Here is a 57671-nt window from a genome sequence, read left to right as displayed (position 1 = left end):
CTTGGAAGCTATAAACAATCTGGTATTTTATGGGTTTATCATGAAAAAATTTAAATTATATTAGAAAACAATTTTCATATTCTTTGATTGTAATGTTTTATAATAAGTTCATCCTCAAACTAAATGGAAGATGAGCTTATTATATTCTATGTTAATTTTTAGCAATTCCATTTCAATTGAATTAAAAAACAAAAGTAATAAAGTATTATATAAAAAAGATTGCAGATGCGTGCAATTCGAAAGCAATGCACGCTAGTTATTGATGACTTTATTATCAATGCATGTTAAAAAAACGTATTTTTCAACCAATTTTTAATTACTTTTATAGGAGCAAATAAATATGTTTCACACTGATTTATTATACACTAAAATAAGTTTTTAATTATTAAATTAAGGATGTAAATAAGGGAGATTATTATGAAAAATCTAGCTCTTAAAAAGTTACTGATTTGTGGAACACTTATTCGAAAATACCCTATAAATAAAATTTTCCATTTTTAAATAAACCTATTATACTTACTTCTAATCATTAGATTATTTAGTCATCTAATTTCTTTATATGTTTATCAAATTGAATGTAATATCATGATTAATAGTGATATTATTTTCTGTCATTTGTTAGTAAATTCATGTTTAACAATTTAGGGCTAATAATTAATTTACTTTCATATGGGTAGTAATCTTAACAATAATTAATAAAGATTAATAAATATTAATAAAGATTAATAAATATTACATGAATAAGATAAACATATCACAGTATGTATCGACAAAAACATGCATTTAGGGTACTATATAAATAAGTTAATAAAAGTTAATAAAATTTATTAAATATAAGAGGGGGAAGTATAACATGTCAGAGATTCAATATATAGGTGCAGATTTGGGACGTGGATTTATAAAAGGGTATACTGAATATGAAGGTGAGTCAGGAGAATGTATATTTAAAAGTATCATAGGTGATGGACGAGATTTAATGGATTACAATTCTTATAATGATCCTATTTATTTGAAAGTTGATGGAGAAGACGTATTTGCTGGTGAGATTTGTGAAAAAGAAAGCTTTAACAAAAGATATAATTTTAGTGATGACAAAACATCAAAAACAACGAGACAATTGCTTTTCACTTTATTAAATAAGTTAGCACGTTCTAGTACTGTTAAAATAGGGTTAGGAGTTCCAAATAAAGTTTTTAGCACGGAAACATTTAATGAAGTTAAAAATGCATATAAGGGCAAAACTATTGAAACATATAATTATATGACTAAAGAACTTAAGAAAATTTATATAGAAGATATAATAATTTTTAGAGAATCAGACGCTGCGCTTTTACATACTATAAATAATCATAAAGATAGAGTAGCATTAAATAATAAAAGATTAGGCATGATTACATTAGGGTTTAAAACAAGTGAACTTACTTATTTTGAAAAAGGACAAAAATTTAATGATAAGCTTAGTAAAACTATAGAAATAGGGAATAGAACAGTACTAGATATTATTCAAGATAATTTGGATAAGAAGGGTATAACAAAGGAACTATCAGAAATTGATACAGAAAAGGAATATGATATTATAAAACAGCCCCTATATGAAAATTTAATTGAATCTATAAACCAGAAAATAGAAATGGAATGGATTAATCACAAAGACATGAGAATATTTTTAGGTGGAGGAACGAGTTTGAATATTAAGGATAACTATATACCAGCAAAATTCGAAAAGATAGAAGAACCACAAATGGCAACCGTTAAAGGATTGTTTTTAGTTGCCAAGGAGATGTTGAAATAATGTGCAAGAAAAAAGTTAAATCATTTAATTTAAGCAATGAAGCTTTTAACGTAATAGAAAATTATAAAAACGAAAATCGTTTAGGTAGTAATAGCATTTCTTTAGAAAAAATATTGCTTGATGAGTATGATGCAAAAGATAAAATTAATGAAGATGGAATAAGAAGAATTGTAGAAAAAGCTCTAAAAGAAAAAAAGCTAGTAAGTGATGAGACTGAGAATAAGGTTGAAGACGAAAATAAAGAAGTTGTTGTTGATGAAGTTATGAAAAGTTCAATCGCAAATATGAAAGAACTATTTAAAAACATGAACTAAAATAATTAATTTAATTATAAGCTTATAAAAGGTAGTAGGTATTTTTTATAAGCTTAAAAATTTTATTCAGTTTTAATTTTTAATGAATCTGAAATTTTAATTTTTGCTTGTTCTTTTTTTAATGTGGTTTCAATTGTTTTTATATCCTCAATCTTTTGTTTATAAATGGATACATCTTCTAAAGCAACTTTATGTTTTGTAAATTCAACACTTTCTTCACTAAGAGGTATACGAATAATATTTTTGGGTTCATCGTTATGATCTTGAATATCTGAAGATAGATTTTTGTTTTCTATTACGAGTTCTATACGCTCAACAGATACAGTAAAACTCTTTTTTAATGTGATGGATTCTCTATAAACTTTAACATCCGCTGTTTGCATCCACTCTTTTGAAATATCTAGTTTCTCTTCTTTGATCTTAAGATCAACATCTTTATTATAATTATATGAAATTTGTTCCAATTCATTTATTTGTGGTTCATACTTAGAATTTATGTTTTTTAGGGGATTTTCGACCATACATATTCCCTCCATTTATTTTGAAAAACACCTCGCAAATTATTAATTAAATTTGGAGGTGTTTTCTAGTTTATTATTTGTGATTTATACCGTTATCAATTATATTGGCATCTCCATTTTTATCAATGTGAGCTTCTTCTCTTTTGAGAGTTTCATCTATATGCACTGTATTTTCTAGTTCGCGTTTGTGAGCTAGAATTTCTCCTGTTACTACTGTGTGCTTATCTACATTAACTTTTTCCTCATTTACAGGAATCCTAATAGTTTCTTCGTTTGTGATAGGTGAATCACTTGCTTCATTGTTTAATGATCTTCTTTCAATGACTACTTCTTCGCATGAAACAGGGACATCAACTCTTTTTTGTTCTTCTAAAATCTCTTTACTAATTTCTACATCGCCTTTTTGTACACGATTTTTGTTAATGTCAAGTTCTTCTTTGCGTAGGCTTAGTTTTGCACTATCATCTGTTTTTTCTTTAATATTTTTGTCACCATTTTTGAAAATTCCATCAAGTATACTCATATATAAATACCTCCATCAATTATTAATTTTAAATCATTAATATATTGTCCTTTTAAGAAATATATTATCCTAATTAAACGATGGAAATAAAATCAAAAAAATTATTGTAAACTTTCTCATAGGCAAAATTTATTGTTATACTTATTTTAAGTAAATTCGATAATATTTAAAAAAAATATTTCTAAAAGATATTAATTGTGACAATTTGTACAGTGAAATTTTTATTTGAGTCAAAATGTAATTAAGAGTTACAATGGTTATAGAGGGGAGGTATACATAATGAACATTCTAATTGTAGAAGATGAACAAGATATAAGAGAATTGCTAGAAATCCATTTATCAAAAGAAGGATATAAAATTTACACAGCAGAAGATGGAATACAAGCATTAGATATATTTGAGAATAAAGATATAGACATTGCTTTGCTTGATGTTATGATTCCTAAAATTGATGGGTTTAAGGTCCTAAAAAAAATCAGAGAAACTAGTGAAATACCAGTAATATTTATAACTGCAAGAGAAGGAGAATCAGATAAAATCTTGGGGCTTGGATTAGGTGCAGATGATTATGTAATAAAACCTTTTAGCCCCATTGAGATAATTGCACGAGTTAAGGCACAGCTACGACGGTATTACAAATATTCTAACAAAAATCACAAAACTAGTATAAAAATTGGAGAATTAACGTTAGATAAAGAAAGTTGTTGTATTTATAAAAACAACGTAGAAATAGCATTAAACCCAAAAGAATATAGATTACTTGAGTTTATTTTGGAGAATCCCGGAAAAGTATATACTAAAAAACAATTATATGAGATAGTTTGGAAAAATCCTTATTATGGTGACTCTAATACTATTATGGTACATATAAGTCATATAAGAGAAAAAATTGAGGAAGATCCTAAAAACCCAAAATATTTAAAAACAATAAGAGGAATAGGATATAAAATGGAGAAAAATCATGAAAAATAGTAAAGATATATAATAGTACCTATAGATGTTTAGAAAAGATGTTTAAACTATAGGTGCCATTATAGTATACATGATTGAATTAATCATAACTTCTATTTTTTATTGTTAATCTTATCGAGTTTTTTTTGAAGAGCGTCTATACGATTTTCTATTTTTTTTAAAGTATTACAATAATCTAACAAAGAGTGATCAATATGACTACTGGTTTTAAAAATTTTAAATAAATCTTTTCCTATATCTCTGTAAAGATCATCCATACTATTTTCTTCAAGATAAATTTTATATTTAATCTTAGATATTTCTACAAAATCTTCAGATTTATTTGAAATAAATCCTAGACTATTACTTATTGAACCTTTAAATTTATTTAAATTAGGAGCTGTTGGCATAACATTCCCTCCTTTTATGGTATAATTTAAATTAAATGAATAGATTTAACGACATTTCAGAAGTCGTCAATTCATCTTCTTCGAAACTGTTGAAGCGACCTAGTAGATGATTTAATAGTATATTATTTTATGTAATGTATATTTGTGACTAAGAAATTGATAAATTATTAGTATACATATTTTTCTTATAAATTAAATAAAGATTGTTAATTTTAATATGGTGGTGAAGATATGAATAATAAAGAAAAACCAATAGGATTTTTTGATTCAGGGGTAGGTGGAATAAGTGTTTTAAAGGAATCTTTAAAAGTACTTCCCAGTGAAGATTTTGTTTATTTCGGTGACTCATTGAATGCTCCATATGGGACTAAAAATGTAAATGAGGTAAGAAAGTTAACCTTTAATGCGATGGATTTTCTTTTGAGCAAGGGAGTAAAGGTAGTAGTAATTGCTTGTAATACAGCTACTAGTGCAGCTATAGATGCACTTAGGCAGAAGTATACGGACATACCTATAATTGGAATAGAACCAGCACTTAAGCCTGCTGTAGAAATCAGTAAGGGCAAAAGCATAATTATTATGGCAACACCAATGACTTTATCTGAAAAGAAGTTTAGTAATTTGATGGATAAATATGATAAAGAAGTAAATATAATTTCACTCCCATGTGCTGGACTTGTTGAGCTCATAGAAGATGGGATCACCGAGGGGCATCAAATTGAAGAATATCTGCGAGATAAGCTTAAAAAATTCATGTATTTAGATGTAGCTTGCATAGTTCTTGGATGTACCCATTACCCTTTTATAAAAAATGAATTAATTAAAATAGTTGGTGAGAAAACTACTATAATTGATGGAAGTGTAGGTACAGTAAATCAACTAAAAAGGCAGCTTGCGAGCAATAATCTTTTGAATGAAAAGAAAACAAAAGGTACTGTAACTGTATATAATTCATTGAATAACAAACAGATAATAGATTTAAGTTATAAATTATTGAGATTATAAATTGAGTAAGATTTTAAAAATATATCAATACAAAAACAGTTTGGAACTAGTTAACTAGTTTCAAACTGTTTTTGGTTTAAAGGCTATTTAAAAATAATTAATTATGAATTAATCATAGCAATATTAGGGGCAAGGGAATAAAATATATTGTACAAATAAACAACAGAAATAAGGTGATGAAATGAGGGTATTTCAATTAGAAAAGAATAATGAACATTACGTAGGGCATAAAAATTTTAACATGAAAATAGAAGAAGCAAATAAAATCAATTGTATAGTTATTAATAATCCAGCACAAAGTAATTGTTTATGCGTCATAAATCATTTAGTATGTAAATCTATTGAAAGTAAAAACATTGTACATCTAATTATATCAAATGATGATAAACAGTTAAAAGATACAACTACGTTTGGAAGTTTAACCATTGGATATGAATATGCTAGCGTAGAGGCTCATGATAACCTAGAAATAGATATAGTTAACATTGAAAAAAACAGTGACGTAGATATGTTAGATGAACATTTTTTAATAATACTTCCTGGAGGGAATATTCATATAAAATTAGAGGAACCTCAAAAAAAGATAATATTACAAATAAGTGTTGGACAACAAATGATTTAATTATTATTAGGCATGTTATCTTCAAAATAGTTAGATTGTATCTGCCTATTTTGAAGATGTTTAAATATAGAGTTTATTTATAAAAAACAGCATATACTATTATATGTGATATAATTTATATTAAATACATAACAAAAGGAGAGATAATTATATGAATCCAATAGTAACAATTAATATGGAAAATGGTAAAATAATAAAGGCTGAATTGTACCCAGAGGTTGCACCTAATACAGTAAATAATTTTATTAGTCTTATAAATAAGGGCTTTTATAATGGACTTATTTTTCATAGGGTAATTCCAGGATTTATGATACAAGGTGGTTGTCCTGAAGGTACAGGTGTCGGTGGACCTGGATACTCAATTAAGGGTGAATTTTCTTCTAATAAATTTAAAAATGATTTATTGCATTCAGTTGGTGTTTTATCAATGGCTAGATCTAATGATTTGAATTCAGCAGGAAGTCAGTTTTTTCTTATGGTAGCCGATTCTCATCATTTAGATGGGAGTTATGCAGCTTTTGGGAAAGTAACCGAAGGAATGAAATATGCTTTAGAAATAGCTAAGGTTGAAAGAGATTTTAGAGATAAGCCATGTAAAGAACAGAAAATAAAAAACATGACTGTTGATACTTTAGGAATAAAATATGACGAACCAGAAAAAATGTAAAAATATACAATTGTAGGGGGGAAGGTTGGAATGAACATTATTAATCAAGAACTTATCCTTGCATATGGATTAACAAAAATTGAAGAAGAAGACCTCAATGGTTTATTATCAAAACAAAACATATTACCTTGCAAAGTAATTAAGCAGAATATGGGAGCACTTACAATAAGAAAAGTATTAGAGAACGTAGAAATAAAAGAAAATAATGATGAATTACCCCATGAAAAATTACTTTTATTCAATGGTTTTAATGATAAGAAACTTTATGATCTAATTGATAGTATAAGAGTGATTAAAAGCAGTGATACTATACTAGCAGCGGTAACGCCAACATCTATAGATTGGACAGTGAGCTATCTAGTGCAGCATCTAATAAAAGAAAGAGAAGCATACAAAAAAATGGAATAACCACAAAATATAAATCTTCTGTGATATAGCAGAAGATTTATATTTTAGAAATAATTATTTTATTGAAAGGTGGAGAACTATGAGTAGATTAGGAGATAAAATTAAGAAAATAAGAGAAACAAAAGAAGTAAGCCAAAAACAATTAGGCAAAAAAATCGGAGTTTCTGAAGGTTTTATTAATGATATTGAAATGGGAAAAAAGGTTATTAATGAAAAATTTATAGAAAAAATATCTAAGGTATTAGGTGAAAAGATAGAAGATTCATCAGCATCATTTGAAGATGCTGAGACTGAAGATGAGAGGAAACCAAAACTTGAAAGACCAATTCAAGGAAAAGTAAAAGAGGTTTGGAATGATGCTTTCAGCTCAGTTCTAAAAGATGTTTCTATTTATAAATATGATTTAGACAAAGTTGTAGGGAAAAAGCAAATGCCAATAATATCGAACAAAGTAGAGGGATATGCTCAAGACAAAGTACTATTTTTAGAAATCGAAAATGATGATATGCTTGGGTTTAGAATTTGTAGCGGAGATATTGCTTTTGCACATTTAACACATGAAATAGAAAATAATGCTATTTCGCTTGTGGATTATAATGGACAAAGAGTCTTAAGACAAATAAAGAAGTTAGATAGTAACAAAATATTATTAATAAGTAATAGAGTATCATTAAGAACTGATACGGTTCAGCATAATGATATTCAAGTAATTGCGAAATTGGATAGAGTAGAGTTTAAGTTATGATAATGCACCTAATGGAGGAAAGCACATCCTTGCTAGCAAGGGATATGCTTTCCTTTGTTAGGTTATACTTACATATAAGTAGAACTTAAGATAATAATTGTACATAACTAAAATCAAATTAGCGAATTAATAATTATTCTTATTAACAAAACACTATCGATAGTTTATAATAGATAATATATTAAATAAGTGATATTAGTTTGCTATAGATGAGGGGTATTGCTAATAATCATATAACAAAACGTAGGTTATATATAAAAGGGGGGAATGAACAATATGAAAGGAACAGTAGTGGCAACTTGGATGAAAACATGTAGAAAGCTTTATGGGGATAGTGTGGTTATTAATGCAATGGAATCTGTGGGTTGGAAAGCTCACAAAATATTTTTGCCTGTAGAGAATATTGAAGATGGACAAGTTAAAAATATAGTAGGTAGAATAGCAAAGGAACAAAATATTCCAATAGAAAAACTATGGAGAACTATAGGAAAAGATAATTTAACCACTTTTCATAAAGATTTTCCTGTATTTTTCCAAACAGAAAATATATATTCGTTTTTAAAATTATTATTTGATATACATGTGGCAATGACAAAAAAGTTTGTTGGATCTATTCCACCACTTGTAGGTATAACACCTATTTCTAGTCGTGAAGCTATTTTTACTTAAAATTCTAAGAGAGCAATGTTTGATTATTTTTTAGGACTTTTAGAAGGAACTTGTGAGTATTTTAATGAAAAAATTGAAATTAGACAATTAGAAAAAACCTCAGATAGTCTAAGTTTAAAGCTTACATTTTAAAAGGATATCTATTATAAAAAGACATATAAAATCAATAAAATTTTATCTTTAGGTTTTATTAATAGCTCTCATGCTAAAGTAGGTCTAATTACTTTTATTATAGCATTACTAGGGGCTATCTCAATGGTAGGTAATGAGAGTATAATAAAGGTGTTAGGAATTGCAATTATTTCAGGAATAACATCATTTTTATCATCGTGTGTAATGGGAAGACCTAAAAAGTTAATTTCACAAACTATAGACCAAATCAATAGTAATAATTATGTTGAGGATGGAGATATAGTAACTGGTGATGAGTATGAAGAGTTATATAAGAAAATTAAGTTATATAAAAAAGGATTTAGATCAGATTTTGTTGAGTTTAAAGGTGTGACTGATGAAATGGATACTTTTGCTGACAATATAAATAAAATTTCCGACATTATGAATAAGACTTCTGGGGACATAACAGGAGTAGTTGAGCAAATGGCTAGCTACTCTGTAAGCCAGGCAGAAAACACTGAAAATGCTGTTTTAATATTAAATGATAATATTGAATCTCTTAAAGGCATTGTTAAAAATGAAAATGACAATAAAGATGAATTAGAAAAAACTATTAAAAAAATAAATAATAGTTATGAAAGTGTTGATAGTACAAGTGAAAATATACTTGGCACTTTAGAAAAATTTCATGAAGTTAAGGAAAATGGCATTAGACTAGAAACCAAGGCTCATGACATAACAAGTATAGTATCAATTGTTTCTCAAATTTCTGAGCAGACCAATTTACTCGCACTTAATGCATCAATAGAAGCTGCGCGTGCAGGTGAACAGGGAAGAGGAGTTGCTGTAGTTGCTGATGAAGTTAGAAAGCTTGCGGAACAGTCAAAGAGTGCTGTAGAAGAAATTAATAGTAATTTGATTGAATTTGTTAAGGATATAAATACACTTGTTAATAAAATTGGTGACCAGTATGATATTTTGCAAAATGAAACTAAGGGGCTAGAAGACGTAAGAGATATAAGTTATGAGGCTACAATGTCAGTTAGAACTGTATCGACTTCAATGATAAATACTATAAATACTATAAATGATTTAGATAGGGAATCAAAATCTATTGCAAACATATATGAAACAATAGAGTCTTTAGCCGCAATTTCGGAGGAGAATTCTGCTTCTTCCGAGGAGGTAAGTGCTAGTGTTGAAAGTTATACAAATCAAATAAAAAATCTAATAGACAGTATATATGAATTTAAAAAATAAACAAGTTCATTTAAAGATAATCTAAAAAAATATAAGATATAGCTTTTATTAAGGCGGTAGGGAGAAGAGAAATGGAGCAATTAGAAAAAAAAATCGTGACGAATGAGTGGAAGGAGATTATTAAAAGAGGATTAATGGGGATAAGCATACTTTTGATAAGTTTGACTTATCCATTGCTAAATCAAAATAGAGGGAGTACAAATTCTGTATTTACATATGTGGATAAATTTATTCCTTTTAATAAATATTTTATATTACCTTATATGTCTTGGTATCTATTTATAGCAGTTTTCTCTGTTATTTTATGCATAGTAGATAAAGAAAGGTACTTAAAGCTTCTTATAACTTTAAACATAGGCATGATTTCATGCTATATAATATATTATTTTTATCCAACATATGTTCCAAGGCCCATAATAAAAGGAACGGATTTTTTTAGCAATTTAGTTATGAATTTGTATCAGATGGATAATCCTTACAACTGTTTTCCAAGTATTCATGTTTTAAATTCTGTGTTAGTAGCTCTGTATACTTATGAATCTGATAAGGTTAGTAAATGGGCTAAAGCAATTTGTATTATCATATCTGTTTCAATAATTTTATCCACTGTGTTAATAAAGCAACATTATTTTGCTGATGTTATTGCAGGTATTATATTTGCTTGTATACTATATTTTTCTTTCTTTAAGTTGAAGTTTAATGACATGATAAGTGAGAAAAATAATACATCGATAAGTGATAATTAGTTATTTATAAAGGCCCCATGATTTTAATAAAATCATGGGGCCTTTATAAATGAAAAGTTGAAAATTTTGTTTTTAGATTTCACCTAAATCGAAATCGGGAACAAAAGATTTAGAGGAAGATTCACTTTCTTGAATATAACAATTGGTGATTCCTAATTTTAAACAATAGTTTATTAGGGAATCATAATGATTGGGGTTTACTTTCTTGTTTATTTCAGGATATGCAAAAGATTTATGCATAGGAGTGTATTGATTCATTAAGCTTATATATACATTATTTTTAAATGAAGTATATATAAAATCTATTACTTTCTTAGAATCAAATAATAACCCAGGAAGCATTAGATGTCTTACTATTACACCACTTTGAATTATTCCATTAGAATCAAATTTTGTTTTGCCTACTTGTGAAACCATTTCAGTAATAGCTCGACTTGCGGTATTAAAATAATTAGGAGCATTTGAATATTTAATAGCATATTTATCATTGTGGTATTTTAAATCTGGCAAATAAACATCAATAAAACCTCTAAGTGCTTTTATGGTGTCTATATTTTCATATCCACTTGAGTTATAGAGTATAGGGATACTAAGGCCTTTATTTTTAGCAAGTTTTAAAGCTTCTATTATTTGTGGAACATAGTGAGTGGGTGTTATTAAATTTATATTAAGGGCACCTCGTTTTTGATGTTGTAAAAAAATCTCACTAAGTCTATTTATAGAAACAGTTTTTCCGAGACCCTCGTGACTTATTTTATAGTTCTGACAAAATACACACCTTAGATTACAATTAGAAAAAAAAACTGCACCTGAACCTGATGTGCCAGAAATACAAGGTTCTTCCCAGTAATAAAGGCTCACTTTAGCTATTTTTATATCTACAGAAGAGTTGCAAAAGCCTAATTCTCCAGCTGATCTATTAATGGAACAGTTTCTAGGACATAAATTGCAGTTTTCTAGTAAGTTTAAGAAATGTGTTTTATTATTAATCATTTTTATCTCCTTGTAATAAAATTTAAACAATTATAATACACAAAAATTGTACAGTTCAATTTAGATAATGTCAATTCTCATTTTTGATTGTTTTTCTATAAAATATAATGCATTGAATTAAAAAAATAAAACTTATTGCACCAAAACCAGGATAAAGCAATTTAATTAGAGTTTTGAAGCCGATTTGAGAAACAGGTATGGCTATAATAAGTATTATTAAGACGGCGTTTTTATAAGAAAGATTAAATTTTTTCTCAAGGGTTTTACCTACGCTATAAATATTAGAAACTTCGGTTGAAAACATTTCACACCAAATTACACAAAGTAGAAGAATTTGCATTAGTGTACCAAAGCGGTGTGTTATATACAAAAGTGGAATCTCATATTTAAAAATTTGAGGTATATTCAATAAAAGCATTATATTTATTAAGAAGCATAATAAGGTTAGTCCTAAGGCACCAATTATAACTCCAGGGATAAGAACTCGCTTAGACTTTATTTCTTGGCTTAGTGGAACTAATACACCACTACAACATAGCATATTAAAGCCTGCATAGAGCAAAGCAGAAAAGAACCATTGGAAAGGCATTATATTATCTTTGTAAGAAGGAATTTGTTTTATATATGATGTACTAACCATATCTTTAAAAAAAACTAAATATAAAATAAATATAGTTATAATAATTGTGGTAAGAGCTGGCACTATAAATGAATTTATAGTGATTAAACCTTTAGTATCTTTAAGTACGGTATATAAAGAGATAATAGACATAAGTAAAATACCTACCCATTTTGAAATACCAAAATATTGATGAAGAAGTGCTCCACTTCCAGCGAGTATTATTGCAGCGCCACTAACTAAGAAAAAACTTGTGAAAATATCTGTAATTACGCCAAAAAAACCTGGGCTTACAAGAGTTATAAGTTCAGTATAGGAACTTAATTTATGTTTTATACTAATAGATACTATAATTGAGCTAATTAATATATAGATTAAACAACATACAAGAATTCCCCAGAAACTTACATATCCATAAGTGCTGAAAAATTGTGTTATTTCCTGTCCAGAAGCAAGTCCTGCACCAACTATGGTGCCAATAAATACAGCTGAAGTTTGAAATATTAAACCGAACGTTTTTTTCAAAATATCTCCTCCATAAAATTATTAAATTAAAACCCATACTTAAATAAGATGCTTATATTTGTAAATATATGTGTGTTGTTTAGTAATAAATAATAATTTAAATAAAAAATAATGATTTTGTAAATTAAAAGCATATTTAGTGGGAAACTATAATCATAATAATTAATTAAAACTCAGTTTTATTGTGTATAAAAGTGATTATAAATTTGTAATTATATCAAAATTGGGTAAAAGGAGTGAAAACGTTGAAAAAAATTTTAAGTTGTGTACTAATATTATTTTGTGCCTTTTCTTTTACAGGATGCTTAAGTAAAAAAGGTGAAGAAAACGCCAAAGTCTATAATTTCAACATTATAACCGCAAGTAATGTAGTTAATAATTATATGGGCCTCATAATGGAAGGTAACTATAAAGACAGTAAAAAATTATATACTAAAGACTTGTTAAAAAAAGCTTCAATTATACCTAAAAGCGATTTGTTGATAAAGGGTTATAAAATCACAGAAAGTAGTGAAGTTGGTATAAGCGGTGTTTTTAAGGTGAGAGTTACAAAAACTGCTGTAGGATCATCATTGTCTTGTTTAGATGAATACTCTATAAAAATCATTAGAGATGGGGATAAATACAAAATAAGCGAGATTATTAGTGCACCACAAAAGGAAGCATTTGTGAATAGTATAGGCATCAGATTTCGTGATAAAACAAATGTAAAAACTAATTTAATTATTGATGAATCTGGACTTCCTAAATATGCTTATGCTAATGATGATCTAGCACACTTATATAAAATAAAAGTTCCTTTAAAGAAATATAGTTCTATAAATTTCAGTTACGAAGGAGATAAACTTGCAATTAGTACTTATGAAAAGAATTCATTTATAGGTGTTGTCTATATTGACGAATCATTAGCTGTTGCATCGGATACTGGGAGTTCATCTGGCCCGGCGGACAATGGAGGGTCAGAAGAAATAGCTAAGGAGAAACCAATTGGAAAGGAATTAATTCAATTAGATATGTTAATGGATTGTAAAGTTGAGTTTATGACCTTCTCATTAGATGAAAAATATCTCGTTGTTCAATATGATGATAAGAAAAGTACGGGAAAATATATTAAGGTTTATCAAGTAGATAATGGAAAGACGATTCCATTTGATTTTGAAAAAAATTATCCTACAGATAAATTCCAATTAATGTATTCTTCTTTTGGAGAAGATACTATGACTTATGAGGTAATACCTAAATCAAATAGTAAAGTTTCAAAAGGAAACAATAAAGTTAAATGGATATTAAATTTAAATAATTTTACAGTGAAAAAATCATAATTAATACATTACGTATATACTATAAGGTATAATTAATATAAGTTCTAATAAAACAACTAGTCTTATGACTAGTTATTTTATTAGAATGGTTACGAAAGAAAGGAAGAGATTGACTTTGAAAATATGGATTGACAAAAGATATCAAAGCTTGAATTATTTTCTAAGAGAAAAGTTTGGTGCAAAGGTTTTTAAAATTTCGCTAGATGGTGGATTTTCTTGTCCTAATAGAGATGGAACCATTAGCACTGGGGGATGCTTATTTTGTAGCGAGAGGGGTTCTGGAGATTTTGCGGGCAATAGAATGTTTTCTATTACAAAGCAATTTGAAAATATAAAAACTATGATGAATAAAAAATGGAAGTCTGGAAAGTATATTGCTTATTTTCAGGCGTATACAAATACATATGCACCTATAGATGTATTAAGAGAAAAGTATGAGGAAGCAGTATCACAAGAGGGGGTAGTGGGACTGGCTATAGCTACTAGACCTGATTGCTTAGGAAAAGAGGTATTAGATCTTATAGAAGAGTATTCTAATAGAGTGTACACATGGGTGGAATTAGGACTACAAACCTCAAGCGATGAAACAGCTAAAATTATTAATAGAGGATATAAGCTATCAAGATTTGAAGAGGCACTTAAAGATCTTAATGAGAGAAATATAGATGTTGTTGTACATACTATTTTTGGACTCCCTGGGGAAAGTAAGGAGGACATGCTTAGGACAATAGATTATGTTGCACATAAGAATATAAAAGGAATAAAAATGCATTTGCTTTATCTTATAGAAAACACACCTATGGTTGAGTTTTACAAGCAAGATAAACTTAGATTTTTGAAGAAAAATGAGTATATAGATATTATTTGTGAATCAATAACTAGACTCCCACCTGATATAGTTATTCATAGATTAACGGGAGATGCACCGAGAGAATTATTAGTAGGTCCTATGTGGAGTTTAAAAAAATGGGAAATTCTAAATGGTATAGATAACAAATTGAAGGAATTAGATTTATATCAAGGCAAAGCATTTAACGACATTTCATCAGGAAAGTCTCCCATTATTATAAGTGCGAGTTAACTATTCTAGCAAAATAAAGCTTCAGTGGGGGGATAACAATTTAGAACTGTTATCTACCCCAGAGAACTACAAAGGGGTAAATCTCCGTCTGAAGTCGTTGCAGCGACCCAGGAGATGATTTAACGCAAGTACAGAGTGTGATTTAGGAGGAAATAACATATGAAAATAGATATAATAATTTCAGCAGATGATATAAAAAGAGAAAAAATAGAAAATAAAACAGTAGTAGTAATAGATATGCTTAGAGCAACAAGTGTGATAGTAACGGCTATTAATAATGGATGTAAGGGAGTAATTCCTGTTGTAACAGTTAATGAGGCATCTGCTATTGCGAGAAACAGTAAAGAGGAGGTTATGCTGGGAGGAGAGAGAGATGCACTGAAAATAGAAGGGTTTCACTATTCCAATTCTCCAATTGAATATACTAGGGAGACAATAGAAGGCAAATCACTTGTTATGACCACAACTAATGGGACAAAAGCTATAAAAGGTTGCATCTGTGCAAGGAATATCCTAATAGGTGCGATGATAAATGCAAAAGCTTGTGCAAAAAAGATTGTAGAATTAAATAAAGATGTAGTCATAGTTAATGCAGGAACCAATGGTGAGTTTTCTATAGATGATTTTTTATGCAGTGGATACATAATAGATTGCATACTAAATTTAGAAAAAGCAGAACTCTCAGATATAGCTACAACTTCTCATTATGTATATAAAAATAACCAAGATATTTACAGTTTTATAACCTACGCAAATCATTATAAAACTATTACTAAATTAGGGCTTACAGCAGATTTAGAGTACTGCTGTAGAAAAGACATTATAGATATAGTGCCAGAATATAAGGATGGGATTATACTTTAGGAGAATTATTGTTATAAACAAAAATAGAAACGTAATTTTATTTATTAAATTATGTATTTGTAAACATATAAAAGCAATAAGATTAAGATTTAAATGAAAGAAAAGTATATATTACGTAAAATGCATTTGAACTAGCTTTAGTAATTCTAATTTAGTTTATTTATAAATGCGTGAAGAAAACTCATTGTTTGAGCGATAGCGAGTTTGAGTTTTTAGCAGATGTAAATATATTAAATTTTAGAATTACTTAGCGACGTGAAAGCATCTGTAGTAATATATACTTTTTTATTTTTAAACTACTTGGAATACAAAAAATTTCAAGTAATATGATTCATCAGAATTCCATAATATTGGATGGTCTGCTGCTTGAGTTCTGAATTCTACCTGTCTAAGTGTTCTGTGAGCATCTAATGCTGCATCTGCAATTGTATCTTTAAATAAATCAGGTTTCATAAAATGAGAACAAGAGCAGGTTACTAAATAGCCACCTGGTTTTACCAATTTCATTCCACGTAGGTTGATTTCTTTATAGCCCCTTGTAGCACCATCAACAGTAGAACGCGATTTTGTAAAGGCTGGTGGGTCAAGTATTACTACGTCATATTGTCTTTGTTCCTTTGACCATGATCTTAATACTTCAAAAGCATTGTGGCATTCAAATTTAACAGTATCCGAGAGACCATTAAGTTCTGCATTATTTCTAGAACAATCTACTGCATATTCTGAAATATCTACTCCAAGTACACTCTTAGCACCAGCTATACCTGCATTAAGCGCAAAAGAACCTGTATGCGTAAAACAATCTAAAACATCGGCATCTTTGCATAATCTTTGTATTGCTGCTCTGTTTTCCTTTTGATCTAGGAAAAAACCAGTTTTTTGACCATTTTCCATGTCAACATAATATTTAACTCCATTTTCAACAATTTGCACTGTGGTATCAAATGGATCTGTCAAAAATCCTTTTGTTTGCTCCATTCCTTCAAGTTCACGAACTTTAGCATCACTTCGTTCATATACACCTTTTGCATTATATTCTTCCATTAAAAGATCTACGACTATAGTTTTATATTTATCTATGCCTAGTGCTAAAGATTGAATAACATAGTAATCTTCATATTTGTCTATAATCATACCAGGTACAAAATCTGATTCTCCAAACAAGAATCTACAGCTTGAGGTATCTATAACTGTTTTTCTGTATTCCCATGCATCGTGAAGTCTTTTTCTAAAAAACTCTTTATCTATTTGTTCATTAATATCTCTGGTCATTATTCTTATTGCAATCTTAGAAAAATCATTTATGTACCCTTTTCCTATAAATTCATTCCTAAAATTATATACTTCAATGATATCTCCATTTTCGTATTCACCGTCAAATTTTTCTATCTCGTTACTATATATCCAAAGATGACCATTTTCTGAATTTCTTCCTCTGCCTTTATATAAGTAAAATTTACAAGCCATTTTATATTCCTCCTGTGCTATTTAGGAGACATGACAATGTATAAGTATGTTATGTCCCGTGTATTTCATATATTTTGAATAAATATTAAATATAATCATCAAATTATTTATCTATAGTAGTATAACACACTGAATTAATTTGTAATATAAAATATAAAAATATGTTTTGACATAAGGAGGAATATAAATTACACTTATATATGTGCCATTTTTAAATGTATACTTGATTTAAGGATAATAATATAAAAACTGGATATGTTTTTTAATGGATAATTTACAAGTATAGTAGCTAATTATTAAAGCAAATAAGTATATGGAAAGAGATTATAAAATGTAAATACATAAATGTATAAATATATAAAAACATAAAAATATATAAAAATATAAAATCATACTATAGTAAGGAGAAATACAAATGAGTATATTAGTAGTAAAAAACATGAGCCATGGGTTTGGTGATAGAGTAATATTTGATGATGTATCGTTTAGGTTACTTAGGGGAGAACACATAGCGCTTATAGGGGCTAATGGAGAAGGAAAATCAACATTTATGAACATTATTACCGGGAAACTTATGCCAGATGAAGGTGAAGTTGAATGGTCTAATAATGTCAGAGTGGGATATATGGATCAGCATACTGTTTTGGAAAAAGGAAAGTCTATTAGGGATGTTTTAAGGGATGCTTTTAAATATCTTTTTGACGCAGAAAAGGAAATGATCAGTGTAACAGAGAAGATGGCGGAGGCGTCACCAGCTGAATTACAAAAATTATTGGATAGAATGGGTACAATTCAAGATGAGCTTGATAATAATGGCTTTTATGGTATAGATTCAAAGATAGATGAGGTAGCTGCAGGAGTTGGTCTTAAAGATGTCGGTCTTGATAATGACGTTTCAGAATTAAGTGGTGGTCAGAGGACAAAAATACTTCTTGCAAAACTTCTATTAGAAGCACCAGATGTTCTACTCCTTGATGAGCCTACAAACTTTTTGGATGAGCAACATGTAGAGTGGCTTAAAAGGTATCTAGAAAATTATGATAAGGCTTTTATAGTAATATCACATGATATTGAATTCTTAGATGGTGTAATTAATATAATATATCATGTGGAAAATAAAAAACTAACTAGATATGTAGGGTCTTATAATGAATTCTTAAGAGTCCATGAGGCTAAAAAGCTGCAGATGGAATCAGATTATGAAAGACAACAAAAGGAAATTACTAGACTAGAGGTTTTTGTTGCAAAGAATAAAGCAAGAGCGTCTACTAGTGGAATGGCAAAAGCAAGGCAAAAGAAACTAGATAAAATTGACAGAATGGAGATTACAAAAGATAAACCAAAACCTCAATTTAATTTTAAATCTGCAAGAGCTTCGGGGAAAATGATATTTAGAACTAAGGACTTAGTTACAGGTTATGATACACCATTATCTAAACCATTAGATTTATATATGGAAAGAGGACAAAAAATAGCTTTAGTTGGTGCAAATGGTGTGGGTAAGACCACGTTGTTAAAGAGCCTTATGGGCGATATCAAATCTGTATCAGGAAAGGCAAGTTTAGGAGATTATCAATACATAGGATACTATGAACAAGAAATAAAGGGATTAAACCGTAATAATTGTATTGAAGAATTTTGGAAAGAATTTCCTAGTTTTACTCAGAGGGAAGTTAGATCTGCACTTGCTAAATGCGGGCTTACTACAAAACATATTGAAAGTAGGGTTACTGTGCTTAGTGGCGGTGAGCAAGCAAAGGTAAGGCTTGCAAAACTTCTAAACAGGGAAACAAATATATTAATATTAGATGAGCCTACCAATCATTTAGATGTAGATGCTAAAGATGAGCTAAAGAGGGCACTGAAGGAATATACAGGAAGTATCCTTTTAGTTTGCCATGAACCAGAATTTTATCAAGATGTAGTAACAGATGTTTGGAATTGTGAAGAGTGGACAACTAAAATAGTAGAATGATAGAGATGAAACAGTTGACTTAAATTTTAAAGAGGCATAATGATTTTACCATAATAAATAAATACAAAAAGAGCTAGAATAATTTCTAGCTCTTTTTGTATTTATTTTTTTATTTTAAAACTTCTAATCCTAGGTCTAGTATATTAGCAAACAATGACAATGTATTAGTATTTGGAATAACATTATTTTTAATATCTAATAATTTTCCAAGTCCATAATTTGTGCATATGCTAACAGTAGGAAAATTAATGTCACCAAGGTTACAAATAATATCAGCTTCATTTAATTTTGTTTTAGTTGTTTTATCAGAAGGCTCTAGTATGATATAAAGTCTTGTATCAGAATTATATCTTAGAACTTTTAAAGTATTACTTATTAGTATTTCTTTAGGTTTAGTATTAATATCGTATTTTGAAGTGGTTGAGGCAATGTTATTTATAACAAAATAATAAATATTTCTTTTGTAGTTTACCTTATCTTTAAATTCTTGTAATCTTTCTAAATTTAAATTTGTATCTACTGAAATTTCATCATTTTCTAAATTGTTAAAACTTTTTTTTATGTAAGCTAATTCTTCTTTGCCATGAAGTTCTCTAGCTAAGATATTCATACAGCTATCATAAACATCTTGAAATGGAGTAAATGGTAAAGCATATTTTATATTATCTAAAACAAGGTAAACCTTGAATTTGGAAGATTTATTACTATTTTTAGATGAATAATTGACTTCAACTAATAAGAGTTCATCAAGCAGCTGAGTATCAAGGGTTAGTTTCTCAATTCCTTTATTAGATTGTAGAATGTAATTTTCATTAGTAGATAGGCTTTGTGTATGTTGATTTATTATATAAGTACTTTTAAAACCAGATCCAGTAATTTCACCAACCCTCAATGAACTTTTTAGTGGCAGTTTCTTTAAATTTATATATGGTCTATTTATACATAGGTTGTTTTCAGATATTATTCTCATATTAAACTCCTTTAGTTCTAACAAAATCGTTAGTCTTATTTGTAAATTATAACATAATTAAGGATGGAAACAGGGTAATTGAAATAAACAGTAGATTATAATATAAATAGAAATGGTCTCGTTAGTTTTTAGAAAATAGTTGAATGGCTAAATTTTTTATGGTTTAAATGAAATTTTCTATAACTTTGTAGCATTATAATTTATATCATGGACAAAATATTAAAGGTAAAGGATATTAAATTATAATTATAGGAGGTATAAACATTATGGGAGAAAAAGAAGACCACTCTTGTGGAAGTCAACAAGAAAAGGAAAAAAAAGAAAACAATCAAACAACAAAAAATGATAAAAAGAAGCATAAATAAGATAATATAAAATTTATAATTTTAGAAGGCATATATTTTTTAAATATATGCCTTCTTTTTTAAATAGACGCTCCATCTTGGTTGTGATCAACATCATCTACGGTAACTACAACTTCTTTTTTTATCCAACCTTTGTTGTTAATGTTATTTTGAGAGTTTAGTGAAATTTCATACCATGAAACATTAAAAATTTCAGCACTGTCTTGAATCCCTATGGAAGTTCCTTTGACTATTGTAGATAGAACAGGTGAGCTTTCTATAGGGCTTAGATATAAACTACAACTTTCTTTTGTAGTCCCTGTTTTAAAAAGGGGCGGTCTGTATTTAATAATTATAGGGCCCTGAGTGCTATGCGAACTTTCAATTTTTAATTTGAATTCTCTATTTTGCCTAGAAAGTATCCTTAACTGAGTTTTTTGAGTTGACAATTTTTGATCTATTATATAATAATAGACACCAAAACATATTAAAAAAATTGAAAATAGAAGAATAAGCAATAGTATCTCTCCTTGTAGATTACTTTTTAATACAAATTATATGATATAAACAAAAAGGCTATAACTATATAATAATATTACATATTACTATATAGTATTCTATAGTAAAAAAAATATTCATATAAAAAACTCATGTATAAACATGAGCTTTATATAGCAGGTATTAATTCATTATATTCTGTTATATACATATCTGCATAATCAATTATTTCTTCCTCTTGTTCTTTAGAGGAATCATCATAAACACCGATTACCTTCATACCAGCAGCTTTTGCGCCTTTAATTGCAGGAAGTATATCTTCAAATACGATACAGTCAGTTGGGCTTACACCTAACTTTTTAGCAGCAAGTAAATATACATCAGGAAAAGTTTTCCCGCGAGAGACTTCATCAGTAAGTGTTATAGAGTCAAAATAATGATAGATACCATTAGCATGAAGTACAACTTCTAACAGAGACTTACTATTGCTTGTAGCGAGTCCAATTTTTATATGTGATTTTTTAAGTAAAGACAAAAATTCTATTACTCCTGGTTTTAGCTTTACATTATTAAGATATTCAACATAGGCATAATTGTTCCATTCATTTTTAATTTCTTCAAGTGTATCTAATATACCAAAATTATTTTTGAAATAAGCTGCGGTTTCATCAAAGCTAAGATGCTGTATTTGATTTTTTAAATTTTTAGGTAAATCCATATTTCTGTTTGAAAAATAATTTTTATCTATTGTGTTCCAAACCCACATAGAGTCAATAAGTGTACCATCCAAATCAAAAATCACAGCTTTAATATCTTTTAACATTTAATCACCTCTTGTTTAATTATAATATATTCCCAATTAGCAATATTGAGATGTTCTAAAAAAGCTTATAAGTAAGAAAAGAACATAAACTTCCAATGAAAATTCCCATAATAACATCTGTAGGATAATGAACCCCTATATAAATTCTGGAAATACCTACACATATTGCTAAAGGTATAGTTATAAACCCGAAAATAGGAAAATATAAGGCTATTATTACAGCTAATGAAAATGCACCAGTAGTATGACCTGATGGAAATGAATACTTGTCAATACCAATTTTTCGTATATTCAAGTTTGGAATTTTTATAAAAGGTCTTAATCTAGTAACAGTTACTTTAAGGATTTTACCTATACCAGTACTAATTGTTATGGAAATCATAGCTTCTATAGCCATGTTATGAAGTATAGTGTTATGAAATAAAAAGGTAATAGTGCAAAATATAAACATAAAAGTGAAAGAGCCTAAGTAGGTCATAGATGGCATTACAAAATCTAAAAACTTACACTTCCAAGAATTATTTATAATCCTGAGTATATTAATATCTCTATGACTTATATATTCAATTAATGCTTTCATAAAAGCCTCCCTTAGGCGTGAAAAATAAATTAACTTAATTATTAAGTATTGTATCATATTCCAGTGTATAGTTATATCTAGAATTTTCTCCCGAAAATCATAGTTTTATTTTTATCTTTAAAGTCATTCAAAGAATTAATACCAATCTTATTTAAAATTTTATCCATACAATCACTGTCAATAGACGTTTTTATTTTGGAGTCCTCGGCAAAATCATCGACCATACGTTTTCCAGAAATTGCATCTATTAAGCCCTTAGGTCCACCAACACAACCACCAACACAACCCATGCCTTCAATGAAATTTGCATTAACTTCTCCAGCTTGTGCTTTAGTAAGTAAGGTTTTGCATTCTTTTACACCATTTCCTTGAATGGCATTTAATAAATTATATTTTTCAGGATATAATTTTTCTATTATTTCACCTATAGCTATAGACACTCCACCTGTTCGTGCATAAAGTCTACCACCACGAGAGGCATATTCAGTTGATACATCTTCATCAAGCTTTTCTGGATGAACGCCCAATGTATCAAAAATATCCTTTAGCTCTGTGAAGGTAAGCACATAATCAATATCACCTAAAAGATCTTTTTGTTTAGCTTCACCTTTTTTTGCAATACAAGGACCTACAAATACTACTTTGCAAGTAGGGTCTAATTTCTTTAAAACTCTACCTGAGGCAACCATAGGAGAAACAGAAGGGGATACATATTTAATTAGATTGTTATATGATTTTTTTACCATTGCAACCCACATAGGACAACAACAGGAAGTAAGCATTAAATCATCTTTTGTTTTTACGTGTTCATCAAATTCTACTGCTTCTTTTATTGTAAGCATATCTGCAAAAAATGCTACTTCAATCATATCAGTAAACCCAATTTTTTTAAAAGCAGCTCTAAGCTGATCCACATTAACATTTTCTCCAAATTGACCCATAATCGCTGGAGCAACAGTTGCTATTACTTTGGAGTTACCTTTTAACAATTTTGCAAGTGGAATAAACTCAATTTTATCCATTAAAGCACCACTCGGGCACGCCTCAACGCAAAATCCACAGTCTGTACATTTGTCATTATCAATATAGGTAGTATTTTTTTTATTATCTATTAGGATGGCATCAAAAGGGCAAGATGCTTGACATAGAGTTTCACCATTTTTATCTGCACAATCCATAGTACAATCTTTAACCCTATCTACAATCTTATAGCTGTTTTCATAAGAAAAAATAGCCTTATTTAAATCATCTAAGTAATTATTAGAAAAGTCTACGTCAACACCACAAAGGGAAGAAATTATAGTACTTAATTCATTTTTGTTGATATTATCTTTAGATAATAATTCTTGTACTTTGATTTCAAAATTATCTTCATAATAAGATTTGAGTAGGGTCTTAAAAATTTCATTATACATTTTATTCAAAATAATCACTCCTAGCTGTTATTAACTATTTAATGATTTTATTGCAATATATGTAAAAACAATAAAAAGGTAGTTACTATTTATTTTGTCAAAAATGTATAATTTTATACAACACATAGAATAAAAAATTGCAATAAAAAAGAGTTATCATTTATATGACAACTCTTTTTTGGTCGGGGTGACAGGGATTGAACCTGCGACCTCATGGTCCCAAACCACGCGCGCTCCCAGCTGCGCTACACCCCGAAGACAATATCTATTATACAAAACAAATTAGTAAATGTCAACTAATTCACAATGATTTATCTTAAATAATAAACACATAAATTATATATTGAAAATTTCATTTGTTAAACACAAGTATTATTATACAAAACAAATGAGAGATTGTCAATACCGCTGAGAAATATTTTTTAAAAATTAATTTAATTTATTTGTTAGCATCTTTTTCCTTATCTCCAAAACCTCTAGTTGGTACTGTAGACATAACAAAACCTACTAGTATAGACACTAAGGCAGGAGCTAATATGTTAATATATACTATATATTGTGTTTTATATAAAATTAAAGCAGTTATGGAAGTGATTAATACACTAGCTACAAAAATTATAATTACAAACTTTGCAAAGGAACTCATAAATTTCTCGTATATTCTATGACGTGTTGGTCCACTTACAATATTTTTAAATAAAAAATAAGAAGCAAAAATTATTACTATATCCACTATAGCCGAAATTAGAAAATTTTTCATTTTATATACCTCCAAATTGTATTTTCAAGTTTAGTGTTACCAAAGATTGATGTTTTTACACAAAGTAGTGTGAAAAAGGTATTTTACTAAACTGTTGAAAGATATATAATTAGTAGTATAATGTTAGAAAATAATTGTAATATGCAATTTTATAATGGTATTTGAAATGTTTAAAGATATTAAATACATTTTGAGGTGACATATGGTATATAAAAAAAGTAATTTGAAAATAATAAGTGATTTTGAAATAAACGAAAAACAAAAGGATGAATGTAATGTTGATTTGTTAATCCCAATAGAATATAGATGTGTAAATTTATATATTAATAAACTTTCTAAATGCTTAAACTCTAGAATACAATTTATAACTGTGAAAAATATACTTATTAGATTATGTACTATGGAAAATAATAATGTATGCACTATACATTTCTTAAGTGATAGCGGTAATCAATCATCTATAGCAAATTTTGAAATGGATTATAGTAAAACATATATAGAGATAAGTAATAAAGAATTTTTTGTGGACATGAGGTTGCATGATGAGGAAGGCAGTTAAAAAAATAATCATGGGCTTTTTAGTCCATGATTATTTTTACAAGTTATTTTAAAAACATTTCTCCAACTTTAAAGATGTCTCCTGCACCCATAGTAAGAAGCATGTCTCCTTCTTTTAGATTGTGTTTAAGATAATCAACAATTTCATTAAAATCGTGAATATTTACACATTTAACATTTTTTTCTCTAATTCTATCGCCAAGCATATTTGAACTTATTACACCGGTATCTTTTTCTCTAGCGGCATAAATATCTGCAAGTACTAAATTATCCATATTAAAAAAAGCATTTGAAAAATCTTCAAATAGACTTAAGGTTCTTGAATAGGTGTGTGGTTGAAAAACACAAAAAATCTTTTTATGAGGATAATTTTTAGCAGCACTTAATGTTGCTTTAATTTCAGTAGGATGGTGAGCATAATCATCAATAACGGTTACTCCATCTTTAATTCCTTTTAATTCAAATCGTCTATGTGTACCCTTAAAATTAGAGAGACCATTAACAATTGAACTTTTTGAAAATTTGAGAATTAATGAGCAACCGATACTTGCAAGAGCATTAAGAACATTATGCTGACCGGGTACATTAAGATTTATTTTAAACAACATTTGGTCGTCTTTATATACATCAAATGTAGCACAACCTAATTCATTGTAGCTAATGTTTTTTGCCCTAAGAATTCCTTTATTTAATCCATAAGTAAGTATGGTGCATTTATAATCATGGTTATTAAGAACAGTCTCAACATTCTCATCTTCCACATTAGCAACTAAGTAACCTTCTTTAGGAATAAGATTAATAAATTTTACAAAGGTATCCTTAATATCATTTATATCCTTATAGAAATCAAGATGATCTGCATCAATATTTGTAATTGTAGCTATATAAGGAAAAAACTTTAAAAATGAAGCTTTATATTCACAAGCCTCTGTAATGAAATAATCACTATGCCCAGCTAAAACATTACCTCCAATAGCATCCAATTCTCCACCTATTAGAATTGTAGGGTCAACATCCTCATTTAAAATAATATTAGCAATCATTGAAGTTGCTGTAGTTTTACCATGAGTACCGGATACTGCAACATTGTATTTATGACCTTTCATTATGCTGCCTAAAAATTCAGCCCTATCCATTAATGGGATATTTAGATTTTTTGCTTTAATGATTTCGGGATTGTTAAGAGGAATTGCAGCGGTGTATACAACTAAATCAACATCTTTTATGTTATCGCCATTATGGCCTATATAAATAGAAGCACCATCTTCTTTAAGTTTATTCGTTATATGTGATGATTTCATATCTGACCCAGAAACTGTGTAGCCATTTTTCATAAGTATTTCAGCAAGACCGCTCATGCTTATTCCGCCAATTCCTATGAAATGTATTTTTTTGTTTTTATCTTTTATAAAATCAAAAGACATTATATCAACTCCTTAAAAGTAATTATGATTATTTAGTATATGCAAATTGTATTAGTATTGATTATAACAAATAATTGTACATATGTACTTATTAATTATATACATATTTACATAGAAAAATATACACATTATAGAATAATAGTTTTTAATGTATTACTTATCTAATTATAGATCTAAAACAAATTAAAAAATGTTTACAAAAAAATAAATGAAACCTTTTATTATTTATATAAGGATTGTAATAAATATAAAAAAGATTTACAATTAAAATACGAATGATATTATGAATTTTACTAGTTAAAATTCGTAAAATAAAAATATGGGTGATATATTATGAATAAGTATAGTAGAAATCAAAGAGTTACAGGTATAACTAAAATATTAACGGAAAATCCTAATAAGACAATTAACTTGAAAATATTCACAGAGCTATTTAATGCAGCTAAATCTACAATTAGCGAAGATATTGTTATCGTTCGTGAAACTCTTAGTGATTTATCTATGGGAAGAGTAGAAACAGTCGCAGGGGCAGCTGGTGGAGTAAAATATATTTGTGGAGTTTCAAATCAGGAAAGTAAGATATTTGCAGAAGAATTATGTAAGGTTTTAGTACAAGGGGATAGAGTAATACCAGGAAATTTTATTTATATGACTGATATTATGTATAATCCAGAAATAGTACATAAAGCAGGAGTAATTCTTGCATCTGTTTTTAATGAATTAGATATAGATTATGTAGTAACAGTTGAGACTAAAGGGATACCACTTGCGTATGAAGTAGCTAAAATGCTTGGAGTTCAATTAGTTATTGTAAGAAGGGATCCTAAGGTTACCGAAGGCAGTACAGTTAGCATAAACTATGTATCTGGTTCAAGCAACAGGATTCAGACTATGTCACTTTCAAGGAAATCTATAAAAAAAGGAAGCAAGTGCATTTTTATAGATGATTTTATGAAAGCTGGAGGAACTGCAACAGGTATAATAAATTTGCTTAAGGAATTTGAAAGTGAATTGTTAGGGATTGGAGTGCTTGTAAATGATATAGAAACTAGACATAAATTAATAGAAGAGTATATGTCAATTGTTTTATTCAAGGGAATAAACGATGAAGGCAAGGCTGAATTAACCCCATCAAATTTTTTTGAAAAAATGTAATATTCTAAAAAATTAATATTTATTTGCAATTTTAGAAGGAAAATTCCAAGTTATATAGAAATAGTATAAATATAACGCAATTTGGAGGTGTATTGTATGGATATTACAGATGTTAGAATTAGAAAGATATCTACAGATGGTAAAATGAAAGCGATTGTATCAATAACTTTTGACAATGAATTTGTTGTTCATGATATTAAAGTTATAGAAGGACAAAGTGGTCTTTTTATTGCTATGCCAAGTAGAAAAACCCCAGATGGGGAGTTTAAAGACATAGCACATCCAATAAATACTCAAACAAGACAGAAGATTCAAACGGCTATTTTGGAAGAATATGAAAAAGTAAAAGGCGAAGAACCAGCAGTAAAGGTTGCAGCAAAAGTAGTAATATAAATAAAAGGGGATAACCCCTTTATTTTTTTTGAAAAAAATAACGAAAAATGCCGAAGGTTGGTTGCAATTAAATATAATATAAAATATAATATATATTATGAGAAGTATTTTAAAATAAGATATATACTAAAAATAATACGTAAATATGTCGAATATTTGTATAAAGAGGTGTTTTATTTGTATAAATGCGCTATAATTTTAGCTGCAGGTGAAGGAAAAAGGATGAAATCAAATATTCCTAAGGTTATGCATAAGGTCTGTGGCAAAGAAATGATAAATCATGTTATCGACGTTATGAAAAACGCAGATATTGAAATGGTTGATGTAGTAATTGGAAAAGGAGCCGCAGAAGTTAAAAAAGGAACAGAAAGTAAAAATATTAGCTATTCTGTTCAAAAAGAACAATTAGGGACAGGACATGCAGTAATGTGTGCTAAAGAATTTTTAGGTAACAATAAAGGCACAGTAGCAATATTTGTTGGAGATGGTCCACTAATTACTGAGGCTACTGTTAGTGCGCTATTAAATTATCATGAAAAAGGTAATTTTAAAGCTACGATATTAACTTCGAAGATGGATAACCCTGCGAAATATGGTAGAATAATTAGAAGTGATAATGGTGACGTTAAAAAGATAGTTGAATTCAAAGACTGTAATGAAAGTGAAGTATTAGTTAAAGAAATAAATTCAGGAATGTATTGTTTTGATATAGAAGAATTACTTAATAGTTTAGATAAATTAAATAATAATAATGCTCAAAAGGAATACTATTTAACAGATGTTATAGGGATATTAGAAAATCAAGGAGCTAAGGTTGGGGCTTTTAATGCACCAATTGAAGAAATTACCGCTGTTAATTCTAAAATAGAACTTGCAGATGCAGAGGCTATAATGAGAAGAAGAATAAACAGAAAGCATATGGAAAATGGAGTTACATTAATGGACCCCAATAATACATATATTGATTCTGAGGTTATAATAGGGAAAGACACTGTTATATATCCAGGCAATGTACTTCAAGGTAAAACTATAATTAAAGAAGAATGTGTTCTTTATCCAAATAATAGAATAGAGGATAGTATACTTGAGAAAGGCATCGTAATTCAAAGTTCTGTAGTAATTGAAAGCCAAATTGGCGAGAAAACTACAGTAGGACCATATGCTTATATTAGACCAGAAAGCAGTATTGGGAAACATGCTAGAATAGGCGATTTTGTTGAAATTAAAAAATCAACTATTGGGGATAATACAAAGGTATCACATCTTACTTATATTGGTGATGCACAGGTTGGAAGTGGATGCAATTTCGGTTGCGGAACTGTAGTTGTAAATTATGATGGAATATCAAAATATAAAACTATTATAGGAAATAATGTTTTTATAGGTTGTAATACTAATTTAGTAGCACCTGTAACAGTTAACGATAATGCATATACGGCTGCTGGATCTACAATTACAAATGAAGTGCCAAAAAATGACTTGGCAATAGCTAGAGCTAGGCAGAAAAATATTAAAAATTGGGTTGTGAGATCAGGACATAGCAAATAAAGCATAACAATTAATAAGTAAATTATAAAGGGAGGTGTGAAACTGATTTTTGCAGTAGAATATTTAGGACTGCCATTCTATTTAGTGGATAGAGTGAAAATTTATTATAATTTTAAAAATCAGGACTGCAGATGATAAGCCATGGTAAAAATATTAAGATTTTCACAGGTAACTCGAATCCTAAATTGGCTTCAGATATAGCGGATATTCTTGGAGTACCATTAGGAGATTCAGAAGTAACAACTTTTAGTGATGGAGAAATATCTGTTAATATTCACGAAACTGTTAGAGGAGCAGATGTATTTGTTGTTCAATCAACTAATGCTCCAGTAAATGATAATTTGATGGAATTACTTATTATGATCGATGCATTTAAGAGGGCTTCAGCAGGAAGAATAACAGCTGTTATTCCATACTATGGATATGCAAGACAGGATAGAAAAGCAAAAGCTAGAGACCCAATCACAGCGAAACTTGTTGCAGATATTATAACAACTGCGGGTGCTGATAGAGTACTTACTATGGATTTACATGCAGCTCAAATACAAGGATATTTTAATATACCTGTTGATAATATGACTGGAACACCAATACTTGCGAAATATTATATTAAAAAAGGGTATAAGGATAGAGATGATGTAGTTGTGGTTGCACCAGATCTTGGAAGTGTTGCTAGATCAAGAAAGTTTGCGGATAAATTACATGCGTCTATTGCTATAATTGATAAGAGAAGACCGAAAGCTAATGTTGCAGAGATTATGAATGTTATAGGTGACATTAAGGATAAAACAGTTATAATGATGGATGATATGATAGATACTGCAGGTACAATAACTAATGGAGCTAATGCTTTAGTTAAACTAGGAGCAAAGGAAGTTTATGCTTGTTGTAGTCATGGCGTATTGTCTGGCCCTGCTATTCAAAGAATAAATGATTCGGTAATAAAAGAATTAATAATACTCAATACAATTGACATTCCAGAAAACAAACAATGCTCAAAATTTACTACATTATCTGTAGCACCAATTTTGGCAGAAGCTATAAAAAGAATATATGAGGATGTATCAGTAAGTAAATTGTTTGAGGATGAAAATAATATATAAATATATATTTTGTAATAGTGATACTCAATTTTTTATAATTGAGTATCACTATTTTTTTATAGTATATTAGTAATTTGATTAGAATTATATGTTTAATATTATTTATATAATATCAAAAAATGACTATACTATATATAAGCAAGTAAAATAATAAATTATTTACCTGAAGCGGTGAATAATTTGTAACATTTTAAAAAAAACTAATCAGTTAACATTAAAGTATGATAAATTAGTTATAAGGTAAATTATTTATATATTATATTTAACGACATTTCAGAAGGAAAGTTTCCCACTTCTATAAGTGGGAGTTAACTATCCTAGCAAAATAAAACTTCAGTGGGAGTTTAAATCTCCTTCTGAAGTCGTTATACTACAGCTCCGCAGGAGATGATTTAATAAATAATTAGTATGTTGACAAGCATATTTTAACGTATATTACTAAAAAAACATGAAATAAAAAAATACAGAATAATTGGGAGGTACTGATATGGAAGGAACAATAGGAAAAATATTGATAGTTGATGATGATAAAAATATTGCTGAGGTAATTAAAATGTATCTTGAGAGTTCAGGGTATGCTACAAAAGTAGTACACGATGGTAGAGCTGCACAGGAAGCTTTTTTAAGTTATAAACCAGATTTAGTGCTTTTAGATATAATGTTACCTTATATTGATGGCATAGATGTTTTAAAATGGATAAGGAAAGAACATGAAACACCTGTTATTATGCTTACTGCAAAAGGAGAAACTTTCGATAAGGTATTAGGACTCGAACTTGGAGCTGATGATTATGTAGTGAAGCCTTTTGAACCAAAAGAAATTATTGCGAGAGTAAAAGCTGTACTTAGACGTTATAACTTAGATAATGGTGGCAAAGAAGTTTTAAATTTTGAAGATTTAGAAATTGATATTAACTCTTACAATGTTACATATAAAGGGAAAGAGGTAAAAATGCCACCGAAAGAATTTGAATTAGTACATTATTTAGCACTTAACAAGAATAGAGTTTTTACTAGGCAACAATTGCTATGTGAGGTTTGGGGATATGATTACCCTGGAGATTCTAGAACGGTGGACGTTCATGTTAAAAGGGTAAGAGAAAAACTTCAGGGAGGACCAAATTGGCAGATTGAGACTGTTTGGGGAGTAGGATATAAATTTGAGGTGAAATAGATGGTAAAAAAGGGCTTGTTTTTTAAAATGCTAGCCACCTATACTATTATAATTTCAATTAGTTTAATAATTATTGCTTCATTTTTGTCTTACTGGTTTCAAAATTATTTTTTCCAGGAAAGAAAGCAACAGTTTTTAGACAAGTCATATATAATACAAGGCCTTGCTATAAAATATACGACAGGGGATGCCACGTCTGAAGAAGTAAACAATATGATAACAGTAATTGCTGAGTACATAAAGTCCGATATTTGGCTTACTGATAGTTATGGTTATGTTTATGCTGTATCTAATAAAGAGCATAAGGAATTTATGGGAAAACAAGTTTTTGCTAATGAACTTGCACAACTTAGGATTGGACATACATTTGAGATTACGGGGCCTTATGCTGGAATATTTGATAAAACAGTTAGAGTATTTGGAACACCTATAAGAAATAATGCTGGTGTATTTAAGGGGTCTATAATATTATACAATTCAATTGAAGAACTAAGCGCATCATTAAAACGTGTGTATGAGATAATTTGGATATCAGCGGTTTTTGCAATATTATTTTCTTGCATAGTTATTTATTATTTCTCGCAAAAAATAATTATAAAGCCTTTAGCAGAAATTAATTATGTAGCTAGAAAAATATCTAATGGTGATGTAGATAAAAGAGTTTATTTAAAATCTAATGATGAAATCGGTGAACTTGCTCAAACCTTTAACAATATGGCTGATGCGGTAGAAAAAAACGAAAAAAATAGACGCGATTTTATATCAAATGTGTCACATGAGATAAGATCACCAATAACATCAATTAAGGGGTTTATTAGTGGAATATTAGATGGAGTAATTCCCAAGGAAAAGGAAAAATATTATTTATCTATTGCCTATGAAGAAATTCAAAGACTAACAAGGCTTGTAAATGATTTGTTAGATATGTCAGCAATTGAAGCTGGTGAGTTTAGTTTAAAAATTAAAGAAGTTGATATTAATGAAATTATTAGACTTACAGTTATAAAAAATGAAACAAAGATTAAGGCAAAAAAGGTATCTGTTGATGTATGCTTTGATAAAGAAAATTTAATTGTAGCAGGAGACAAGGACAGGTTAGTTCAAGTAATTACAAATTTATTGGACAATGCAATAAAATATGTTAACGAAGGTGGAAAAATAAAAATCAGTTCTAAAGTTAAGGGAAGAAAAGCCTATATATCAGTGTTTAATAATGGTCCACGAATAGATGAGGATGATTTATTACATATTTGGGATAGGTTTTATAAAGCGGATAAGGCTAGAACGATAAAAGATAGTACTGGACTTGGATTATCTATAGTGAGAAATATAATAACTCAATTACAGGAAGATATATGGGTTGAAAATAAGGACAATGGTGTGACCTTTATTTTTACATTAATGAAAGTAAAATAATTTACTATGAAACTAAAGTATCACGGTTTGTAATAAGAGTTTTAAAAACTTCCATAATATAGTTATAACATTTAGGGGGGTGATATTGTGAACGATAAGGATAACTATGAATCTTATGAAGAAATAAGAGATGCTATGTGGAAGAATGCAGATCGTGATAAGGATATATTTGGTGAAATTAAATTTAGAAAAAACAATAGAAAAAATTATTTTAAAGTTTTTTTGAAAGTGCTTAGTTTTATACTAATTGCAGCTCTCTCCGGAGGAATCACAGCACAATATATAATCAATAAAGATAAAGTATCAAAAAACATTACTGAAAATGCAAGTAAGAATAGTTTGGGAGATAATACTACTAAAAACATATACAGTAATAGTATAACGCAGGTTTCTGAAAAAGTAGCACCGATAGTAGTTGGAATTAGCAATAAAGATAAAGAAATGTGGGATACACCGGAAGAAAGCGGATCAGGAATCATATTTAAAAGTGATGGTTATATCATTACTAATTATCATGCTATTGAAGGTACATCTCAAATAAAAGTAAAATTGAGCAATGATAAAGTCTTAAATGCAACAGTTGTAGGTGAAGATCCTATATCAGATTTGGCAGTTATAAAAGTTGATGCTAGTAATCTTCCTATAGCAACCTTTGCTGATTCATCAAAGGTTAACGTCGGTGATGTAGCTATTGCTGTTGGTAATCCATTAGGAGAACAGTTTTCAGGAATGGTTACTGCGGGTATTATAAGTACACTAGATAGAAAAGTTAATATAGTTGATAAAAAAACAGGTGAACAAACGATATACAAAATAATACAAACAGATGCAACTATAAATAAAGAAAATAGTGGCGGTGCATTATGCAATGTCAATGGAGAAGTTATTGGAATAAATAGTTTGAAGATTAGTTCAGCGAGTGAAACTTATGGAGTTGGGTTTGCTATTAATTCGAATAAAGTCAAAGAGATTATTAAGAGTCTTATGACTAAGGGTAAGGTTTCTAGACCAGTTATAGGAATTTATGGGGTACCTTTAAATTCAAGTGGTAATGATGTTAAGCAAGGAATCTTAGTGCAAGAAGTTGTAAGTAATAGTGGGGCAGATGCAGCTGGAGTTGTTCCAAATGACGTTATAAGTCAAATTGGAGATGCAACTGTCAAAAACATGGAAGATTTAAATAATGTTTTGGAAAAGTTTAAAGTGTCTGATCGTTTATCTTGCAAACTATGGAGAAATGGTAAAATTAAAAACATTAGTATAGTTCTTTCTGAATTGAAAGTAGATTAAAGATATTTTAATTAATATTAAAAAATTATTATATAATTACAGATAGTCATATAAAAATAACTAGCATAATAACTAGTTATTTTTGAGATTATATTAAAAATATAGAATATATGGTAATATATATGTAAAGTTGTGGATTAAAATATTGTTTTGGTATAATATTATATATGTAAAAATGAAATAATGATTATGCTATAGAAGCATTGTTTTAGCATGATTGTGTATGGGGGTAGTAATGTATTTGGTAGTTGGACTGGGAAACCCAGGAGAAGAGTATAAACATACAAGACATAATGTAGGGTTTGATGTAGTTGATTTAATGGCGAAGAAGTATAATGTTTCAATTAATAGGACAAAATTTAAAGGAATGTGTGCACAAATTAATGTAGCATCTGAAAAAATCATTCTTTTAAAACCTAGTACATATATGAACTTAAGTGGAGAAAGTGTACGCGAGGCATCTTCTTTTTATAAAATTCCTAATGAAAATATCATCATAATATATGATGATATTAGTTTGGATGCAGGTAAATTAAGAATAAGGAGCAAAGGTAGTGCCGGTGGACACAATGGTATAAAAAGCATTATTGAGTGTATGTCATCGGATGTATTTACAAGAATAAAAGTAGGAACAGGAAAGCCACAGAGAGAGCTAATATCTTATGTTTTAGGACATTTTTCCAAAGAACAACGAGTAATCATGGAAAAAACTTTTGAAGCTAGCATAAAAGCTACTCAAACAATAATTGAAAAAGGATATACGGATGCAATGAACCAATTTAATGGATTTAATGCTAATTAAATTAGTTATTAAAACATTATTTATATATTCATGCAGTAAGTGAGAGGTGTTAACATGAGACTAAGCGGGCTTATGAAGCCTTTGGAAGAGAGCAATCAATTTAAAGAGATTTTAGCAAATGTAGAGAAAAAAACATACCCAATTGGGATATATGGTCTTTCAGAATCAGCAAAAAATTATTTAGTGAACGGGGTTTACGAACAAGTAGATAAATCTATATTGATATTAACACATAGTGATGTAGAGGCTAAAAATATTTATGATGACCTATCATTTTATGTAAATAAAGTTTATTATTTTCCAACTAAAGAAATGGGATTTTATAATGCGGATGCCGTATCTGGGGATTTAAGATGGGAAAGACTTAAAGTAATGAAGAAGATTATGGAAAGTGACAAAAAGATAATAATCACATGTATTGAGGCAATAGCTGCTACATATATTCCAGTAGATTTATTAAAACAATATATTTTTAAATTGTCTGTAGGAAGTACCTTGAATTTTAATTCTTTTTCAGAAAAATTAATTCAATGTGGGTATGAAAGAGCAGATAGAGTAGAAACTAAGGGCCAATTTTCTATAAGAGGTGGAATCATAGATGTTTACCCTCCTGTATCGGCTCTGCCATTTAGGATAGAACTCTATGATGATGAAATAGATTCTATTAGGACTTTTAATAGTGAAACTCAAAGGAGCATTGATAAGGTATCTGTAATAAATATATTCCCGGCAAAAGAGATAATACTGACTCATGATAGTAGAGAAAAAGGATATAACGAAATAAAAGAAGATTTGGATAAAGTATTAGGTAATTTTAGTAAAAAAAAGGACAAGGAAATTATAGACAGGATAAAATCTTTAGTAAATGCCAATTTAGAATCACTTAAAGAAACTGGTGGATTCAAGGATATTGATAGTTATATGCCTTATTTTTATGATAAAACATCGACTTTTTTAGATTACATGAAAGGGTCACTTATAATAGTAGATGATGCTCAAAGATGTCAAGGAAAATTAGATAGTGTATATCTTGAGTTTGAAGAAAATTATGAAACATTTTTAAAAAGAGGAAGTATACTTCCAAGGCAAGCAGATGTTTTATTTAATAAGGAAAACATCTGTGAGAATTTAGAAAGCAGAGAAGTTATTACAATAAATGCTATTGCTAAAACTACAAAATTACTTAAGCCAAAGGCTATAGTCTCTTTTTCTCAAATTACTATTTATAATTATCATGGCCAATTAGATATGCTCATTGATGATATATTGGATAAAAAAAGTAAAGGATATAAGATTGTAATTTTATCTGGAACAAGAACTAGGGGAGAAAGACTAATAGCAACTCTTAGAGATAGGGGAATAGAAAGTGTATATAAAGACAGCATTTCTCAAATTGAGTTTGGTGAAGTAGTTGTAACATTTGGTAATCAATTAAAAGGATTTGAGTATCCAGAGCTAAAGTTATGTGTTATATCTGATAAAGAGGTTTTTGGTGGATCAAAAAGAAAAACAACAAGAAAGGCCAACAAAAAGGGAGTAAGTAAAATTAAAAGTTTTACAGAACTTAAATTGGGGGACTATGTTGTTCATGTAAATCATGGAATAGGTGTATACAAAGGAATTAAGCAATTAGAGGTTCGTGGACATAAAAGAGATTATTTGCAGCTGAGTTATAATTCTGGAGATACCCTTTATGTTCCAGTAGAGCAATTAGACTTAGTACAAAAATATATTGGAAGTGAAGGGAAAGCACCAAAAATTAGCAAATTAGGTGGGGCAGAATGGGTAAAGGCTAAAAATAAAGTTAAAAACTCAATTGCAGATATTGCAGAGGATTTGGTAAAGCTTTATGCTACAAGAGCTACACTTAAGGGACACAAATATAGCAAGGATACTGTATGGCAAAAACAATTTGAAGAAGAATTCCCTTTTGATGAAACTCCAGATCAATTGATAGCAATTGAAGAAATTAAAAAAGATATGGAATCGGATAAACCTATGGATAGGTTAATATGTGGAGACGTTGGATATGGCAAAACAGAAGTAGCTGTTAGAGCGGCTTTTAAAGCAGTTATGGATGGTAAACAAGTAGCATTCTTAGTTCCAACGACTATACTTGCGGAGCAACATTATAAAAATCTTACAAAAAGATTTTCTGATTTTCCTGTGAAAGTAGAAATGGTAAGTAGGTTTAGATCACCTGCTCAGCAGAAACTTGTAATTAAAGCTACAAAAGAGGGAAATGTAGATATATTAATAGGAACACACAGAATAATTCAGAGCGATGTAAAATTTAAAGATTTAGGAGTATTAATTATAGATGAGGAACAACGTTTTGGAGTGACTCATAAAGAAAAAATAAAGAGCCTAAGAAAGAATATAGATGTAATTACTCTTACAGCTACTCCTATTCCAAGAACTCTCCATATGTCGCTTACTGGAGTTCGAGACATAAGTGTGATAGAAACACCACCAGATGAGCGTTATCCAATACAAACTTATGTTGTTGAGTTTAACGATCAATTAATAAGGGATGCTATTTTAAGGGAGATTAATAGACATGGTCAAGTTTTTTTTGTTTACAATAGAGTAGAAACTATTAAAGATATGGCTGCATATATGGGTAAATTAGTTCCAGAAGCAAGAATATGCATTGCACATGGGCAAATGACTGAAAGAGAATTAGAATCTGTTATGATAGATTTTATGGAGAATAAGTATGACATATTAACGTGCACTACAATTATTGAGACCGGTATAGATATCCAAAATACAAATACAATTATTATTTATGAAGCGGATAAAATGGGACTATCTCAGCTATATCAATTAAGAGGTAGAGTAGGAAGATCAAATAGAATAGCTTATGCTTACCTAACTTATAAAAAAGATAAGGTATTAACTGAGGTAGCTGAAAAAAGACTTAAAGCAATTAAAGATTTCACAGAATTAGGGTCAGGTTTTAAAATAGCAATGAGAGATCTTGAAATACGTGGTGCTGGAAATATGATGGGCGGGGCTCAACACGGTCATATGGCTGCAGTTGGTTATGATTTATACTGTAGGATGCTTGAGGAGACAGTAAAACATATAAGAGGCGATGCAGAGACCGAGCCTATTGAAACAACTGTTGAAATAGAGATAGATGCATATATTCCTGGAACATACATTGAAGATGAAATGCAAAAAATTGAGATTTACAAAAAAATTGCGGCTATTGATTCACGTGTTGACATGTTAGATATACAAGAAGAAATAGAAGATAGGTTCTCAGATATACCAACTTGTGTTGCAAGTCTTATGGATATTGCTTATCTTAGATGTATATCATCACAAGTGGGAATAATAGAGATTAAAGAAGAAAAGAATGAAGTATTATTACAATTTGATACAAGTCAAAGAATAACTAAAGAATTAGTTAAGGCTTTGGTTACTAAATACAACAGGAATATTGTATTTAAATTAGGTAAGGAGCCAGCATTTGCATATAAAATTAAGAATTTGAATAAGGAAGAGGTACTGAAAAATCTCATAGAAATTGTAAATTATATAAAAAGTATTGTCGAAACCAAATAGATTTGTGTTAAAATCAATGGGTATCGTAGCATAACTTAAGGGGCGATATTACATATAGAATGGGGGAAATATAATGAAAAACGTAAAAAAAATAATTACTGCGGCTTTAATAACTATGTTTGCTACATCGTTAATGGGCTGTAATATGATTGAAAAAACACCCAAAGGTATTGCGAATAGTTCAGTAGCAAAGGTCTTTGGTTCTAAAATAACTAGAGGAGATGTTGATGAACAATTAGCAGGCTTTTATAAACAACTAGAAACGCAGTATGGAACAAGCTATAAAACCAATACTGAGGCTAAGTCTCAGATAACAACTCAAAAACAACAAGTATTAGAAGAATTAATTACAGAAAAAATTACAGATTATAAAGCTGTAGAACTTAAACTAATGCCTACAGATGCTCAATTAAATGCACAAGTAAACAATCAACTAGCACAAATAAAAAGCAGCTCAGGAACGGATGCTAAGTTTACTGAGGCATTAGCACAAGCTAGCCTTACAGAAGCACAACTAAAGGAAAGAATAATAAAACCAGGTATTATATATAATATAGTACAAAGTTATATTACTAAAAATGTAAAAGTAACACAGGCACAGGAAAAGGCATACTACAATGCTAATCCTAATGAATTTACAGATGGCAGCATTCATGTAGCTCATATTTTAGTTGCAACTGAACCGGAAGCTAAAGCTATTAAGAAACGTTTAGATGCTGGTGAAACTTTTGCTAAACTTGCGAAAGAGAAAGGCACAGACGCAACAAAGGATAAAGGCGGAGATTTAGGAACTTTAAAGTACAATGATGCTCAAATGGATAAAACATTTATGAAAGCGGCTATAAAGGTAAAACAAGGCACAATATCACAGCCTGTTAAAACTCAATATGGATGGCACATAATAAAATCTATCAAAAATACAGCAACTCCTGAAAAGAAATTTGCAACTGTTAAGTCGAGTATAGAAAAAACACTCATAACAACAGAACAAACTAAATTATGGACTGCAGCTATGAAGAAATGGCAGACAGAAGCTAAAATAGTAAAATACGCAAATAATCTATAGCATTTTATATTAATAACGTTAAAGAATACCTTTATTATGAAGGTATTCTTTATTTTTTGATTAGAAATAGAACGATTAAGTAATATTATTACATATAATAAAAAATATGCAATAAAAATTGTATACTTAAGCATTATAGGCCTTTTTTGTATAAAAAAATTAAACATATACAAAAGTGCATAAAATTTCAAATTTTGAAAGATAATAATAGAGCTAGTATATTATATAAGATTTTATACGAGGAGGAATTAATTAAATGAAAGCAACCGGAATAGTAAGAAGAATAGATGATTTAGGAAGAGTTGTAATACCTAAAGAAATAAGGAGAACTTTAAGAATACGAGAAGGAGACCCATTAGAAATATTTACTGATAGAGAAGGCGGAGTTATATTAAAGAAATATTCACCTATAGGAGAATTAAGTGAATTTTCTAGAGAATATGCTGAATCATTACAACAAACTATAGGTAACATAATAATCATATGCGATAAAGACAACATAATATCTGTAAGCGGTTGTCCTAAGAAGGAGTACGTTGATAAGAAAGTTAGTATAGAACTCGAAAAAGCAATGGAAAATAGGAAAGCAATTGTATTAGGTGAAGGATCAGAGAAAACCATAGCTTTATATGATGATGAAGTAGAAAATAAATATAATGCGCAGGTAATTGCTCCTATAATAACTGAAGGAGATGCAATTGGTGCAGTGCTAATAATATCTACAGAACCACAAATTAAATTCGGAAACCTGGAATTAAAACTAGCTGAAACTGCAGCTTCTTTTCTAGGCAAACAAATGGAACAATAGGTTTAGAACCTAAAAAGTATATATTACTGAATGAAGTGGAACACTTTTTCAGTAATATATACTTTTTTTTGAAATATAAGTAATAATAACCTCCTAAATCAAATAATTATAATCAGAGACTGTAATTATTACATATACGAAAGTGATTACAAGGAGGTTATTATGAAGAAACATTCATTAATAAAAGGAACTATTATACTTGGATTTGCAGGATTATTTGCAAGATTTTTAGGACTATTTTTTAGAATACCAATACAGGCACTTATAAAGGATGAGGGAATGGGATATTATCAGATGTCATACCCACTCTATATGTTTTTTGTAGCAGTAGCATCTGGTGTACCAATAGCAATGTCCAAACTTATTGCAGAAATGAACGCTAAAAATGATAGAGAAGGAGTTCATCAGGTTTTAAGACAAACACTTCTTTTTATGATTGTATTAGGTGCTGCATTTACTACATTTATGGTATTGTTTGCGAAACCCATTATAACGATATTAAAATGGAATCCTAAATCATATTACTCTTTTTTGGCTATTGCAGTAGCACCAATTTTTGTTTCTATTATGTGTACTTTTAGGGGCTTTTTCCAAGGACTTCAGAATGTTAGACCAACGGCTATATCACAAGTAATAGAACAGGTGGGAAGAGTTGTGGCTGGAGTTCTGTTTGCATATTTGTTGTTTCCAAGGGGTATTGAGTATGCTGCAGGAGGGGCAGCTTTAGGCACGCTTGTCGGGGCTATAATGGGAAGCATATATTTAGTCTCAACTTATTTTAAAGTAAAAAAAGAACAAACAGTAAGAAGAACATTAAAACATAAATATATTTTAGGGGAGTTAGGTAAGGCTGCATTACCAATATCTATGGGAGCTGCAGTGGGCACTATTATGTCGCTAATAGATTCTATTTTAGTCCCACAGCAGCTTTTAAAGGCGGGATTTTCACAATTACAATCTGCAGTAATGTATGGCCAATTGACTGGAAAGGCATTTACCTTAATGAATGTACCTTTAGCACTTTCAGTGGCACTATGCGCGTCTCTAGTGCCAATAATTGCAGAAGCATTTTCTCTGGGTAAACGACGCGAACTAATTAAAAAGGTAGATATGGCTGTAAAATTGTCTAATGTTATTTCATTACCATCGGCTCTAGGCTTGTTTTTTATGGCTTATCCTATAATGAATTTAGTTTTTATGAAAGATGCAGCAGGATATGAAATTCTTAAGTATATATCGATTTGTATACCTTTTGTTATTTTAACCCAAACAAGCACTGCAATACTTCAGAGCATAGGCAATTATATGAAACCAGTATATAATCTAGCAATAGGTTGCATAGTAAAGGTTGTTATAACATATGTGTTAGTTTCACTTTCATCTGTAAATATATATGGGGCAGTTATAGGAACTATTTTGGGATATGTTACAAGTTGTTTATTGAATATGCATGAATTAAAGAAAAGTTTAAATATAAAATTCAATTTCGTAGATGCTTTTATAAAACCTGCTATTGCTGCTATGATAATGATAGTTGCAGTTGTATTTAGTAATGCTATTGTTTATAATTATACAATGAGTAAAGGATTGTCTTGTTTAATATCCATAATAATAGGCATTGTAATTTATTTAATATTTGTTTTGCTTCTTAGAATATTTGAATATCAAGAAATTAAAAAGAAATTCTTGAGGCAAAAATAAAAAAAAGGAGTAGAAGCTAATGATTAAAGTGGTGGGACTTGGACCAGGATCAGTAGAAGCACTAACGATAGGAACACTTCAAATTCTTAAGGGAGATAAAAAAATTTACTTAAGAACAGAAAAACACCCAACAGTAGATTATTTGAAATCTAAAGGTATCAAATTTGAAACCTATGATAATAAGTATGAAAAGTATAATAACTTCGATGATGTGTATAAATCTATTGCAGAAGATCTTATTTCAAAACATGAAAAATATGGAGATATTATTTATGGAGTTCCAGGTCATCCTCTTGTGGCTGAAACATCTGTCAAAATTTTAATAAAACTTTGTGGTATAAACAATATTGATATAAAAATTATGCCGGCAGTAAGTTTCATAGATGCTGTAATTCAGAGTTTAAAATTAGATCCTATAGAAGGATTAAAAATTATAGATGCTTTTGATATAGAAAATCAAATCCTTGATAAAAGAGTAGGGCTTTTAATAACTCAAGTTTATAATGTTTCTATAGCAACGGACGTAAAACTTGCTTTACTTGAGTATTACAAAGATGATATGAAAATTAAATTTGTTAGAGCAGCAGGCGTCGAAGGCTTAGAAAGCATTAGGGAAATCAATTTATATGAATTAGATAGGCAAAAAGATATAGATTATTTAACATCAATATATATACCAAAAGACCTAGAGGCCACAAAAGACTTTCATGATTTATTAAAAGTTATAAACACATTAAGAGGTGAGAATGGATGTTCATGGGACAAAGAACAAACTCATGAATCTTTGAAAAAATGTCTTATTGAAGAATCATATGAGGTACTAGAGGCAATAGATGCAAAAGACGAAGATAATATTATTGAGGAACTCGGAGATGTATTACTTCAAGTGGTATTCCATTCGCAAATAGGAAAAGAAGAGGGCTTTTTTAATATAAATGATGTAATTAAAGGTGTTACAAATAAGATGATAAATAGACATCCTCATATTTTTAAAAGTAAACAAAGCAAAAATACTAAGCAGGTTTTAGAAAGTTGGGAAAATATTAAAACAAAAGAAAAAGGTTTTAGCAGTTATACTGATATACTAAAACATGTTCCTAAAAATTTGCCAGGTCTAATGAGAGCAGAAAAAGTTCAGCAAAAGGCATCAAAAGTAGGTTTTGATTGGGAGAGTGTTGAACCTGCAATGGAAAAAGTTTTAGAAGAATTACAAGAAGTAAGAGATGTATATAAACACGATAATAGGGCAAAAATACTAGAAGAAGTGGGAGATTTGGTGTTTTCTACTGTAAATGTTGCTAGACTACTTGACATAGACCCTGAATTTGCAGTAAATTATACTATAGATAAATTTATCAATCGCTTCCAGTACATAGAAGAGAACGCAAGGAGTAAAAATTTAGATTTGTTGACAATGTCACTTGCTGAAATGGACGAATTATGGAACGAATCTAAAAGAGGATAAGTTTATTTGTAAAATAAAATTTAAACAAAAAAGAAGGAAATTCAAAATTAGTGAAGAATATGCTATTTAATGGTGTATGCACTTTACGAGTGTGCACTAGGAATAGGATACTCATTACGAGGAGGTAACAAATATGAATAAATCAGAATTAATAACAAGTATTGCAGAAAAATCTAATTTAACAAAAAAAGATGCGGAAGCAGCTCTAAAAGGAATTATAGAAAGTATTGAAGAAACATTAGAAAAAGGTGAAAAAGTTCAATTAGTTGGATTTGGAACATTCGAAACAAGAGATAGAGCAGCTAGAATGGGAAGAAACCCAAGAACAAAAGAAGAAATACAAATTGCAGCTTCAACAGTTCCAGTCTTTAAAGCTGGTAAGGAATTTAAAGAGATAGTAAATAAATAATTTTACTATGAAGTAGAAAACCTGGATGTATATCTAGGTTTTTTATTTTAAAAATTTTATTCTGTAAATTATTAAAATGGTAAACAAAATTAAAAAGGGGGAGTATTAATGAGATTAGACAAATATTTAAAGGTATCAAGAATTATAAAGAGAAGAACAATTGCTAAAGAAGCTTGCTTAAGTGGAAGAGTTTCTATAAATGAAAAGGTAGCAAAAGCTGGTACTGCAGTTGCAGAAAATGATATTATAGAAATAAAATTTGCAAATCAAATTTTAAAAGCTAAAATTATAAATATTGCCGAACGTGTGACAAAAGAAAGTGCAAAAGAAATGTATGAAATAATATCAGGAAGAGAAGACAAAGAATAAATGTTACTAAATACAATTCTTAATTAAGGTTTATTAGCATATATATTTTATAGGAATATAATGGTATGTAATTAGTTAAGAATTGAGAATAGGTAAAATTCCCTAATTTTCAATTTTTATTGTAAAATTAATAAGGGGGATATTATGGAAATAAGAAGAGAACCAAAAATAGAAGTAAAGAAAAGCATATTAATGCTTGAAAACAGAAGAAAGTTAACTATTAATGGAGTTATAGAAGTTATAAACTTTAATGAAAGCCAAATATTATTAAACACAGATGTAGGAACAATGATGGTAAAAGGCAAAGAATTAAAGATGAATAAATTAGATGTTCAAAATGGAGACGTTATAATAACTGGGAAAGTAGATTCTTTTGTGTATACTAGTGATAAAAGTAAAATTAAAAAAGATAGTATAATATCAAGATTGTTTAGGTAGGTGCTATTATGATGATTTCTTTAATGGGTCAACTTAGACTTATAATATTCAGTTTGCTATCAGGAATAATCACTGGTGTATTTTTTGATATATATAGATTAATAAGAGGATTTAAGAATCCTAACAAAATTTTGACAATAATACAGGATTTACTGTTTTGGACATTAACTTCTATAGTGATTTTTATATTTTTGATGTATACTAATGAAGGGTACATAAACTTCTATGTGTATGTTTGTTTGATATTAGGAGTATACTTATATTTGAGACTCATAAGTGAATCTTTTATAAATGTCCAATATAGATCACTAAAATTCAATGGAAGAGTAGTTAGAGTTGTATGGAATGTTATTTTATACCCACCAAGTTTATTGATTTATAAGATAAAAAGAAAAAAAAAAGATAAATTATAAAGAAATAGCTTGAAGTAATGTGCAATACAAATTAGAATAGATTTATCAAGAATAAACAATACTCATTTCATTGAAAGGAAAAGGGTATAGAATATGAAAAAAAAACTTAGTATTAAAGGTGTCGTATTAGTTTTTATTGTAATGTATGTAGGTTATCTTTTAATTCAACAGCAGGTAACTATGAGTAGACAGAAAAAACAGCTACAAGAGTATACTATTCAATTACAAAAGAAAAAAGAAGAGCAAAAAACGTTACAGGATGAAGTGGAGTTATCTAAAACTGATAAATATATAGAAAAATTGGCAAGAGAAATTTTAGGACTTGTTAAAGAAGGTGAAACTCCTGTAATGAATAATAAAAACTAAGCGCTATAATAATTGTTATACTTATTATTAAATTAATATGTAAAATAAAAAACATAATTTTTGAGGAGGAGTATTTTTAATATGACCTTAATGGCTGGAAGTATTGTAGAAGGTAAAGTAGTTAATATCACCAATTTTGGTGCGTTTGTAGAAGTGGAGGGTAAGACAGGATTAGTGCATATATCTGAAGTTTCAGATACATTCGTTAAAGATGTTAATGATTATATCAAAGAAAATGACATTGTAAAAGTTAAAGTTATTTCTGTGGATGACAATGGTAAAATAAGTTTGTCAATAAAACAAGCTGGAGTACCTAAAAGGTCTATTAAACCAATAGAAATAGATTGGGATAAGGAAAAGAACAAATCAAATACAGCTGATTTTGAAGATATAATGACTAAATTTCTAAAAGACAGTGAAGAAAGATTTCAAGATGTTAAAAAACATCAAGAAGGAAAAGGAAGAGGTTATAGTAAAAAAACTTCAAGTTATTAGTAAAACCTGTAGGAACTAAGCATTTAGTTCCTATTTTAAAAAATTAAAAAGTTATTGACAACGGTTTATACATCAGATATAATAAAACATGTTGCCAAGAAGTAGCATTTTTGATGCTATTAGGTAAATGCAGACAACTAAGCTGGAGTGGCGGAACTGGCAGACGCACAGGACTTAAAATCCTGCGGTGGTTAAACACCGTACCGGTTCGATTCCGGTCTTCAGCACCAAATGTCGCGGGATGGAGCAGTTGGTAGCTCGTCGGGCTCATAACCCGAAGGTCGTGGGTTCAAGTCCTACTCCCGCAACCAATATGGCGGAATAGCTCAGCTGGCTAGAGCATTCGGTTCATACCCGAAGGGTCGTAGGTTCAAGTCCTATTTCCGCTACCAATTTATATGATTTTATAAATATTACATATAAATCATTAAAAATCATTGACATGTAGAAAATATTATTATATAATAGAAATTGGTCTTAAAAACTTATATAGTAGTTAATTTAATTTGTAAAATTAGTAGATAGACAAGGCTTAAAATTTACAATATTAAATGTTCTATTAACTAAAATTAAGTTTTATAACATAATATCGCGGGGTGGAGCAGTTGGTAGCTCGTCGGGCTCATAACCCGAAGGTCACAGGTTCAAGTCCTGTCCCCGCAACCAATAAATTTTAATTATTACATGAAGTAAAATTATTAGACTATAATTTAAATGAATTATGAACTTAAACATTAATATCGCGGGATGGAGCAGTTGGTAGCTCGTCGGGCTCATAACCCGAAGGTCGTAGGTTCAAGTCCTACTCCCGCAACCAATAAGTTTTAATTTATCCATGTATAAGTTAAATAAAATTTATAATAGTATGCTGGAGTGGCGGAACTGGCAGACGCACAGGACTTAAAATCCTGCGGTGGTTAAACACCGTACCGGTTCAATTCCGGTCTTCAGCACCAAATATCGCGGGATGGAGCAGTTGGTAGCTCGTCGGGCTCATAACCCGAAGGTCGTAGGTTCAAGTCCTACTCCCGCAACCAATACATTTTAAATGTATTAAATATGTAAGTTAAATGAAAATTCATAATAAATGGCTAGCATAAAACTAGTAAATAGGCTGGAGTGGCGGAACTGGCAGACGCACAGGACTTAAAATCCTGCGGTGGTTAAACACCGTACCGGTTCGATTCCGGTCTTCAGCACCAAGTATCGCGGGATGGAGCAGTTGGTAGCTCGTCGGGCTCATAACCCGAAGGTCGTGGGTTCAAGTCCTACTCCCGCAACCAATATGGCGGAATAGCTCAGCTGGCTAGAGCATTCGGTTCATACCCGAAGGGTCGTAGGTTCAAGTCCTATTTCCGCTACCATAACTCACAATTAAATTTGTGAGTTATTTTTATTTGTTTAAGACCTATAAAGTTTATGATTAGATGTACAAAACATATAAGTATAAATTTCTCAAATATATAATACCATTAAATGACAAGCTTCATTTAATATTTTAAAACCTACTAAATTAATATGGTAGGTTTTTTTATATTATAGGGGATTGTAAAAATTGCATGTAAAAAATATACAAATTATTGTCTCATAAAATATATACAAGCATCACACCGTATGACAATTATTTCCAAATAATTTTGGTATAATAAAGTCCTAATTAGTAAAGGTGGGTGAGGTGTAATATGCAATACGGAATTGATATATTTCCATACGAAAGACTTAAAAAAATAAAAGATGAAGTACAAAAGAAAAATGCACTTAATGTTAATTTAATTACTAGAGGAATAGTTTATTTTGCAGTAAGTTTGTTAATAAGCAGAGTCCTTCTTCTTAATAATACTGCGCCATTTGGTATAGCTTTTTTAATTGCCACAGTATTTATTAATAATAAAAGGATATCAATAATTGCTGCTAGTGGTACATTTTTAGGCTATGTAACTTTATATAGTAGCATAAAAAATTTACCGTCTTATTTAATAGTAATTGTTACAATTGCTTCTTTGAGTCATATTTTTAACAAGATGGAAGTTAGAACAAAAGCTTTAGTTAGCATGTTTTCAATTATTATGTTTGAATTGTTTGCTTATAATTTTTTTATAGCTCGCGTAAGTGCAATAATGGGTTTCCTAAATTCATTTTTTCTTGTTTTATGTATCTTTCCTTTATATTTTATTCTAGACTATAGCATTTTATGCTTTAAAGAGATTAAAACAAAACATATATTTTCAAATGAAGAGATAATAAGTATGTCAATTATAAGTTCTTTAATTATAGCAGGAACTTGGGGCATTAATATTTTTACAATATCAATTACAAACATATTAGGCCTAGCTTTTGTCATAATGATAGCATATATAGATGGAAGTGGAGCTGGCGCAGCATCGGGAGTTGCGATGGGTATTATTGTAGGAATGTCATCTTCTAATATGATTGTATTTATAGGTATGTACGGTATTTGTGGGTTAATAACTGGTGTTTTTAAAGAAACAGGAAAAATTTTAACTGCAACAGCTTATCTAGTAGCGTTTTCGATAATAAAAATATATTGTATTACTGGACCTACGTTTATTGTATTTGAAGCTTTTGTAGCAGCAGTAATATTTTTATTAATACCACAAAATATTTATGAAAAATTATCACTAGAGTTTAATTCAGATAAGAAGAAGCAAAGTATAGAACAGAGTTATATAAATAAGATTAAAGACACATTTGTTGGAAGGCTAAATAATTTTTCTGATGTGTTAATTAATATGTCGGATATATTAAATAATTTGGTGGACAATGAAAAACTGGCAATGAAGGGTAAAAGCAGTGCTCTTGTTGAGAATATTGCTGACAGGGTGTGTAGTAATTGTAATATGAAATCTATGTGTTGGAAGAGAGAATTACATTATACATATGCAGCCTTTGAAGAATTAATTCAAAATTTTGAGAGAAAGAGTACTACTGTACCAGAAGAAATTGAAAGAAAATGCATAAAGAGGACGGCAATACTTAAAAATACAGAAGACATTGTTAATAAGCATATAATAAACGAAATGTGGAGAACTAGACTAAGTGAAGGTCGCGAGCTTTTAGCAAATCAAATTGGCAATATGGCAAATTCGGTAGAAGAAATTGTTGAAGACTTTAATTCTGAAATTCAGATAGATGCTCCTATGGAAAAACTTATATGTAGAGCACTAGATAAAAATAGAATTAAGCATAATGACATTATGTGTTTAAATGATAAACTTGGACGATTGAGTATTAAACTGTCACTTAATGCTTGCAGTGGAAGGCAGATGTGCGTAAAGGAATTATTGCCTATCATAAATAGTGTGGTTGGGAAGTGTATGTGTGTTAGTGATGATGGATGCTCAATAGATTCAGAAACAAACATGTGCAAGGTAACAATTGAAGAAACACCAAAGTTCCACGTGGCTTCAAGCGTGGCAAGGCAATGTAAAGATGGCGAAAAGCTTAATGGAGATAGCTATAGCTTTGGGAAGCTTGCAGATGGAAGTTATATGTCTGTTATTAGTGATGGGATGGGATCAGGTCCTCAAGCAGGTAGAGAGAGTGAGGCAGCTGTAGAATTAATAGAAAAGTTTACATCAGCAGGATTTAGTAAAATTACAGCAATTAATACTGTGAACACAATAATGACACTGAGATTTTCTGAAGAAGAAAAATTTTCAACTATTGATTTGAGTAGTATTGATTTATATACTGGTGAGATAAATTTTTTAAAGGTAGGAGCTGTTGCAACATTTTTAAAGTCTGGCGATAACTTAGAGATTATTAAATCCAAATCCCTTCCGATTGGGGTTTTAGATAAGGCAGATATAGATATACAACAAATGAATTTGAAAAATGGGGATGTTATAGTTATGCTCAGTGATGGGGTATTAGATTATAATGATGAGAATGTAGGCAGAGTAGATTGGGTAATTGATTATTTAGGCAAAAATAATTGCAATAATCCAAAAGATTTAGCGGATGGGTTGTTGGCTGAAGCAAAAAAACTAAGTGGAAGTAGAGTAAAAGATGATATGACAGTTCTTGTTTCAAAGATATATAGTTTATACTAACAGCATTAGTTGTTTTGAGAATGTTATTAAAAAAACATCTAATTCCAGTTAGATTTAAACAGTGTTTAAGCTATCTATGAAACCGAGAAATTTAAAAATGAAGAATATAAAAGAATGAAGAATATAAAAAAAGTAAAAGTATTTTTTTGTATTCTTTATTTTTTTCTTTTTTTATAGTTATGTTTTAATAAATGGTAAATATATGTTACTATATTATACAGTAATATGATATAGTAATATGAGATAAAAAGTTATACAAACATAGGAAAACTATAACAAGTTATAAAAAAGTGGGAAGTGGATGTTTTGTCAGAAAGAGTAATTAATTATATAAGAAAAAATTTAATGTTTGATAAGGGAGATAAGGTTATAGTTGCATTTTCAGGTGGGCCTGATTCTACATGTTTGCTTTATATTTTAAATGAACTTAGAGAAAAGCTTGGAATTACACTTATTGGCGCACATATAAACCATTGTCTTCGAGGGGATGAATCTGATAAAGACGAGGAATATGCAAAAAAAACATGTGAGAAGTTAAACATAGATTTTTACAGCAAAAAAGTAGACGTACATAGAATTTCAAAAGAGAAAAATTTATCTTGTGAAGTAGCAGGAAGAGAAGTTAGGTATAAATTTTTCGAAGAACTTGTGATTAAATTGGATGCGAATAAGGTAGCGATAGCACATAATGCTAATGATCAAGCAGAAACTATTTTAATGAGAATTATGAGAGGAACAGGTATTGCAGGGATGATAGGAATAAAGCCTGTTAGGGACAAAATATATGTAAGACCAATTCTTCTTCTTACTAGAAAAGAAATAGAAAAATATTGTTTGATTAATAATATAACTCCTAGGATAGATAAGACAAATTTAGAAAATGTGTATGCAAGAAACAAAGTAAGGCTTGAAATGATTCCATATATTGAAAAAAACTTTAATACAGATATAATTAAAACATTAAACCGTATGTCAGATACTGTAAAAATAGACAATGAATATTTGGAAAGCGTTTGTCAAAAAGAATATGAAAAATATTGTGGGATAAGTGAGCAAAGAGTTATAATAAATAAAAGTGCATTTACAAATCATGAAGCAATTTTGAGTAGAATTATTAGAAGCGCTTTGCTTGCGATAAATCACAATCTATATAATATTGAAAAGATTCATATAACTAGTATTATAGAACTTCAAAAACATGAAACGGGTAAAAGTATAATGCTACCTCAGAATATAATAGTAGAAAACAGTTATGGAAATATCAATATTTATATACATGTAAAAGCTATTGATGCTTACAAAAATCAGTATCCTCTAAATATTAATGAAAAAAATATAATTCATGCTTTGAAAAAAACGATAAGAATTGATGTTAAATCCAAGATGAAATATACCGAATTTATAGGGAATGATAGTATTAAGTATTTTGATTATGATAAAATTACGGAGCCAATAACATTTAGATATCGAAAAAATGGAGATAAGTTTACGCCACTTGGGATGCTCGGAAGTAAAAAAATAAGTGATTTATTCATTGATTTAAAAATACCAAAAGATATAAGAAATGAAATACCCTTAATATGTTTTGGAAATGATATAGGTTGGGTTGTTGGATATAGGGTTAGTGAAAAATTTAAAGTTTCAAAAGATACTAAAAATATATTGCAGATTAAAATTGGAAGTGAGGAATAATAATGAATAATGATATTAAAGAAGTGATGTACAACGAAGGGCAATTAAGGGATAGAGTAAGGCAACTAGGAGCAAAAATAAGTAATGATTATTCTGGTAGAGAACTTATACTTATTGGCATTTTAAAAGGATCAGTTATTTTTATGTCCGATTTAGTAAAGCAAATCACAATTCCGTGTAAATTGGATTTTATGGCAGTTTCTAGCTATGGAAATTCTACTAAGTCTTCAGGTGTTGTTAAAATTTTAAAAGATCTCGATTTTGAAATTCAAGGCAAGGATGTACTAATAGTAGAGGATATTATAGATTCTGGAGTTACACTTAAATATCTAACAAAGTTTTTAGGCGCAAGAAAACCAAGTAGTTTAGAAATTGTATGTTTACTAAATAAACCAGACAGAAGAAAGGTCGATATAGATGTTAAATATATAGGATATGATGTGCCAGATTATTTCCTTGTAGGTTTTGGATTAGACTATGCAGAAAAATATAGAAACTTACCATATATAGGAATATTAAAAGATGAAATTTATAAGTAAATGTAAACAAAATGTATATAATAATTAATATATTATAATATTGTCAAGTGCTTTTTAATGTGATAAAATTTCATAGTGAATAAAAAGATAGGGGGGTTTCGATGAAAAAAATTTCTAGTGCAGCAATCTGGCTCGTAGTATTTGTACTCGTGATTTTTGCATGCCTGGCCTTACTTGAGACTAATAAGAATGTTAGCACAATCAGTGTTGATAAATTCCAACAATATTGGGTTAAGAAAGATATTAAAAGTGTTCAGGTAAGGGAAGATAAAACGGTAGCAGGGGAATTGAAAAACGGAACACAATATGAAACTGTAGTCCCATTACAGAGATTAATACAAGTTATGGAGAAATATCCAAACACAAGCGTTGCAGAAACATATATAAAGCCAGCTAGTATGCCAATGTGGTTACAGATAGTACCAACATTGCTTATAATTTTAATGCTGGTTGCTTTTTGGTTTATGTATATGCAACAATCACAAGGTGGCGGTGGCGGCGGTGGTAACCGAGGTGTAATGAATTTCGGAAAAAGCAGGGCTAAAATAGCAACGCCAGATAAGAGAAAAGTTACATTTGATGATGTAGCAGGTGAAGATGAGGAAAAGGAAGAACTAGCAGAAGTTGTTGATTTCCTTAAACAACCTAAAAAATATTTAGAAGCAGGTGCAAGAATTCCAAAAGGCATTCTTCTTGTGGGACCACCAGGCACAGGTAAGACATTACTTGCAAGGGCTGTATCTGGAGAAGCAGGAGTGCCATTTTATAGTATATCAGGTTCTGATTTTGTAGAGATGTTTGTAGGGGTTGGAGCTTCAAGAGTAAGAGATTTATTTGAACAAGCCAAGAAAAGTGCTCCTTGTATAATATTTATTGATGAAATTGATGCAGTAGGTAGACAAAGAGGCGCAGGAGTTGGTGGAGGTCATGATGAGCGTGAACAAACTTTAAACCAACTATTAGTTGAAATGGATGGATTTGGTGTAAATGAAGGCATAATTATGATAGCTGCAACCAATAGACCAGACATACTTGACCCTGCTCTTTTAAGACCAGGTAGATTTGATAGACATATATTGGTAGGTGTACCTGATGTTAAAGGAAGAGAAGAAATCTTAAAGGTTCATTCAAAAAATAAACATTTAGCAGATGAAGTAAAACTTAATGTATTAGCTAAAAGGACACCAGGGTTTACTGGTGCAGATTTAGAGAATCTAATGAATGAAGCGGCATTACTTACAGTAAGAAACAATAAGAAAATAATAGAAATGAATGAACTTGATGAAGCAGTAACAAGAGTTATTGCTGGACCAGAAAAGAAGAGCAAGGTAATAAGCGAAAAAGACAGAAAATTAACAGCATATCATGAAGCAGGGCATGCTGTAGTAATGAGATATTCTCCATTATCAGACCCAATTCATCAAATAAGTATTATACCAAGAGGTATGGCAGGTGGATATACAATGCATTTACCTGAGCAGGATACTTCTTATACTTCAAAGTTAAAACTTAAAGATGATATTGTCGGATTACTTGGTGGTAGAGTTGCAGAAAAATTAATATTACATGACATTAGTACTGGTGCTAAAAATGATATTGACAGAGCATCATCAATTGCTAGAAAAATGGTTACGGAATATGGTATGAGTGATGTTTTAGGACCAATATCATTTGGTAATGATCATAACGAAGTATTTCTTGGAAGAGATTTAGGAAAAAGCAGAAATTTCAGCGAAGAGGTAGCGAATAAAATAGATTCAGAAGTGAAGGCTATTGTTGAGGAAGCCTATGCAAAAGCTGAAAAAATTCTTGCCGAAAATGAAAGTAAATTGCATGCGGTAGCTCAAGAACTACTTTTAAAGGAAAAACTTGAAGGAGCAGAGTTTGAAGCTATAATTGCTAAAACAGAATTGGATGATGTTGCTAAATCAAATTCAGGTAGAATTGAATTAGCGAAGAGTTAATAAAATTAGAGACATACAGTTATAAATGACTGTATGTCTTTTTTATTTTGACAATAATTAAAGAAACGTAATGTTAACTACTATTTTGTATTAATACTTTTCTAATTCAATATTATCTATAAATTGTGATATAATACAAAGTATTAGTAATTAAGAAATATTATAGTATAAAATTTTTGACAAATTTATGACTATAACAATAATAATAGTAATTAGTAGAAAAATTACAGAAATTATTTAGTATAGGTATATTTTCTGTTTAATTTATATATAAGGGGTGAAGTATATGAAAAGTGATATAGAGATTGCACAAGGTGCTAAGATGTTACCTATAAAAATGGTTGCAGAAAAAATGGGATTATCTGAGGATGATATTGATTTATATGGTAAATATAAGTCGAAGATTTCTTTAGATGTTCTAAAAAGAAATGAAAATAAGAAAGATGGCAAACTAATATTAGTTACAGCTATCAATCCTACTCCGGCAGGAGAAGGAAAATCTACAGTTACAATAGGTCTTGCAGATGCCTTATGTAAAAAAGGTAAAAATGCAGTGATAGCTTTAAGAGAACCATCACTTGGACCAGTATTTGGAATTAAAGGTGGAGCCGCTGGTGGCGGTTATGCTCAAGTAGTGCCAATGGAGGATATAAATCTTCATTTCACTGGGGATATGTATGCGATAACTGCAGCTAATAATTTGTTATCGGCTGCTATAGATAACCATATTCATCAAGGCAATATTCTTCGTATTGATAGCAGAAAAATTACATTTAAAAGGGTTATGGATATGAATGATAGGTCCCTTCGTAGTGTTGTTGTAGGGCTTGGTGGTAAACCTAATGGATTTGTACGCGAAGATGGGTTTATGATAACAGTTGCTTCAGAAATAATGGCTATTTTATGCTTGGCTAGTAACCTTATGGATTTAAAAGAGAGAATGGGGAAAATATTGGTTGCTTATAATTTAGATGGTAATCCAGTTTATTGTAGTGATTTATCAGTAAATGGCGCAATGGCATTACTTATGAAGGATGCTATAAAACCAAATTTGGTTCAGACATTAGATAACACACCGGCCATAATACATGGAGGACCATTTGCTAATATTGCTCATGGTTGCAATAGTCTTCTCGCAACTAAGACGGCTTTAAAATTAGGAGATTATGTTGTAACTGAAGCAGGATTTGGTGCTGATTTAGGGGCGGAAAAATTTTTTGATATAAAATGCAGGTATGGTAAATTAAAACCAGATTGTGTTGTTCTTGTGGCTACAATAAGAGCGTTAAAACATCATGGTGGAGTTAAAAAAGATAAATTAAATGAACCTAATGTGGAAGCTCTCTCAAGAGGGATAGGAAATTTAGAAAAGCAAATAGAAAACATTAAGAAATATGGAGTTCCTGTAATAGTATCAATAAATAAATTTATTTATGATACTCAGGAAGAAATTGAATACATAAAAGCATTTTGCATAAAGAAGGGTGTCAAAGTTGACTTAACCGAAGTATGGGGAAAAGGAGCAGAAGGTGGTATTGAATTAGCTAGTAAAGTTTTAGATATTTTAGATAATGAGAAAAGTAATTTTAAGGTTTTATATGATGAAAATCTCACTATAAAAGAAAAGATAAATATTATAGCAACACAAATATATGGTGCAGATGGAGTAGAATACACCACTTCTGCAAATAAGCAAATTGCTGAAATAGAAAAGCTTGAATTAGATAAAGTTCCTATATGCGTTGCTAAAACTCAAAAATCGCTCTCAGATAATCCTAGTCTTTTGGGAAGACCAACAAATTTCACTATAAATGTAAAAGAAGTTAGAATTTCTAATGGAGCGGGATTTGTTGTAGCGTTAACTGGAAATATAATGACTATGCCGGGCCTTCCTAAGATCCCAGCAGCATGTAAAATGGATATAGCTGAAGATGGCACTATATCGGGTTTATTCTAAAGAAAATTTCAAAACAGAGATATTAATTATGATGACTACAGCATTGAAAATGATGACTACAGCATTGAAAATGATGACTACAGCATTGAAAATGATGACTACAGCATTGAAAATGATGACTACAGCATTGAAAATGATGACTAATCCAATTTGTTTGAAAATAGGGTTGCTATAGATATGTTCTATAACAACCTTATTTTTAATGTAAAGTATTGATTCTTTTTAGAAAAAGAATATACCTTATTGTAGATGGTCATAATGTATACGAGTTTGTTGCTTATTAAATAAAAAAAACAACAGTTAATTAAGATTATGAATTATTATAAAGAAATACAAACTAGCATATAGATGTTCTATTTAAATAAATTCTTATCATAAAAAGGTGATCAATTGCAATAACAAGTTGAACCAATTTGTATTTATGACTTAAATCGTTGAATTTACTTATGCTGCATAAATTATATCTAATTGTGCTTCGAATAGATCTTCAGGAG

The 57671-nt window shown here is 29.5% G+C and carries 52 protein-coding genes, 11 tRNA genes and 2 pseudogenes (1 of these 65 running past the window's edge); 50 read left to right on the top strand and 15 right to left on the bottom strand.

Annotated features, from left to right (window positions below):
- Window position 1, bottom strand: a pseudogene (locus KPL38_RS04390) (cation:dicarboxylate symporter family transporter) (its annotated part extends 416 nt beyond the left edge of the window); the annotation flags it as partial.
- Window positions 2–853: 852 nt separating this feature from the next.
- On the opposite strand from KPL38_RS04390, the gene KPL38_RS04385 reads away from it, so the two are divergent.
- On the top strand, window positions 854–1792 hold the full coding sequence (locus KPL38_RS04385; protein WP_216287531.1) for a ParM/StbA family protein: 939 nt from the start codon (window positions 854–856) through the stop codon (window positions 1790–1792).
- Complete coding sequence (locus KPL38_RS04380; protein ID WP_216287529.1) at window positions 1792–2106, top strand: hypothetical protein; 315 nt, start codon at window positions 1792–1794, stop codon at window positions 2104–2106. Before KPL38_RS04385 ends, KPL38_RS04380 begins: the two co-directional genes overlap by 1 nt.
- Before the next feature lie 62 nt (window positions 2107–2168).
- Here KPL38_RS04380 and KPL38_RS04375 read toward each other — a convergent pair whose 3' ends face one another.
- Both KPL38_RS04375 and KPL38_RS04370 read right to left on the bottom strand, forming a co-directional pair.
- On the bottom strand, window positions 2169–2627 hold the full coding sequence (locus KPL38_RS04375) for a YsnF/AvaK domain-containing protein (RefSeq protein WP_216287527.1): 459 nt from the start codon (window positions 2625–2627) through the stop codon (window positions 2169–2171).
- Between the two features lie 73 nt (window positions 2628–2700).
- Window positions 2701–3150, bottom strand: coding sequence for a YsnF/AvaK domain-containing protein (locus tag KPL38_RS04370; RefSeq protein WP_216287525.1), 450 nt, complete (start codon window positions 3148–3150; stop codon window positions 2701–2703).
- Window positions 3151–3429: 279 nt separating this feature from the next.
- Between KPL38_RS04370 and KPL38_RS04365 the strand changes: the two genes are divergently transcribed.
- Window positions 3430–4122, top strand: coding sequence for a response regulator transcription factor (locus tag KPL38_RS04365; protein WP_216287524.1), 693 nt, complete (start codon window positions 3430–3432; stop codon window positions 4120–4122).
- A gap of 92 nt (window positions 4123–4214) precedes the next feature.
- Here KPL38_RS04365 and KPL38_RS04360 read toward each other — a convergent pair whose 3' ends face one another.
- On the bottom strand, window positions 4215–4511 hold the full coding sequence (locus KPL38_RS04360; RefSeq protein ID WP_216287523.1) for a hypothetical protein: 297 nt from the start codon (window positions 4509–4511) through the stop codon (window positions 4215–4217).
- 231 nt (window positions 4512–4742) lie between these two features.
- Between KPL38_RS04360 and murI the strand changes: the two genes are divergently transcribed.
- The 7 genes and pseudogenes from murI (at window position 4743) to KPL38_RS04325 (ending at window position 10747) form a co-directional block, all read left to right on the top strand.
- Window positions 4743–5516, top strand: a complete 774-nt coding sequence (gene murI / locus KPL38_RS04355) for a glutamate racemase (protein WP_216287519.1) — start codon at window positions 4743–4745, stop codon at window positions 5514–5516.
- Window positions 5517–5697: 181 nt separating this feature from the next.
- Window positions 5698–6138, top strand: coding sequence for a hypothetical protein (locus KPL38_RS04350; protein ID WP_216287517.1), 441 nt, complete (start codon window positions 5698–5700; stop codon window positions 6136–6138).
- A 151-nt stretch (window positions 6139–6289) separates the two neighbouring features.
- Window positions 6290–6805, top strand: coding sequence for a peptidylprolyl isomerase (locus KPL38_RS04345; RefSeq protein ID WP_216287515.1), 516 nt, complete (start codon window positions 6290–6292; stop codon window positions 6803–6805).
- Between the two features lie 30 nt (window positions 6806–6835).
- Complete coding sequence (locus tag KPL38_RS04340; protein WP_216287512.1) at window positions 6836–7213, top strand: DUF3783 domain-containing protein; 378 nt, start codon at window positions 6836–6838, stop codon at window positions 7211–7213.
- Window positions 7214–7292: 79 nt separating this feature from the next.
- A complete protein-coding gene (locus KPL38_RS04335; RefSeq protein ID WP_216287510.1) occupies window positions 7293–7958 on the top strand; it encodes a helix-turn-helix domain-containing protein in 666 nt (221 codons plus the stop codon).
- Window positions 7959–8234: 276 nt separating this feature from the next.
- A pseudogene (locus KPL38_RS04330) lies at window positions 8235–10001 on the top strand (heme NO-binding domain-containing protein).
- Between the two features lie 71 nt (window positions 10002–10072).
- Entirely contained in the window at window positions 10073–10747 is a 675-nt protein-coding gene (locus KPL38_RS04325; RefSeq protein WP_216287508.1) for a phosphatase PAP2 family protein, read from the top strand.
- A 72-nt stretch (window positions 10748–10819) separates the two neighbouring features.
- Here the strand turns inward: KPL38_RS04325 and KPL38_RS04320 are convergent, their stop codons facing one another.
- Together KPL38_RS04320 and KPL38_RS04315 are read right to left on the bottom strand one after the other, a co-directional pair.
- On the bottom strand, window positions 10820–11740 hold the full coding sequence (locus KPL38_RS04320; RefSeq protein ID WP_216287506.1) for a radical SAM protein: 921 nt from the start codon (window positions 11738–11740) through the stop codon (window positions 10820–10822).
- Between the two features lie 70 nt (window positions 11741–11810).
- Window positions 11811–12884, bottom strand: a complete 1074-nt coding sequence (locus KPL38_RS04315) for a YkvI family membrane protein (RefSeq protein WP_246577805.1) — start codon at window positions 12882–12884, stop codon at window positions 11811–11813.
- A gap of 245 nt (window positions 12885–13129) precedes the next feature.
- Here KPL38_RS04315 and KPL38_RS04310 point away from each other — a divergent pair, with 245 nt between their 5' ends.
- The 3 genes from KPL38_RS04310 to KPL38_RS04300 all read left to right on the top strand — a co-directional run bounded on the left by KPL38_RS04310 (window position 13130) and on the right by KPL38_RS04300 (window position 16151).
- A complete protein-coding gene (locus KPL38_RS04310; RefSeq protein ID WP_216287504.1) occupies window positions 13130–14206 on the top strand; it encodes a hypothetical protein in 1077 nt (358 codons plus the stop codon).
- Between the two features lie 64 nt (window positions 14207–14270).
- Window positions 14271–15287: a tRNA modification radical SAM protein MnmL/YtqA gene (mnmL, locus tag KPL38_RS04305; protein ID WP_376769013.1), complete on the top strand. Its 1017-nt coding sequence runs from the start codon at window positions 14271–14273 to the stop codon at window positions 15285–15287.
- A 159-nt stretch (window positions 15288–15446) separates the two neighbouring features.
- The gene (locus tag KPL38_RS04300) at window positions 15447–16151 is read left to right on the top strand and encodes a 2-phosphosulfolactate phosphatase family protein (protein WP_216287502.1); all 705 of its coding nucleotides are present in this window, start codon (window positions 15447–15449) and stop codon (window positions 16149–16151) included.
- A gap of 291 nt (window positions 16152–16442) precedes the next feature.
- Here KPL38_RS04300 and KPL38_RS04295 read toward each other — a convergent pair whose 3' ends face one another.
- On the bottom strand, window positions 16443–17618 hold the full coding sequence (locus tag KPL38_RS04295; RefSeq protein ID WP_216287501.1) for a class I SAM-dependent rRNA methyltransferase: 1176 nt from the start codon (window positions 17616–17618) through the stop codon (window positions 16443–16445).
- A 415-nt stretch (window positions 17619–18033) separates the two neighbouring features.
- Between KPL38_RS04295 and KPL38_RS04290 the strand changes: the two genes are divergently transcribed.
- Entirely contained in the window at window positions 18034–19593 is a 1560-nt protein-coding gene (locus KPL38_RS04290) for an ABC-F family ATP-binding cassette domain-containing protein (protein WP_216287499.1), read from the top strand.
- A gap of 109 nt (window positions 19594–19702) precedes the next feature.
- Here the strand turns inward: KPL38_RS04290 and KPL38_RS04285 are convergent, their stop codons facing one another.
- The 7 genes from KPL38_RS04285 to KPL38_RS04255 form a co-directional block, all read right to left on the bottom strand.
- Window positions 19703–20563, bottom strand: a complete 861-nt coding sequence (locus KPL38_RS04285; RefSeq protein WP_216287497.1) for a hypothetical protein — start codon at window positions 20561–20563, stop codon at window positions 19703–19705.
- Window positions 20564–20987: 424 nt separating this feature from the next.
- Window positions 20988–21425, bottom strand: a complete 438-nt coding sequence (locus tag KPL38_RS04280) for a hypothetical protein (protein ID WP_216287495.1) — start codon at window positions 21423–21425, stop codon at window positions 20988–20990.
- A gap of 149 nt (window positions 21426–21574) precedes the next feature.
- Window positions 21575–22228 carry an HAD family hydrolase gene (locus KPL38_RS04275; RefSeq protein WP_216287493.1) on the bottom strand — a complete coding sequence of 218 codons (654 nt, stop codon included), beginning with the start codon at window positions 22226–22228 and terminating at the stop codon, window positions 21575–21577.
- 55 nt (window positions 22229–22283) lie between these two features.
- Window positions 22284–22808 (bottom strand): phosphatase PAP2 family protein, encoded by a 525-nt coding sequence (locus KPL38_RS04270; RefSeq protein WP_216287492.1) that lies wholly within the window; start codon window positions 22806–22808, stop codon window positions 22284–22286.
- Between the two features lie 77 nt (window positions 22809–22885).
- Window positions 22886–24232: a [Fe-Fe] hydrogenase large subunit C-terminal domain-containing protein gene (locus KPL38_RS04265; RefSeq protein WP_216287491.1), complete on the bottom strand. Its 1347-nt coding sequence runs from the start codon at window positions 24230–24232 to the stop codon at window positions 22886–22888.
- A 170-nt stretch (window positions 24233–24402) separates the two neighbouring features.
- Window positions 24403–24478: transfer RNA gene (locus tag KPL38_RS04260), tRNA-Pro, on the bottom strand.
- A 184-nt stretch (window positions 24479–24662) separates the two neighbouring features.
- Window positions 24663–24983, bottom strand: a complete 321-nt coding sequence (locus KPL38_RS04255) for a hypothetical protein (RefSeq protein ID WP_216287487.1) — start codon at window positions 24981–24983, stop codon at window positions 24663–24665.
- Window positions 24984–25185: 202 nt separating this feature from the next.
- Between KPL38_RS04255 and KPL38_RS04250 the strand changes: the two genes are divergently transcribed.
- The gene (locus tag KPL38_RS04250) at window positions 25186–25542 is read left to right on the top strand and encodes a hypothetical protein (RefSeq protein WP_216287485.1); all 357 of its coding nucleotides are present in this window, start codon (window positions 25186–25188) and stop codon (window positions 25540–25542) included.
- A gap of 43 nt (window positions 25543–25585) precedes the next feature.
- Here the strand turns inward: KPL38_RS04250 and murC are convergent, their stop codons facing one another.
- Complete coding sequence (gene murC, locus KPL38_RS04245) at window positions 25586–26965, bottom strand: UDP-N-acetylmuramate--L-alanine ligase (RefSeq protein WP_216287483.1); 1380 nt, start codon at window positions 26963–26965, stop codon at window positions 25586–25588.
- 333 nt (window positions 26966–27298) lie between these two features.
- Here murC and purR point away from each other — a divergent pair, with 333 nt between their 5' ends.
- From purR to KPL38_RS04070, 35 genes are all read left to right on the top strand, one after another.
- The gene (gene purR, locus KPL38_RS04240; protein ID WP_216287481.1) at window positions 27299–28120 is read left to right on the top strand and encodes a pur operon repressor; all 822 of its coding nucleotides are present in this window, start codon (window positions 27299–27301) and stop codon (window positions 28118–28120) included.
- Between the two features lie 96 nt (window positions 28121–28216).
- Window positions 28217–28513 carry a septation regulator SpoVG gene (gene spoVG / locus KPL38_RS04235; protein WP_216287479.1) on the top strand — a complete coding sequence of 99 codons (297 nt, stop codon included), beginning with the start codon at window positions 28217–28219 and terminating at the stop codon, window positions 28511–28513.
- A gap of 177 nt (window positions 28514–28690) precedes the next feature.
- Window positions 28691–30061 carry a bifunctional UDP-N-acetylglucosamine diphosphorylase/glucosamine-1-phosphate N-acetyltransferase GlmU gene (gene glmU / locus KPL38_RS04230; RefSeq protein ID WP_216287477.1) on the top strand — a complete coding sequence of 457 codons (1371 nt, stop codon included), beginning with the start codon at window positions 28691–28693 and terminating at the stop codon, window positions 30059–30061.
- A gap of 131 nt (window positions 30062–30192) precedes the next feature.
- Window positions 30193–31164, top strand: coding sequence for a ribose-phosphate diphosphokinase (locus KPL38_RS04225; protein WP_216287475.1), 972 nt, complete (start codon window positions 30193–30195; stop codon window positions 31162–31164).
- Window positions 31165–31651: 487 nt separating this feature from the next.
- Complete coding sequence (locus KPL38_RS04220; protein WP_216287473.1) at window positions 31652–32338, top strand: response regulator; 687 nt, start codon at window positions 31652–31654, stop codon at window positions 32336–32338.
- Window positions 32339–33754, top strand: coding sequence for a sensor histidine kinase (locus tag KPL38_RS04215; RefSeq protein ID WP_216287472.1), 1416 nt, complete (start codon window positions 32339–32341; stop codon window positions 33752–33754). It abuts the gene before it with no gap.
- An 87-nt stretch (window positions 33755–33841) separates the two neighbouring features.
- Complete coding sequence (locus tag KPL38_RS04210) at window positions 33842–35044, top strand: S1C family serine protease (RefSeq protein WP_312884147.1); 1203 nt, start codon at window positions 33842–33844, stop codon at window positions 35042–35044.
- A 235-nt stretch (window positions 35045–35279) separates the two neighbouring features.
- On the top strand, window positions 35280–35846 hold the full coding sequence (pth, locus tag KPL38_RS04205) for an aminoacyl-tRNA hydrolase (protein WP_216287470.1): 567 nt from the start codon (window positions 35280–35282) through the stop codon (window positions 35844–35846).
- Window positions 35847–35900: 54 nt separating this feature from the next.
- Window positions 35901–39422, top strand: coding sequence for a transcription-repair coupling factor (gene mfd, locus KPL38_RS04200; protein ID WP_216287460.1), 3522 nt, complete (start codon window positions 35901–35903; stop codon window positions 39420–39422).
- A gap of 73 nt (window positions 39423–39495) precedes the next feature.
- Window positions 39496–40488 carry a peptidylprolyl isomerase gene (locus KPL38_RS04195; RefSeq protein WP_216287458.1) on the top strand — a complete coding sequence of 331 codons (993 nt, stop codon included), beginning with the start codon at window positions 39496–39498 and terminating at the stop codon, window positions 40486–40488.
- 256 nt (window positions 40489–40744) lie between these two features.
- Window positions 40745–41296 (top strand): stage V sporulation protein T, encoded by a 552-nt coding sequence (spoVT, locus tag KPL38_RS04190; protein WP_216287456.1) that lies wholly within the window; start codon window positions 40745–40747, stop codon window positions 41294–41296.
- Between the two features lie 162 nt (window positions 41297–41458).
- A complete protein-coding gene (locus KPL38_RS04185; protein ID WP_216287447.1) occupies window positions 41459–42997 on the top strand; it encodes a putative polysaccharide biosynthesis protein in 1539 nt (512 codons plus the stop codon).
- Window positions 42998–43016: 19 nt separating this feature from the next.
- Window positions 43017–44462, top strand: coding sequence for a bifunctional methyltransferase/pyrophosphohydrolase YabN (gene yabN / locus KPL38_RS04180; RefSeq protein WP_216287445.1), 1446 nt, complete (start codon window positions 43017–43019; stop codon window positions 44460–44462).
- A gap of 133 nt (window positions 44463–44595) precedes the next feature.
- On the top strand, window positions 44596–44871 hold the full coding sequence (gene hbs, locus KPL38_RS04175; RefSeq protein ID WP_216287443.1) for a non-specific DNA-binding protein Hbs: 276 nt from the start codon (window positions 44596–44598) through the stop codon (window positions 44869–44871).
- 108 nt (window positions 44872–44979) lie between these two features.
- Window positions 44980–45240 carry an RNA-binding S4 domain-containing protein gene (locus KPL38_RS04170; RefSeq protein ID WP_216287442.1) on the top strand — a complete coding sequence of 87 codons (261 nt, stop codon included), beginning with the start codon at window positions 44980–44982 and terminating at the stop codon, window positions 45238–45240.
- A 144-nt stretch (window positions 45241–45384) separates the two neighbouring features.
- Window positions 45385–45678 carry a sporulation protein YabP gene (gene yabP / locus KPL38_RS04165; protein ID WP_216287440.1) on the top strand — a complete coding sequence of 98 codons (294 nt, stop codon included), beginning with the start codon at window positions 45385–45387 and terminating at the stop codon, window positions 45676–45678.
- 8 nt (window positions 45679–45686) lie between these two features.
- Window positions 45687–46091 carry a spore cortex biosynthesis protein YabQ gene (gene yabQ / locus KPL38_RS04160; RefSeq protein ID WP_216287438.1) on the top strand — a complete coding sequence of 135 codons (405 nt, stop codon included), beginning with the start codon at window positions 45687–45689 and terminating at the stop codon, window positions 46089–46091.
- A 93-nt stretch (window positions 46092–46184) separates the two neighbouring features.
- Window positions 46185–46457 carry an FtsB family cell division protein gene (locus tag KPL38_RS04155; RefSeq protein ID WP_216287435.1) on the top strand — a complete coding sequence of 91 codons (273 nt, stop codon included), beginning with the start codon at window positions 46185–46187 and terminating at the stop codon, window positions 46455–46457.
- 81 nt (window positions 46458–46538) lie between these two features.
- Window positions 46539–46952, top strand: coding sequence for a S1 domain-containing RNA-binding protein (locus tag KPL38_RS04150; RefSeq protein ID WP_216287433.1), 414 nt, complete (start codon window positions 46539–46541; stop codon window positions 46950–46952).
- A 141-nt stretch (window positions 46953–47093) separates the two neighbouring features.
- Window positions 47094–47182 (top strand) — tRNA-Leu (locus KPL38_RS04145).
- A 5-nt stretch (window positions 47183–47187) separates the two neighbouring features.
- Window positions 47188–47263: transfer RNA gene (locus tag KPL38_RS04140), tRNA-Met, on the top strand.
- A gap of 4 nt (window positions 47264–47267) precedes the next feature.
- Window positions 47268–47344 (top strand) — tRNA-Met (locus tag KPL38_RS04135).
- A 198-nt stretch (window positions 47345–47542) separates the two neighbouring features.
- Window positions 47543–47618, top strand: a tRNA-Met gene (locus KPL38_RS04130).
- A 75-nt stretch (window positions 47619–47693) separates the two neighbouring features.
- Window positions 47694–47769 (top strand) — tRNA-Met (locus KPL38_RS04125).
- Window positions 47770–47819: 50 nt separating this feature from the next.
- Window positions 47820–47908: transfer RNA gene (locus KPL38_RS04120), tRNA-Leu, on the top strand.
- Between the two features lie 5 nt (window positions 47909–47913).
- Window positions 47914–47989 (top strand) — tRNA-Met (locus KPL38_RS04115).
- Between the two features lie 76 nt (window positions 47990–48065).
- Window positions 48066–48154, top strand: a tRNA-Leu gene (locus KPL38_RS04110).
- Between the two features lie 5 nt (window positions 48155–48159).
- Window positions 48160–48235 (top strand) — tRNA-Met (locus KPL38_RS04105).
- A 4-nt stretch (window positions 48236–48239) separates the two neighbouring features.
- Window positions 48240–48316 (top strand) — tRNA-Met (locus KPL38_RS04100).
- A 318-nt stretch (window positions 48317–48634) separates the two neighbouring features.
- Entirely contained in the window at window positions 48635–51025 is a 2391-nt protein-coding gene (spoIIE, locus tag KPL38_RS04095) for a stage II sporulation protein E (protein WP_216287432.1), read from the top strand.
- A 297-nt stretch (window positions 51026–51322) separates the two neighbouring features.
- Window positions 51323–52717, top strand: coding sequence for a tRNA lysidine(34) synthetase TilS (tilS, locus tag KPL38_RS04090; protein ID WP_312884145.1), 1395 nt, complete (start codon window positions 51323–51325; stop codon window positions 52715–52717).
- A 26-nt stretch (window positions 52718–52743) separates the two neighbouring features.
- Window positions 52744–53256 (top strand): hypoxanthine phosphoribosyltransferase, encoded by a 513-nt coding sequence (gene hpt / locus KPL38_RS04085; RefSeq protein WP_376769014.1) that lies wholly within the window; start codon window positions 52744–52746, stop codon window positions 53254–53256.
- Between the two features lie 101 nt (window positions 53257–53357).
- Window positions 53358–55220, top strand: coding sequence for an ATP-dependent zinc metalloprotease FtsH (gene ftsH, locus KPL38_RS04080; RefSeq protein ID WP_216287426.1), 1863 nt, complete (start codon window positions 53358–53360; stop codon window positions 55218–55220).
- Between the two features lie 286 nt (window positions 55221–55506).
- A complete protein-coding gene (locus KPL38_RS04075) occupies window positions 55507–57177 on the top strand; it encodes a formate--tetrahydrofolate ligase (RefSeq protein WP_216287417.1) in 1671 nt (556 codons plus the stop codon).
- Window positions 57152–57352: a hypothetical protein gene (locus KPL38_RS04070; protein WP_216287410.1), complete on the top strand. Its 201-nt coding sequence runs from the start codon at window positions 57152–57154 to the stop codon at window positions 57350–57352. The genes KPL38_RS04075 and KPL38_RS04070 overlap by 26 nt, the downstream gene beginning before the upstream one ends.
- Window positions 57353–57671: the final 319 nt, after the last annotated feature.

Origin of the sequence: Clostridium psychrophilum (assembly GCF_018861705.1) — a bacterium.
GTDB lineage: Bacteria > Bacillota > Clostridia > Clostridiales > Clostridiaceae > Clostridium_AD > Clostridium_AD psychrophilum.
The sequence above is the reverse complement of the archived record's forward strand: the minus strand, read 5'-3'. Positions and strand labels throughout refer to the sequence as shown.

What these genes read in the sequence shown, in the direction of transcription:
- KPL38_RS04385 (WP_216287531.1), top strand. Translation starts at nt 854, where the DNA reads ATGTCAGAGATTCAATATATAGGTGCAGATTTGGGACGTGGATTTATA.
- KPL38_RS04380 (WP_216287529.1), top strand. Translation starts at nt 1,792, where the DNA reads ATGTGCAAGAAAAAAGTTAAATCATTTAATTTAAGCAATGAAGCTTTT.
- KPL38_RS04375 (WP_216287527.1), bottom strand. Translation starts at nt 2,627, where the DNA reads ATGGTCGAAAATCCCCTAAAAAACATAAATTCTAAGTATGAACCACAA.
- KPL38_RS04370 (WP_216287525.1), bottom strand. Translation starts at nt 3,150, where the DNA reads ATGAGTATACTTGATGGAATTTTCAAAAATGGTGACAAAAATATTAAA.
- KPL38_RS04365 (WP_216287524.1), top strand. Translation starts at nt 3,430, where the DNA reads ATGAACATTCTAATTGTAGAAGATGAACAAGATATAAGAGAATTGCTA.
- KPL38_RS04360 (WP_216287523.1), bottom strand. Translation starts at nt 4,511, where the DNA reads ATGCCAACAGCTCCTAATTTAAATAAATTTAAAGGTTCAATAAGTAAT.
- murI (WP_216287519.1), top strand. Translation starts at nt 4,743, where the DNA reads ATGAATAATAAAGAAAAACCAATAGGATTTTTTGATTCAGGGGTAGGT.
- KPL38_RS04350 (WP_216287517.1), top strand. Translation starts at nt 5,698, where the DNA reads ATGAGGGTATTTCAATTAGAAAAGAATAATGAACATTACGTAGGGCAT.
- KPL38_RS04345 (WP_216287515.1), top strand. Translation starts at nt 6,290, where the DNA reads ATGAATCCAATAGTAACAATTAATATGGAAAATGGTAAAATAATAAAG.
- KPL38_RS04340 (WP_216287512.1), top strand. Translation starts at nt 6,836, where the DNA reads ATGAACATTATTAATCAAGAACTTATCCTTGCATATGGATTAACAAAA.
- KPL38_RS04335 (WP_216287510.1), top strand. Translation starts at nt 7,293, where the DNA reads ATGAGTAGATTAGGAGATAAAATTAAGAAAATAAGAGAAACAAAAGAA.
- KPL38_RS04325 (WP_216287508.1), top strand. Translation starts at nt 10,073, where the DNA reads ATGGAGCAATTAGAAAAAAAAATCGTGACGAATGAGTGGAAGGAGATT.
- KPL38_RS04320 (WP_216287506.1), bottom strand. Translation starts at nt 11,740, where the DNA reads ATGATTAATAATAAAACACATTTCTTAAACTTACTAGAAAACTGCAAT.
- mnmL (WP_376769013.1), top strand. Translation starts at nt 14,271, where the DNA reads ATGACTAGTTATTTTATTAGAATGGTTACGAAAGAAAGGAAGAGATTG.
- KPL38_RS04300 (WP_216287502.1), top strand. Translation starts at nt 15,447, where the DNA reads ATGAAAATAGATATAATAATTTCAGCAGATGATATAAAAAGAGAAAAA.
- KPL38_RS04295 (WP_216287501.1), bottom strand. Translation starts at nt 17,618, where the DNA reads ATGGCTTGTAAATTTTACTTATATAAAGGCAGAGGAAGAAATTCAGAA.
- KPL38_RS04290 (WP_216287499.1), top strand. Translation starts at nt 18,034, where the DNA reads ATGAGTATATTAGTAGTAAAAAACATGAGCCATGGGTTTGGTGATAGA.
- KPL38_RS04285 (WP_216287497.1), bottom strand. Translation starts at nt 20,563, where the DNA reads ATGAGAATAATATCTGAAAACAACCTATGTATAAATAGACCATATATA.
- KPL38_RS04275 (WP_216287493.1), bottom strand. Translation starts at nt 22,228, where the DNA reads ATGTTAAAAGATATTAAAGCTGTGATTTTTGATTTGGATGGTACACTT.
- KPL38_RS04270 (WP_216287492.1), bottom strand. Translation starts at nt 22,808, where the DNA reads ATGAAAGCATTAATTGAATATATAAGTCATAGAGATATTAATATACTC.
- KPL38_RS04255 (WP_216287487.1), bottom strand. Translation starts at nt 24,983, where the DNA reads ATGAAAAATTTTCTAATTTCGGCTATAGTGGATATAGTAATAATTTTT.
- KPL38_RS04250 (WP_216287485.1), top strand. Translation starts at nt 25,186, where the DNA reads ATGGTATATAAAAAAAGTAATTTGAAAATAATAAGTGATTTTGAAATA.
- murC (WP_216287483.1), bottom strand. Translation starts at nt 26,965, where the DNA reads ATGTCTTTTGATTTTATAAAAGATAAAAACAAAAAAATACATTTCATA.
- purR (WP_216287481.1), top strand. Translation starts at nt 27,299, where the DNA reads ATGAATAAGTATAGTAGAAATCAAAGAGTTACAGGTATAACTAAAATA.
- spoVG (WP_216287479.1), top strand. Translation starts at nt 28,217, where the DNA reads ATGGATATTACAGATGTTAGAATTAGAAAGATATCTACAGATGGTAAA.
- KPL38_RS04225 (WP_216287475.1), top strand. Translation starts at nt 30,193, where the DNA reads ATGATAAGCCATGGTAAAAATATTAAGATTTTCACAGGTAACTCGAAT.
- KPL38_RS04220 (WP_216287473.1), top strand. Translation starts at nt 31,652, where the DNA reads ATGGAAGGAACAATAGGAAAAATATTGATAGTTGATGATGATAAAAAT.
- KPL38_RS04215 (WP_216287472.1), top strand. Translation starts at nt 32,339, where the DNA reads ATGGTAAAAAAGGGCTTGTTTTTTAAAATGCTAGCCACCTATACTATT.
- pth (WP_216287470.1), top strand. Translation starts at nt 35,280, where the DNA reads ATGTATTTGGTAGTTGGACTGGGAAACCCAGGAGAAGAGTATAAACAT.
- mfd (WP_216287460.1), top strand. Translation starts at nt 35,901, where the DNA reads ATGAGACTAAGCGGGCTTATGAAGCCTTTGGAAGAGAGCAATCAATTT.
- KPL38_RS04195 (WP_216287458.1), top strand. Translation starts at nt 39,496, where the DNA reads ATGAAAAACGTAAAAAAAATAATTACTGCGGCTTTAATAACTATGTTT.
- spoVT (WP_216287456.1), top strand. Translation starts at nt 40,745, where the DNA reads ATGAAAGCAACCGGAATAGTAAGAAGAATAGATGATTTAGGAAGAGTT.
- KPL38_RS04185 (WP_216287447.1), top strand. Translation starts at nt 41,459, where the DNA reads ATGAAGAAACATTCATTAATAAAAGGAACTATTATACTTGGATTTGCA.
- yabN (WP_216287445.1), top strand. Translation starts at nt 43,017, where the DNA reads ATGATTAAAGTGGTGGGACTTGGACCAGGATCAGTAGAAGCACTAACG.
- hbs (WP_216287443.1), top strand. Translation starts at nt 44,596, where the DNA reads ATGAATAAATCAGAATTAATAACAAGTATTGCAGAAAAATCTAATTTA.
- KPL38_RS04170 (WP_216287442.1), top strand. Translation starts at nt 44,980, where the DNA reads ATGAGATTAGACAAATATTTAAAGGTATCAAGAATTATAAAGAGAAGA.
- yabP (WP_216287440.1), top strand. Translation starts at nt 45,385, where the DNA reads ATGGAAATAAGAAGAGAACCAAAAATAGAAGTAAAGAAAAGCATATTA.
- yabQ (WP_216287438.1), top strand. Translation starts at nt 45,687, where the DNA reads ATGATGATTTCTTTAATGGGTCAACTTAGACTTATAATATTCAGTTTG.
- KPL38_RS04155 (WP_216287435.1), top strand. Translation starts at nt 46,185, where the DNA reads ATGAAAAAAAAACTTAGTATTAAAGGTGTCGTATTAGTTTTTATTGTA.
- KPL38_RS04150 (WP_216287433.1), top strand. Translation starts at nt 46,539, where the DNA reads ATGACCTTAATGGCTGGAAGTATTGTAGAAGGTAAAGTAGTTAATATC.
- spoIIE (WP_216287432.1), top strand. Translation starts at nt 48,635, where the DNA reads ATGCAATACGGAATTGATATATTTCCATACGAAAGACTTAAAAAAATA.
- hpt (WP_376769014.1), top strand. Translation starts at nt 52,744, where the DNA reads ATGTACAACGAAGGGCAATTAAGGGATAGAGTAAGGCAACTAGGAGCA.
- ftsH (WP_216287426.1), top strand. Translation starts at nt 53,358, where the DNA reads ATGAAAAAAATTTCTAGTGCAGCAATCTGGCTCGTAGTATTTGTACTC.
- KPL38_RS04075 (WP_216287417.1), top strand. Translation starts at nt 55,507, where the DNA reads ATGAAAAGTGATATAGAGATTGCACAAGGTGCTAAGATGTTACCTATA.
- KPL38_RS04070 (WP_216287410.1), top strand. Translation starts at nt 57,152, where the DNA reads ATGGCACTATATCGGGTTTATTCTAAAGAAAATTTCAAAACAGAGATA.